The sequence below is a fragment of the Mesorhizobium escarrei genome, from assembly GCF_935825525.1.
Lineage (GTDB): Bacteria > Pseudomonadota > Alphaproteobacteria > Rhizobiales > Rhizobiaceae > Mesorhizobium > Mesorhizobium escarrei.
Genome location: NZ_CAKXZT010000116.1, coordinates 90,689 through 148,359, shown reverse-complemented (window position 1 = coordinate 148,359; position 57,671 = coordinate 90,689). Strand labels below are relative to the sequence as shown.

At 58.6% G+C, this 57,671-nt stretch carries 43 protein-coding genes and 6 pseudogenes (1 of these 49 cut by a window edge); 23 read left to right on the top strand and 26 right to left on the bottom strand.

All coding sequences use genetic code 11. The features are described 5' to 3' along the window. From NMG80_RS09725 to NMG80_RS09700, 6 genes and pseudogenes are all read left to right on the top strand, one after another. Positions 1–1,328, top strand: partial view of an aspartate aminotransferase family protein gene (locus NMG80_RS09725; RefSeq protein ID WP_254017880.1) — the 3' portion only. The gene continues 76 nt to the left of window position 1, outside the view; the window shows 1,328 of its 1,404 coding nt (coding positions 77–1,404); its start codon lies off the left edge, out of view; its stop codon occupies positions 1,326–1,328. Positions 1,329–1,472: 144 nt separating this feature from the next. After that, complete coding sequence (locus tag NMG80_RS09720) at positions 1,473–2,543, top strand: GlxA family transcriptional regulator (RefSeq protein ID WP_254017879.1); 1,071 nt, start codon at positions 1,473–1,475, stop codon at positions 2,541–2,543. 209 nt (positions 2,544–2,752) lie between these two features. Beyond that, positions 2,753–3,931: a M24 family metallopeptidase gene (locus NMG80_RS09715; protein WP_254017878.1), complete on the top strand. Its 1,179-nt coding sequence runs from the start codon at positions 2,753–2,755 to the stop codon at positions 3,929–3,931. Continuing rightward, positions 3,918–5,117 (top strand): M20 metallopeptidase family protein, encoded by a 1,200-nt coding sequence (locus NMG80_RS09710; RefSeq protein ID WP_254017877.1) that lies wholly within the window; start codon positions 3,918–3,920, stop codon positions 5,115–5,117. Before NMG80_RS09715 ends, NMG80_RS09710 begins: the two co-directional genes overlap by 14 nt. Before the next feature lie 156 nt (positions 5,118–5,273). Then, positions 5,274–5,468 carry a hypothetical protein gene (locus tag NMG80_RS37270; RefSeq protein ID WP_367185941.1) on the top strand — a complete coding sequence of 65 codons (195 nt, stop codon included), beginning with the start codon at positions 5,274–5,276 and terminating at the stop codon, positions 5,466–5,468. 1,415 nt (positions 5,469–6,883) lie between these two features. Beyond that, positions 6,884–7,863, top strand: a pseudogene (locus tag NMG80_RS09700) (IS481 family transposase). Here NMG80_RS09700 and NMG80_RS09695 read toward each other — a convergent pair. Then, positions 7,818–9,098: an NAD(P)/FAD-dependent oxidoreductase gene (locus tag NMG80_RS09695; RefSeq protein WP_254017875.1), complete on the bottom strand. Its 1,281-nt coding sequence runs from the start codon at positions 9,096–9,098 to the stop codon at positions 7,818–7,820. The pseudogene NMG80_RS09700 and the gene NMG80_RS09695 sit on opposite strands and share 46 nt — an antisense overlap. 1,363 nt (positions 9,099–10,461) lie before the next feature. Here NMG80_RS09695 and NMG80_RS09685 point away from each other — a divergent pair. The 6 genes from NMG80_RS09685 (at position 10,462) to ehuA (ending at position 15,588) form a co-directional block, all read left to right on the top strand. Next, on the top strand, positions 10,462–11,013 hold the full coding sequence (locus NMG80_RS09685) for an MmgE/PrpD family protein (protein WP_254017874.1): 552 nt from the start codon (positions 10,462–10,464) through the stop codon (positions 11,011–11,013). Beyond that, on the top strand, positions 11,010–11,249 hold the full coding sequence (locus NMG80_RS09680; protein WP_254017873.1) for a hypothetical protein: 240 nt from the start codon (positions 11,010–11,012) through the stop codon (positions 11,247–11,249). Before NMG80_RS09685 ends, NMG80_RS09680 begins: the two co-directional genes overlap by 4 nt. 1,174 nt (positions 11,250–12,423) lie before the next feature. Next, a complete protein-coding gene (gene ehuB / locus NMG80_RS09675) occupies positions 12,424–13,302 on the top strand; it encodes an ectoine/hydroxyectoine ABC transporter substrate-binding protein EhuB (RefSeq protein ID WP_254017872.1) in 879 nt (292 codons plus the stop codon). 69 nt (positions 13,303–13,371) lie between these two features. Beyond that, positions 13,372–14,043 carry an ectoine/hydroxyectoine ABC transporter permease subunit EhuC gene (gene ehuC, locus NMG80_RS09670; protein ID WP_254017871.1) on the top strand — a complete coding sequence of 224 codons (672 nt, stop codon included), beginning with the start codon at positions 13,372–13,374 and terminating at the stop codon, positions 14,041–14,043. Next, a complete protein-coding gene (gene ehuD / locus NMG80_RS09665) occupies positions 14,040–14,708 on the top strand; it encodes an ectoine/hydroxyectoine ABC transporter permease subunit EhuD (RefSeq protein WP_254017870.1) in 669 nt (222 codons plus the stop codon). Before ehuC ends, ehuD begins: the two co-directional genes overlap by 4 nt. A gap of 103 nt (positions 14,709–14,811) precedes the next feature. Beyond that, positions 14,812–15,588 carry an ectoine/hydroxyectoine ABC transporter ATP-binding protein EhuA gene (ehuA, locus tag NMG80_RS09660; RefSeq protein ID WP_254017869.1) on the top strand — a complete coding sequence of 259 codons (777 nt, stop codon included), beginning with the start codon at positions 14,812–14,814 and terminating at the stop codon, positions 15,586–15,588. An 802-nt stretch (positions 15,589–16,390) separates the two neighbouring features. On the opposite strand, the gene NMG80_RS09655 is transcribed toward ehuA, so the two are convergent. From NMG80_RS09655 to ectB (NMG80_RS09640), 4 genes are all read right to left on the bottom strand, one after another. Next, entirely contained in the window at positions 16,391–17,560 is a 1,170-nt protein-coding gene (locus NMG80_RS09655; protein ID WP_254017868.1) for an amidohydrolase, read from the bottom strand. 347 nt (positions 17,561–17,907) lie between these two features. Continuing rightward, positions 17,908–18,711, bottom strand: coding sequence for an ectoine/hydroxyectoine ABC transporter substrate-binding protein EhuB (gene ehuB, locus NMG80_RS09650; RefSeq protein ID WP_254017916.1), 804 nt, complete (start codon positions 18,709–18,711; stop codon positions 17,908–17,910). 768 nt (positions 18,712–19,479) lie between these two features. Continuing rightward, entirely contained in the window at positions 19,480–20,931 is a 1,452-nt protein-coding gene (locus NMG80_RS09645; protein ID WP_254017867.1) for an aldehyde dehydrogenase family protein, read from the bottom strand. A 173-nt stretch (positions 20,932–21,104) separates the two neighbouring features. After that, on the bottom strand, positions 21,105–22,403 hold the full coding sequence (ectB, locus tag NMG80_RS09640) for a diaminobutyrate--2-oxoglutarate transaminase (protein WP_254017866.1): 1,299 nt from the start codon (positions 22,401–22,403) through the stop codon (positions 21,105–21,107). A gap of 230 nt (positions 22,404–22,633) precedes the next feature. Between ectB (NMG80_RS09640) and NMG80_RS09635 the strand changes: the two are divergent. The 3 genes and pseudogenes from NMG80_RS09635 to NMG80_RS09625 all read left to right on the top strand — a co-directional run. Further along, positions 22,634–22,874, top strand: a pseudogene (locus tag NMG80_RS09635) (IS66 family transposase); the annotation flags it as partial. Between the two features lie 469 nt (positions 22,875–23,343). Further along, a complete protein-coding gene (gene ectB, locus NMG80_RS09630) occupies positions 23,344–24,678 on the top strand; it encodes a diaminobutyrate--2-oxoglutarate transaminase (protein WP_254017865.1) in 1,335 nt (444 codons plus the stop codon). A gap of 1,057 nt (positions 24,679–25,735) precedes the next feature. Continuing rightward, complete coding sequence (locus NMG80_RS09625; RefSeq protein ID WP_436798577.1) at positions 25,736–27,412, top strand: GMC family oxidoreductase; 1,677 nt, start codon at positions 25,736–25,738, stop codon at positions 27,410–27,412. A 535-nt stretch (positions 27,413–27,947) separates the two neighbouring features. On the opposite strand, the gene NMG80_RS09620 is transcribed toward NMG80_RS09625, so the two are convergent. Together NMG80_RS09620 and NMG80_RS09615 are read right to left on the bottom strand one after the other, a co-directional pair. Beyond that, the gene (locus tag NMG80_RS09620; protein ID WP_254017863.1) at positions 27,948–28,367 is read right to left on the bottom strand and encodes a DUF2267 domain-containing protein; all 420 of its coding nucleotides are present in this window, start codon (positions 28,365–28,367) and stop codon (positions 27,948–27,950) included. Positions 28,368–28,555: 188 nt separating this feature from the next. Then, complete coding sequence (locus NMG80_RS09615) at positions 28,556–29,485, bottom strand: 2-oxoglutarate and iron-dependent oxygenase domain-containing protein (protein WP_254017862.1); 930 nt, start codon at positions 29,483–29,485, stop codon at positions 28,556–28,558. Positions 29,486–30,033: 548 nt separating this feature from the next. On the opposite strand from NMG80_RS09615, the pseudogene NMG80_RS09610 reads away from it, so the two are divergent. Both NMG80_RS09610 and NMG80_RS09605 read left to right on the top strand, forming a co-directional pair. Further along, positions 30,034–30,356 (top strand): annotated as a pseudogene (locus tag NMG80_RS09610) (transposase); the annotation flags it as partial. A 407-nt stretch (positions 30,357–30,763) separates the two neighbouring features. Next, positions 30,764–30,961: pseudogene (locus NMG80_RS09605) on the top strand (helix-turn-helix transcriptional regulator); the annotation flags it as partial. A gap of 500 nt (positions 30,962–31,461) precedes the next feature. Here the strand turns inward: NMG80_RS09605 and NMG80_RS09600 are convergent. The 9 genes and pseudogenes from NMG80_RS09600 to NMG80_RS09560 form a co-directional block, all read right to left on the bottom strand. After that, a complete protein-coding gene (locus NMG80_RS09600) occupies positions 31,462–32,301 on the bottom strand; it encodes a 2OG-Fe(II)-dependent halogenase WelO5 family protein (protein ID WP_254017861.1) in 840 nt (279 codons plus the stop codon). Then, positions 32,294–33,550 (bottom strand): diaminobutyrate--2-oxoglutarate transaminase, encoded by a 1,257-nt coding sequence (gene ectB / locus NMG80_RS09595; protein ID WP_254017860.1) that lies wholly within the window; start codon positions 33,548–33,550, stop codon positions 32,294–32,296. Before ectB (NMG80_RS09595) ends, NMG80_RS09600 begins: the two co-directional genes overlap by 8 nt. A 796-nt stretch (positions 33,551–34,346) precedes the next feature. Then, positions 34,347–34,454: pseudogene (locus NMG80_RS09590) on the bottom strand (1-aminocyclopropane-1-carboxylate deaminase); the annotation flags it as partial. 44 nt (positions 34,455–34,498) lie between these two features. Further along, positions 34,499–34,852, bottom strand: coding sequence for an exopolysaccharide production repressor protein (locus NMG80_RS09585; RefSeq protein ID WP_254017859.1), 354 nt, complete (start codon positions 34,850–34,852; stop codon positions 34,499–34,501). 17 nt (positions 34,853–34,869) lie between these two features. Then, positions 34,870–35,175 (bottom strand): ferredoxin III, nif-specific, encoded by a 306-nt coding sequence (gene fdxB, locus NMG80_RS09580; protein WP_254017858.1) that lies wholly within the window; start codon positions 35,173–35,175, stop codon positions 34,870–34,872. Further along, a complete protein-coding gene (locus NMG80_RS37805; protein ID WP_436798576.1) occupies positions 35,172–35,654 on the bottom strand; it encodes a CCE_0567 family metalloprotein in 483 nt (160 codons plus the stop codon). Before NMG80_RS37805 ends, fdxB begins: the two co-directional genes overlap by 4 nt. Positions 35,655–35,747: 93 nt before the next feature. Next, positions 35,748–36,137, bottom strand: coding sequence for a hypothetical protein (locus NMG80_RS09570; RefSeq protein WP_254017857.1), 390 nt, complete (start codon positions 36,135–36,137; stop codon positions 35,748–35,750). A 27-nt stretch (positions 36,138–36,164) separates the two neighbouring features. Next, positions 36,165–37,319: a TlpA disulfide reductase family protein gene (locus tag NMG80_RS09565; RefSeq protein WP_254017856.1), complete on the bottom strand. Its 1,155-nt coding sequence runs from the start codon at positions 37,317–37,319 to the stop codon at positions 36,165–36,167. A gap of 892 nt (positions 37,320–38,211) precedes the next feature. Continuing rightward, the gene (locus NMG80_RS09560; protein WP_254017855.1) at positions 38,212–39,546 is read right to left on the bottom strand and encodes a lysine N(6)-hydroxylase/L-ornithine N(5)-oxygenase family protein; all 1,335 of its coding nucleotides are present in this window, start codon (positions 39,544–39,546) and stop codon (positions 38,212–38,214) included. Between the two features lie 722 nt (positions 39,547–40,268). On the opposite strand from NMG80_RS09560, the gene NMG80_RS09555 reads away from it, so the two are divergent. The 4 genes from NMG80_RS09555 to NMG80_RS09540 all read left to right on the top strand — a co-directional run bounded on the left by NMG80_RS09555 (position 40,269) and on the right by NMG80_RS09540 (position 42,856). Then, entirely contained in the window at positions 40,269–40,457 is a 189-nt protein-coding gene (locus NMG80_RS09555) for a hypothetical protein (protein WP_254017854.1), read from the top strand. A 583-nt stretch (positions 40,458–41,040) separates the two neighbouring features. Then, a complete protein-coding gene (locus tag NMG80_RS09550; RefSeq protein ID WP_254017853.1) occupies positions 41,041–41,412 on the top strand; it encodes an acyltransferase family protein in 372 nt (123 codons plus the stop codon). Positions 41,413–41,552: 140 nt separating this feature from the next. Further along, positions 41,553–42,071, top strand: a complete 519-nt coding sequence (locus NMG80_RS09545) for an acyltransferase family protein (RefSeq protein ID WP_254017852.1) — start codon at positions 41,553–41,555, stop codon at positions 42,069–42,071. A gap of 44 nt (positions 42,072–42,115) precedes the next feature. Continuing rightward, positions 42,116–42,856 (top strand): SGNH hydrolase domain-containing protein, encoded by a 741-nt coding sequence (locus tag NMG80_RS09540; protein ID WP_254017851.1) that lies wholly within the window; start codon positions 42,116–42,118, stop codon positions 42,854–42,856. An 876-nt stretch (positions 42,857–43,732) separates the two neighbouring features. Here the strand turns inward: NMG80_RS09540 and NMG80_RS09535 are convergent. The 10 genes from NMG80_RS09535 to NMG80_RS09490 form a co-directional block, all read right to left on the bottom strand. Next, positions 43,733–44,620: a universal stress protein gene (locus NMG80_RS09535; protein ID WP_254017850.1), complete on the bottom strand. Its 888-nt coding sequence runs from the start codon at positions 44,618–44,620 to the stop codon at positions 43,733–43,735. A gap of 97 nt (positions 44,621–44,717) precedes the next feature. Continuing rightward, on the bottom strand, positions 44,718–45,422 hold the full coding sequence (locus NMG80_RS09530; RefSeq protein WP_254017849.1) for a response regulator transcription factor: 705 nt from the start codon (positions 45,420–45,422) through the stop codon (positions 44,718–44,720). A 108-nt stretch (positions 45,423–45,530) separates the two neighbouring features. Then, entirely contained in the window at positions 45,531–46,010 is a 480-nt protein-coding gene (locus NMG80_RS09525; protein WP_254017848.1) for a NifX-associated nitrogen fixation protein, read from the bottom strand. Positions 46,011–46,027: 17 nt separating this feature from the next. Next, on the bottom strand, positions 46,028–46,525 hold the full coding sequence (gene nifX, locus NMG80_RS09520; protein WP_254017847.1) for a nitrogen fixation protein NifX: 498 nt from the start codon (positions 46,523–46,525) through the stop codon (positions 46,028–46,030). After that, on the bottom strand, positions 46,491–47,873 hold the full coding sequence (gene nifN, locus NMG80_RS09515) for a nitrogenase iron-molybdenum cofactor biosynthesis protein NifN (protein ID WP_254017846.1): 1,383 nt from the start codon (positions 47,871–47,873) through the stop codon (positions 46,491–46,493). The genes nifX and nifN overlap by 35 nt, the downstream gene beginning before the upstream one ends. After that, complete coding sequence (gene nifE / locus NMG80_RS09510; RefSeq protein WP_254017845.1) at positions 47,870–49,372, bottom strand: nitrogenase iron-molybdenum cofactor biosynthesis protein NifE; 1,503 nt, start codon at positions 49,370–49,372, stop codon at positions 47,870–47,872. Before nifE ends, nifN begins: the two co-directional genes overlap by 4 nt. A 62-nt stretch (positions 49,373–49,434) precedes the next feature. After that, a complete protein-coding gene (nifK, locus tag NMG80_RS09505) occupies positions 49,435–50,976 on the bottom strand; it encodes a nitrogenase molybdenum-iron protein subunit beta (protein ID WP_077378950.1) in 1,542 nt (513 codons plus the stop codon). Between the two features lie 132 nt (positions 50,977–51,108). Next, the gene (gene nifD / locus NMG80_RS09500; RefSeq protein ID WP_077378947.1) at positions 51,109–52,611 is read right to left on the bottom strand and encodes a nitrogenase molybdenum-iron protein alpha chain; all 1,503 of its coding nucleotides are present in this window, start codon (positions 52,609–52,611) and stop codon (positions 51,109–51,111) included. A 95-nt stretch (positions 52,612–52,706) separates the two neighbouring features. Then, positions 52,707–53,600 (bottom strand): nitrogenase iron protein, encoded by an 894-nt coding sequence (gene nifH, locus NMG80_RS09495; protein ID WP_065010720.1) that lies wholly within the window; start codon positions 53,598–53,600, stop codon positions 52,707–52,709. Between the two features lie 414 nt (positions 53,601–54,014). Next, on the bottom strand, positions 54,015–54,233 hold the full coding sequence (locus NMG80_RS09490) for a hypothetical protein (protein WP_143744573.1): 219 nt from the start codon (positions 54,231–54,233) through the stop codon (positions 54,015–54,017). Here NMG80_RS09490 and NMG80_RS09485 point away from each other — a divergent pair. Further along, the gene (locus NMG80_RS09485; protein WP_008878166.1) at positions 54,232–55,449 is read left to right on the top strand and encodes an MFS transporter; all 1,218 of its coding nucleotides are present in this window, start codon (positions 54,232–54,234) and stop codon (positions 55,447–55,449) included. The two genes, NMG80_RS09490 and NMG80_RS09485, sit on opposite strands and share 2 nt — an antisense overlap. Positions 55,450–56,362: 913 nt before the next feature. Then, positions 56,363–57,671: pseudogene (locus NMG80_RS37800) on the top strand (hypothetical protein); the annotation flags it as partial.

Genomic DNA, 57,671 nt, shown 5'->3' with positions numbered 1-57,671 from the left:
TCGCTACCGGTAAGCTCGGCGAGCCGACGATCGTCGAGACAGGGAAGGGAATCCGCATTCAGGACGCGCATGGCAACCAATTTATCGACGGTTTTGCCGGCCTCTACTGCGTCAATGTCGGCTATGGTCGCACCGAGGTGGCTGAAGCCATCTCGCGTCAGGCTTATCGCCTAGCGTATTACCACTCCTATGCGGCGCACACGACCGATGAGCTCGCCATCCTCTCTGATCGCCTCGTGAAGATGGCGCCTGGGAAGATGAGCAAGGTGTTCTACGGTATGTCCGGCTCGGATGCGAACGAGACCCAGGCCAAGCTTGTCTGGTATTACAACAATCTGCGTGGCAAGCCGAACAAGAAGAAGATCATCTCGCGTGAACGCGGCTATCACGGGTGCAGCGTCGTGTCCGGCTCGATGACGGGGATGAGCTTCTATCATGACAATATGGATCTGCCGCTCCCGCAGATCGTTCACACCGGTGTTCCGCATCACTATTGGGGCGCGACCCCGGGCGAGACCGAACGCGAATTCTCCGCACGCCGCGCCGTCGAGCTTGACCAACTGATCGAGCGCCTTGGCCCGGACAACGTTGGAGCCTTCATTGGCGAGCCCGTGCTCGGCACCGGGGGCGTCACGCCTCCGCCGGAAGGCTACTGGGGAGCTATACAAACGGTCCTCAAAAAGCATGATGTGCTTCTGATTGCCGACGAAGTAATCACCGGGTTCGGCCGCACCGGTTCTATGTTCGGCTCGCAGCACTATGGCATCGAGCCCGACCTCATCACGATCGCAAAAGGTCTGACTTCGGCCTATTTCCCACTTTCCGCGGCAATTGTCGGTGAAAAGGTCTACAAGGTCCTGGAGGACGGGGCGGACAAGGTCGGCGCATTCTCGCACGGTTACACCTATTCAGGTCATCCGATCGGGGCTGCCGCGGCCAACGCAGTGCTGGACATCGTCGAGAAAGAAGACCTTCCGGGCAACGCTCGCGAGGTCGGTGCATTCTTCCAAGCGCAGCTGAAGGAGAAATTCTCCCAGTTGCCGATCGTCGGCGAAGTGCGCGGCGTCGGCCTTATGGCCGCAATTGAGTTCGTAGCCGATCGAGACAACAGGAAGCGTTTCGATCCGACACTCAAGATCGGCGCGCGAATCTCCAAGGCAGCGCGTGAACGCGGTCTGATCGCTCGCGCCATGCCGCATGGTGACATTCTCGGCTTCGCTCCTCCCTTGGTGACAACCAAGGCTGAAGTCGAAGAAATGGTTGGCATCGCTGAAAGTGCAGTTCGCTTCGTTATGGATGAGCTCTCGCGAGACGGGCTTAACATCTGAGGCGCACGGCAGCCGAATTTGCGGTGTCAGGACGCCCTGAAAGCCTCCCGATGTCGGCAGTCTCCAACGAAGGAAGTCAGTCGCGCAGTTTTGGTATGGCCGCTGGACGCACGAGAGATCAGGGTAGGAGAAGGAGCCCCCGGGATGCTAGACCCACAGCCCACGTGCAGAGATTTTTGCTTTTATCTCCTCCCGGCCTTTTCCCTCCAGGCCTTCTCGTCGGCAGTAGAAGCGCTGAGGCTCGCAAACGAGGTGTTGGGGCGGAACGTGTATAGCTGGCAGGTCATTTCGGACGACGGGCAACCTGCGGCCTCGAGTTGCGGGTTGTTGGTTTGCGCCGATGCTTCGTTGTCCTTCGAACGTGAAAGGACTCGGCGATCGATCTCAGCACCTGCTGTCGTAGTCGTGGGCGGGCGCAATGCTCCTGGTCCGCACAAACAGCTTGACGCATGGCTACGAGAGTGTCGCAACCGCCGCAGCAGCCTCGTAGGGATAAGTAGCGGTACGATTGCGCTTGCTCGGGCGGGGCTTGCAGAAGGGCGGCGTTGCGCGGTTCACTGGGAGCAGTTTCCTATATTCTCTGAGCGGTTCCCAGGCGTGATAGCCACTCAAACAGCATTCGAGCGGGACGGGAACCTATACACTTGCGCCGGAGGGGACGCCCCTTTCGACATGTTTCTTGACTTAGTCGACAACCATCATGGCGCGATAGTCGTGAACCGAATTTGCGAAAAAGCTATCGCGTGTAGCACCCGTTCAGCGGGTGACCGCCAACGTCTACCACTTCATTCTCGAGTGCAACTAAATCACCAGGCTGTCATCAAGGTAATCGAGGCGATGGAGGCAAACCTCACCGAGCCATTGCTATTGGACGAACTTGTGAGAGTCGCTGGACTATCCCGCCGTCAAATCGAGCGGCTGTTTAGGCGGGAACTAGGATGTTCTCCGAGCCGCTATTATTTGGATCTTCGTCTGGAACGAGCGCACCTGCTACTCATCAGCTCGCGCCTGCCAGTCGTTGAAATCGCGATGGCTTGCGGCTTTGTCTCAGCATCGCATTTCTCAAAAGCGTATCGCGACGCTTACGGGTGCGCGCCGCATCAATCACGATTACCAGTTTACCAACGCGAGAGAATTCGGTCGAGCGGGCCGGAAAATAGAACCCGGCAAATCGATCGGAGGCTAAGTAACGAAAGAATGCCTAATTGCCACTAGCAGAGCGCCGCGTTGTTTTCTCATGATTGCGTATGGCGCTCCTTTGCTGACTGGCTCAGCATAACCGAGCGGGAGACGGGAGGTCGAACTGGTCCGGCTTCGATCAGCTCTTGCCGATTTGTCCTGTTGCAAGCCGGGTCGGCCCAGCCCGTCACTAGCACTGGCATTAAGTGAACACACTCGGACACGATACAATAGGATAATTCCATATGATCCAATTGCCCTTTGCGCTCAGCGAATACCGCAGCAGGCTTTCCGCCGTCCGCGCCGACATGGCGCGCCGCAATCTTGACCTGCTGATGATCAACGACGTCGCCAACCAGCACTACATCACCGGCTATGACGGCTGGTCGTTCTACACGCCGCAAATGGTCCTGGTGCCGCTCGCCGACGAGGAGCCGGTCTGGATCGGTCGCGCCATGGATGCCGCGGGCGGGCTGTTGACCGCATGGATGAAGCCCCAGAACGTCGTCGGGTTTCCGGAAGATCATGTCCAGCGGCCTGACCGCCATCCAATGGACTGGATTGCTGCCTGGATCGAAAAAAAGGGCTGGGGGCGCGGCAATATCGGCATCGAGCTCGAGGCCTACTACTATTCCCCTAAGGCGCATGCGCGGCTGACCGCGGGCCTGCCCAATGCAATCTTCCACGAAGCCGACCTTCTGGTGAACTGGATCCGCAGCGTCAAGTCGGACGCCGAGATCGGCTACCTCCGCAAAGCCTCGCGCCTTGCCGAGGCGGCGGTCACCGCGGCCTATGACGTGATTGCGCCAGGCGTGCGCGAGTGCGACGCCATCGCCAGGATCCAGGCCGCCCAGATCGCCGGCTCGCCGGATTTCGCTGGCGACATCACCGCCCTGCCGCCGACCATACTGGGCGGCGAAAACGCCTCGGCACCGCACATGATGTGGAGCGACCGCCGCTTTGGCGACAACGAAACCGTCGCACTCGAACTCGCCGGGGTTGTGCGCCGCTACGCCGCCGGGCTGGCGCGGACGCTTCAGCTAGGCGCCATGCCTGCCAAGGTCGGCGACACCGGCAAGGCCGTGATCGAAGGCATGGAGGCCGTCCTTGCTGCGATCAAGCCTGGTGTTGTGGCGGAAGACGTCGAGGCGAGCTGGCGCAAGGTCATCCAGCGCTACGGCCTGAAGAAGGAGTCCCGCATCGGCTATTCGATCGGGGCCGCCTATCCGCCAGACTGGGGCGAACACACGATCAGCCTGCGCCAGGGCGACAAGACGATTTTGAAGCCGGGCAATGTCCTTCATTCCATCCTCGGTATGTGGATGGATGGCTGGGGGATCGAAGTGAGCGAAACGATCCTCGTCACCGCCGACGGCTGCGAGACGCTGACCAGCTTCCCGCGAGAGATCCATGTCAAACGCTGAAACCGGCAATAGATTGATGGACGCCGCGCTGGAGCGCAGGATGATCGAGATCCGCCGCCACCTCCACCGCAATCCGGAGCTCTCGAACGAAGAGCGCGAGACGCAAGCCTATCTGAGAGAGGTGCTGGAAGAAGCCGGGCTGAGCGGCATCAGGCCCGTGGCCGGCTTCGGTCTCGCCGTCGATGTCGTCGGTGCGGCCGGTCCCTCGAACCGCAAAATCGTGATCCGCGCCGACATCGACGCGCTACCGATCTCGGAAGCCTCGGGCGTGCCGTTCAGCTCCGAGCGCCCGGGCGTCATGCATGCCTGCGGCCACGACGCTCATACTGCCATGGGCTATGCCGCCAGCGTTCTTCTGGAGCGCCAGAAGCAGTCGTTCAGCGGCACCGCCAGAATCATCTTCCAGCCCGCCGAAGAGGCGGAACCGCTTGGCGGCCGCCGGGTCGTCCAGGAAGGGCTGCTGGACGACGTCGACGCGGCGATCGCCATCCATGTCGATCCCTATACCGCGACTGGAAAGATTGCGGTCGGCGCGGGGCCATATACGCTTGCCTGCGATATTTTCGACATCACGGTCACCGGCAATTCCGCGCATGCGGCAAAACCGTCCGAAGGCGTCGACGCCATCGCCGTCGCCTGCTCGGTAGTGACAGAGCTGCAGAAGATCGTGTCGCGCGAGATCGACCCGTATGACCCGCTGGTCGTCTCGATCACCGCCATCGGAGGCGGCGGCGGCGCCTACAATGTGATCGCCGACGAGGCGAGGCTGAAAGGCACGATCCGTAGCGGGCATGAAAATACCCGCCAGCATGCTTGGAAGAGGCTGCGCCAGATCGTGGAGGGCGTCGCTTCAAGCCACAATGCCAGTGCCGAGGTGGACCTGAGGCGCGGCGAACCACCGGTCATCAACGACCCTGACATGGTCGAGATCATCCGCCGAACCGCTGCCAGCCTGCTGGGGCAGGACAACATGCTGAGCGCCCCGGGCTGGACCGCAGCCGATGACTTCGCCTTTTACAGCGAGAAGTGCCCGTCGGTCTATTTCCGGCTGGGCATCCGCAACGAGGAGCTCGGAGCGGTCTATCCGCTTCACCATCCGCGATTTCGAGTCGATGAACAGGCGCTGTCGATAGGCGCTGTTATCCTCTGCGACGCTGCCCGAAATTTCTTGCTGCCTCCGAGCTAGTCCGGCGGACCAAGTATTGCGACCCCTTCATACCGACTGTAGTGCACCCTGCACTGAGAGGCAAAAGGGTAACAGTTCTCCGGAAGGAGGACTGATGAGAAAAGAAGAGTCTGGCGACGGTTCAATCGCGAGTTGAAGCTTGCCGCGGTGCAGCGCATGGCGATGGGCGCGAACGTGAGCAAGCTGTCGCGGGAACTCGGCGTCTCGCGCAATGGGTCTCTACAGTGGCAGAAGCAGTTTCGCGTTGGCGGGTCTTCGGCGCTGCGTGGTACTGGGCGTCCGCAGCGCGTCGAAGCGGTGCGGCTGCAAGCAAACGATCCTGCATGTGCCTGGGCCGCCGGACAAGTCTGACGAGCTGTCGAAGGCATTCGCTCGCATCGCCGATCTGGAACGATTGGTCGGACAAAAAACCGCCGATCTCGTTTTTTTTGCAAGCTTGGGCGGGCGTACCTTCAGCCGCAATACTGCCGCCGTAGAGAAAAATCGCGCGGTCGGACACCTCCCGTGCGAATACCAATCAAGCATTGCTGCCTGATATCGTCGATGAAACCCCGTGATGATGCCGTCCCAAGCTCTGCGCGAACAGCTCGCATTTGAGGCCATTTACTTTTCAAGTTCGGCCAGACGGTCGGGCTCAAAGCCGACCAGCTTTCCGTCAGTAGCCCAACCATAAAGGCCGAAAACCGCCTGTCAAAAGTGATCCGCGGTTTTCCGTTTGATCTAGCCCCTGCGGACCAGTGACGGCAGCTAGGCCAGCACCAGCACAAACCAAGGCCATAAAAATGAAGGGCGGGTGAGCATCATGTTAGCTACCATTGTGATTGTTCTTTGCAGCACATCGGCGGGGGCGTCTTTTTTGCGGTCATAAGCTAAGTGGAGTCTAATACCGTTTCACGGCCGTTCTCGTTGCAAACGATAACCGCGAACATTTAGGAGGACTTTTATGGTACGAAGCCGTAAGTGCCGGTCTGGACAAACAGGTGGATGCCGAGAGACACCAGCGCAGAGCCCTGAGGAAGGGAACGTTGCCGACATATCTAAGGCTAAGTGAGACCTCCCGACGCTGGCTGACGGGGCGCAGACACTTAGAAGGGCCCGGCAGGAGACTGAGCTCGCTGCCGGGCCGGTGCGCCTTGGGAGGAGGCGGAGTTGGAATGTTCTGAATCGCCCGCATCAGGCCGGCTTATAAGGTGGATCGGACCGCTCAGGTTGCCTTGGTGGACTGTAGCGCGTCTAAAGGGGCCGAATTACCCGAATCATCCCCTGTCTACGCAGGAGATCGGCGTCGCGGGACGAGATTTGCATAAAAGCGGTGATACGCTGGCGCGCAGCTTCCGTCACGCTAAATGGGAAGGCCGAATAAGCTGATAGCAACGATCCCGGCAGGAAAGCCGTCTTCTCGCCCACCGAACTTGAGGCGGGGATGCTGGCAGAGCGGCCAAGATTTTCGCACGCAGCAACTTTTACGGCGATCGGGGGGCGCGGGCAGGCTGATCACTAGAATGGGACTGACGTTTGGGTGCAGTTGACTGGTTGCTCGCAAGCTGGATCGGCTCGCCGCTTGGCCGACGCTGATCGTCAGCGACCATGGCAGCGAGTCCACCTCGAACGCCGTCCTGGCTATCTTCGGCGATGGAGCAGGATCGGGGCGACGGGAGTTACAATGACCACCGTTTACCTAGCTGTGAGCTTTCAGCAGGTTGTTCATCCGGTCCGGACCGGAAAAGCTGAGCTTGTCGAAGCTTCAGTGATTCTCGGAGGACCGGATGAACGTTCATAAGAATGCCGGGCTGACAACGCGCAGTCGAGAGCGAATTGTAAGGCAGGTCGAGAGCGGGCAAACGCCGGAGGCGGTCGCCGAAGTCGCAGGCGTCTGCCCGCGGACGGTCCGCAAGTGGGTCGACCGATACGAAGGATCGGCGAGATTGCGAGCTCGCTCCTCCCGCCCGCATCGGCTGAGCCGACCGACGCCTGCGGCGGTTATCGAGACGATCGAACGGTTGTTGCGCCGTCAGCGCGGGACGGGCAAACAGATCGCCGCCGAGGCCGGCTTCTCGCCAGCGACTGTCAGCCGTGTTCTGCGCCCGTTGGGCTTGAACAAGGCTGAGCGCCTTGGAGCTGGAGCCCGTGCGCCGCTATGACCGGGAGCATCCGGGCGAACTCATGCATCTCGACATCAAGAAGCTCGGCCGGATCGGCTCGGTGGGACACCGCTACTGGACGGCAAACTGGCGGTTAACCGCCACCTCGGCATCGGCTGGCAGTTCGTCCATGTCTGCATCGACGATGCTTCGCGTGTCGGTTTCGTACATGTCATGCCCGATGAGCGCAAGGCGAGCGCTGTCGCCTTCCTCAAGGCCGCCGTTGCCTATTCGCCAAGATGGGAATCCGTATCGAGCGCGTGAGGACCGATAACGGCTCCTCCTACCGGTCAAAGACTTTCCGGGCAGCCTGCAAAAGTCTTGGTCTGCCTCAGATCTCACCAAGCCCCACACTCCCAGGACCAACTGGAAAGCTGAGCGCTACATTCAGACAAGCTTGCACGAATGGGCCTACGCCTACAACCCTCAGACGAGCGCAACGCCGAAGTGCCACGATGGCTTCACCGCTATAGTGGCATAGACCACATGGCAGTGTCGGCTCAAAAGCACCCATCAGCCCACTCGGCCCGCCCGAGGACAACCTGCGAGGTTCCACAGATCAGCGTGCCGGCGGCAGATGCGCAATCTGCGCACCGAGCTCATAGTAGCCCTCTCTGATGGCCCGAAAGGGGGCGTTCTGCGCCGGGGACACGGGCAGGAACATCCCATCGAGCCGCAGCTCGCCGCTGATATGGCGGGCGAGCTCGCGGCCGAACACAGTGCCCGGCGCGATGCCTCGTCCGTTGAAGCCCGTCAGCGCGATCATGTTTTCCGCTGGGGCGTGAAGGCGAGGCAGATGGTCGTTCGTCATGCCGATCCGACCGTACCACTCATGCTCCAGCTTGACCTCCCCGATCTGCGGGAAGAGCGCCCGGATACACCGCCGCGCCCAGTTGCGATGGATCAAGGTTCCGGTGCCGCGGAGCGCGCCGACGCTGCCGACGATGAGGCGGCCAGCATCGTCTGTGCGAAAGGCGGTCAGCACGGTGCGGGTGTCCCACGCGCCGTGCCCTTCAGGAAGGATCGTGCGGCGAATGCTGTCGCTCAGCGGCGCAGTCGCGACATGGAACACGGGCAGCACCACTTGCTCACCGCGCAGCTCGGGAAGCATGCGCGCCGTGTAGGTGTCGGTCGCAAGAACCGCCCACGTGGCCCGGACGGTTCCACCTTGCGTGGCGAGCCGCCAGAGGCGGCCCTCGCGCGCGATGTGCTCGACCGGGCTCGCCGTAAAGACGGTCGCGCCGGCGGCAATCGCCGCACCAGCGAGGCCGCGCACATAGGCGAGCGGCTGGATCGTCCCGGCACGCAGGTCGAGAAGGCCTCCGGGGAATGCCGAGGTGCCTGTCTTGGCACGCGTCTCTGCGGGGTCGAGGATGTGCACCGGGGCGCCGAGCGCCTGCCACTGCCGAGCTCGCTCCGCGATCTCGGCAACGCCCTTCTTATCGGCTCCACAATGGATCGTGCCGGCCCGCTTCAGCTCGCACTGCAAGTTGTGCTTGTCGACGATCTCGAAGACGGTGCGTGGGGAATCGCGCAGCAAATTAAGCAAACGATCGCCATAGAGCGGACCGAGCGTCTCCTTGAGCGCCGAGGGCATCACCCAGAGGCCCGCATTCACCAACCCGGTACTTCGCCCGGCGGCGCCAAAACCAATCTCGGCTGCCTCGATCACGACAGCGTCCAGGCCCCGCTCGGCAAGGTGCAGCGCAGTGGACAACCCGGTATAACCGGCGCCGACGATCGCCACATCCGCGACGAGGTCGCCTCCCAGCTTTTCCGTTGCAGGCGGCGGCGGAGCTGTCCGCGCCCAAAGCCCATGCGACCGTCGATCGTTCAGCATTCTTTCCGCTCCACCCTCTCATCTTCAAATTCCGCTGCCCTGGCAGCACGGCAACGAGCTCTTGACGGTTGGTCACTTGCTCGGCCCAAAGGCAGCACCTATTTGCAAGCCGTTAAAAAAGCGGGGCACCGTACTGATGTCGACGAACACTTGGGCGGGCGTACCTTCCGCCTCAACTGTGCCGCCGTAGAAAAAATCGTGCTAACGGACACCTCCCGCGCGAATGCCATTTTCCTCCGTTACAACGAGCATTGCCCTCCCCTCATCCGCAAGGATGCGCATAGGCTTGAGAACTTCCCCTACCAACTCAGGATCCAGATCCAGTGCGATCCTCGGATGCCTGGAGCTTTGGCGAAGGCAAGCTCAGCCTCAATCTGTGCGCCTTTGGCGAGTGCCGACAGGACCTGATTCCTTGTCCCTACTGATTTCGAAGAACTCTTGGAGATAGCTACCAACGTGGGAACTCCGACTGAAAGTGCTTCCTCGAAGCGGGTATACAGGGCGATCCCTCGTGCAGCTATTCAAGCTGCCGCACGCCAAACCGGAAGCGTTTCACTTCGATCCGGCGTCGCGCGATCACCGTGACCGTTTTTCGTGGCCGCCATGAGGACCTGACAAGTTCAAGTAATCTCGCTCTGTCGGCGCTTGACTCCGGAAAGTGACTTCGATGACGACTGGGCCACGCCGTACAGGGCTGGGTCGGCCGACAGGGCAATTGGATCAAGGGCTTGGCCGGCTTTACGCATGAGCGCTCTTTTGCCATCGGCGTTCACCTCCGTAGTGCCCTGGGCGACGGCCTGAGAGTAAACAGGCATCGACTTGTTGAATTTGTGCACACCTCAGCCTAGGGGCTGCTACCATTCTGAGCGATCTGACCTCGCAAAGATTCTGTGAAGTTATCTGAAGAACTTATTGCAGATGCTTGGTCAGCGGCGCCTAGCTTAGCTAGGATCCGGGTGCCCTCGCGGGAGTCATTGGAATTTGAGTTGGCCTACTCTCCGCGCTCGCTGGCCGACGAGCCGATCGTAGGCCGGACCTCGACGGCAAATTGTTCGCGTCAGGTTCGACCGCATGACGACCTCGATCTCACTGCTCGTGCTCATCGGCGGGCGTGCGGACGGTTTGAAAATCCTGCTCCGCGTCGAGAACATTGGTGGCGAGACGACCGAGGCCCAAGGCGATCGTGAGCACGGACTAGCACCGCATCGGGCTTTCACGGAATCATGAGCAGCGATTTCAGCCGCTCGTGCGCAGCTTTCAGGCGATCGTGACCACCTTTTCGGAGTCGTGGGAGCCGCAACATCCGGTCTTCAAAACGTCACCGCACTTCAGCAGAGCCGACCTCACCTAGGATCACAAGGCGATGCTTATTTCTGCCCCGCCGCCTGCACGTGCTGGACTGGAGTCAGCGCTATCAGCAATGGTGGGCTTCAACGGACCGCGGGAACCGTTCTTGGGGAGGTATGGCTTTTACAAGGCCTTCGAACCCGCCTACGATCTTGATTTGCTCATGGACAAACTCGGTAACGAGTATGTGAACGCTTCGATTAGCTTCAAGCCGTGGCCAGTCTGTAAATGCGTACATCCTGCGATCGACGGACTCCTTCAATTGCGGCAGAGGTACAAATTCGCTGGCGAGGATATTGTCTCAATCGAGCTGGGATTGAATCGTCTGGCTGAGGATTTTGTGGTCCAGCCGCGCGATCAAAAATGGGATCCGAAGGATCCGGTCGTAGCGCGTTCTAGCCTGCCTTACGCCACAGCTGTCGTGGCCCAGCGCGGCCAGGTGGTCATTCGCGATTTCCTTCCCGATGCGCTTGGGGATCGGGCCGTGCGCCGGATCATGGCGGTCACTAAAATCGAAGTTGATCCAGAGATCGAACGCACGCACGGCCTCTATCTAATTCGCCTGTGACGGTCAGAGTTAAGCTAAAAGGCGGAGCGGAACATTTCATTCGTGTCGACAAAGCATTCGGACACCCGGAAAAGCCGGCTTCGCTCGCCGATGGTGTGCAGAAACCAAAAGCTTGTGCGGAGATGTCCGTGATCCCCTTGTCCGATAAGCAACTCGGGTTGACCGGCGACTTCATCAACCACCTCGATAAACAGCCTACGTTGTCAACGCTGCATCACCTGCCTTGGTCAGACTGAGGAGATACTTGAGCCTGCCGTCAACATGATAAGTTGGTGAATCACACCGTTTCCTTGGGACAATCAGCCAGCCCTCACCTCCGCGCACCAGCAGCGGAGCTGGCGCGTGGCGATAAGCTCGCGAGTGGCTTCTGCGGAGCGGTTAAGCAAAGGACGTAATCCCGACCAGGCATTTTAACTCACTTTGCAGAATCTTCACACCGCAAACACGTTGACAATGATACGTTCAGCGCAAGGTCACAGGTAGGGCTAAGAAAGCTGATGCGGATTTACCTCGCCAAGGCCAACACGCAACGGAGAGTCAACAGTCAATGGAGCAAAGAGCGCTCATCCTATTTGATGGCGCAAAAAGCAAAGGTCCGCTTACGTCTTATGCGTTTGTATTGAGAGGTGAACAACCTGAAATGCCAACAGGGGTCATGTTTTCGCTTCGCTCGACAAAGCGGTTCATCCGCCGGCACGGCTGGGCTCACAACGAACCGGTTACATCGGCTCTTCGATAGCTTGGAGGTGCCCGGAGACGAAGATAATTTTCATCATTGATCTGCCACTTGCCCTGCATCACTCGAGGGCACCAATGTTTGGCGACGATCACCCCTTGCGTAGCGTTGCCGACCGGCAGCTCTTGTTGGCGCGATCGCACTCACAACATGCTCACGAGCATCATTGGTTTTCACCCAACCTCAAACCCAGTCGGCACCTAGGCCAAATCTCTCGCGATTCTGGCAAAAACGCGCCAGTCGCAGTCCAGAAAAGCGCTCGTTAGGGATCAGATTCGATGCGATCCGTCTTACTGCGGATATCCCAGCGCGCCTCCCAAGTGTTAGCGCAGTAGGCGCGCCAGCCGAAAGCCGTCGCTCCAAAGATGCATTTGATTTTGACTGCCAGCGTTCCGACAACTCCAGCTTCCGGATCATTGCACCTCACGCAGAAAAGCTGGAACACGCCGGTTTCCTGCGCTGGTGACGCCAAATCGGACGAAAAGCAGGGCGTCGTTGCTGTTATATTTGCGAGAGTGGGCACTCGCAACCGGGTACCAGATTTGGACGGCAAGTCTGTGGCTATCGAGAAGCGGTTCCTGTCCACACCGAATGGGGGAGCCCGCTGTGGGCTACGTTAATGCACGGTTTCAGAATGCATGGGGCATCTACGGCAGAACAACAAGGAAGCATCAATGGTAAAGTTCCAATACTCGGGAGAAAGGGGCGCTCGTTTCAGGCGTGTATTTGTGGGCGGAATGGCTGCTCTGGGCATGGCGTTGCTTGCAACTGCGGCTGGGCCAGTCTCAGCTGAGTCCCTACTTGACAAGATCAAGAACGGAGAGCCAATCCGGATTGGCTTCTCCAATGATGCTCCTTGGGCCTATTCTGGCGGCAATAACGAGCCGCTCGGCGTGGCCGTTACGATAGCGAAGGAAGTTCTGAAGAAATTGGGAGCGACCAAGATTGAGCCGGTCGTTACCGAATGGGGCTCGCTTATCCCCGGCCTCCAGGCCGGACGATTCGACGTCATTACCGACGGAATGTACGTCCTGCCGGAACGCTGTCGTAACGTCGTGTTTAGTGAACCGATTGCCACTATCCCAGCAGCGCTGGCGGTGCCGAAGGGCAACCCGGAAGGGCTACATTCCTTCGAAGATATTCGCGACAAGGGCCTGACTTTGGTAACTGGCTCTGGCTACCAGGCGGTTCAGATCGCGCACCAGGTGGGGATCTCTGACGACAAGATCATGCAAGTCGCCGGCAATGCGGAAATTGTTCAGGCGCTGAAGGCTGGTCGCGCCGCCGCTGGTGCCGGCGAACCTGTGGGTTTGAGGGCCGCTATCGGCAATCAAGAGGGAATTGAGCTGGCCCAGCCGTTCACAGTGTCCGTCAAGCCGGGCAATGCTGCCTTCGCCTTTCCGCTCAACGACCAAGCCTCAGTCGACGCGTTCAACGCGTTGCTAAAAGGCTATATTGGCTCCGACGAGATGATGAAGTCGGTCAGCAAGTACGAATACGATAAGTTGTTGCTGCCGGACGGGAGCAAGACCGCCGATTTGTGCAAGGGGTAAAACCGGCGCCAGCCGTTTGATATCCAGACCCTCCCCTGCAATCTGGGGAGTAGCTAACAGGGCAAGAACATGAACGACTTCGCGCTCGGCTTCAGCGTGTCAGCGCTTGCTAACGGCCTCCTGACAACCCTCGTCGTGACGGTCGGCGCATCTCTGGTGGCGATCGTACTCGGGCTGATCGTCGGCGTCATCCGGGTCTCACCCCGTCGGCCGCTGCGCTGGTTGGCCGTTGCCTACATAGAGTTCTTCCGCGGGACTTCGCTGCTGGTGCAGCTCTATTTGTGGTTCTTTGTACTTCCGATCTTCGGCGTCTCCTTATCGGCTTGGGCCGTCGCGATCTTCGGCATCGGCATGAACTTCTCAGGGTATGGTGCCGAGCTGGTGCGTGCGGCCATTCAAGCCGTCGACCGCAGCCAGTATGAAGCGAGCATCGCGCTCAACTTCCCACGGCTCACAATGATGCGCCGCATTATGTTGCCGCAGGCGATCCGGACCATGCTGCCGCCCTGGGTGAACTTGATCATTGAACTGTTGAAGACGACCTCCCTCGTGTTCTTCATCACCATCACCGAGTTCACCACCGCGTCTAAGCTGGCAGCCGACCTCACCGGCAACTACCTGCTGTACTTTGTGTTAGCGCTGTTTGGCTACTACGCCATCGCGCGCGCCCTGATCACGCCCTTCGGGCGCTGGCTGGAGCGCCGCGTTTCAAGTGGCTTCGTCCGGGAGTCACTGGCATGAGCATCTGGGACTGGTCCTATGTCTGGGAGGCTTTACCGTATCTCTACCGCGGGGCGATCGTCACCGTTCAAGCCACGCTGCTCAGCTTTATGATCGCACTGGTGCTGGGGCTGGTCTTCGCGCTCATCCGCCAGTCGCCGAACCGCTACGTGTCCACGGTCATGACGGAAATCGTGGAGGTTATCCGCTCCACGCCTCTGCTGCTCCAGGTGTTCTTCGTCTATTTCGTCGGACCGCAATATGGCATTATCATCCCTGCTTGGACCGCGGGCATCGGTATGCTGGGCATTCACTACGCAGCCTATTGCTCAGAGGTGTATCGTGCCGGTATCCTGGCCGTGGAAGAAGGCCAGTGGGAGGCCTGCACAGCGCTCAACCTGTCGCGGAGTAGGACTTGGCGGGCAATCATTCTGCCGCAGGCAATCCCTCCTATAGTTCCCGCCTTGGGCAACTACTTCATTGGTATGTTCAAGGAGACGCCAATCCTCGCAGCTATTGCAATTTTGGAGATGCTGCAACAGGCGAAGAATTTCGGCGCGAACAACTATCGATATACCGAGCCGATTATCATGACAGGCATCTTTTTTCTCGTGTTCAGCCTGACCGCTTCCGCGATCGTACAATCGGTGAGCTCGTGGCTCCAGCGCCGCTACTATATGGAGTAGGAGTTATCATGAACGAACGCATCTCCTGCCTGCTGAGTGGCGCAAAACGCTATGGTGCAATGACTGTGGTGGACAATATTGACGCCGCTGGAAAGAGAACTTCATGAAGGAAACCATGGTCCGCTTCGAAAATGTCACCAAGCGCTATGACGCGCTGACCGTGCTGGACAACCTTAATTTCGACGTCGCGCGCAATGAGAAAGTGACAATCATAGGCCCCTCGGGGTCGGGCAAGACCACGGTGCTGCGTATGCTGATGACGTTGGAGCGCATTAACGAGGGGTGTATCTGGGTCGACGGCGAGCCACTCACGCACATGCAGAAAAATGGCCGGATGGTGCTGGCGAGTGATCAGCATCTCAGACGCGTTCGCGGCAAAATCGGCATGGTGTTCCAACACTTCAACTTGTTTCCCCACATGAGCGCGATACAAAACTGCATGGAGGCGCCGATTTCCGTACTGGGGCTGCCAAAGAAGGAAGCGGAGGCGCGCGCCGCCGAACTACTCGATATGGTAGGACTCGGTGACAAAAAAAAACACTTCCCGATCCAGCTTTCCGGCGGACAGAAGCAGCGAGTCGCGATTGCCCGAGCCCTTGCTATGCGGCCGAAGGTAATGCTGTTCGATGAGGTGACATCGGCGCTCGACCCAGAGCTGGTCGGTGAGGTGTTGAACGTGATCCGCAAACTCGGTGCCGAGCACGATTTGACCATGCTGATGGTCACGCATCAGATGGGCTTCGCCAAGGAATTCTCAGATCGCGTCTGCTTCTTCTATGGCGGCAAGATCGCCGAGCAGGGCCCGCCCGAGCGGCTCTTCGGCAACCCGCAGAACGAGCGGACACGGCAATTTCTTAGCGCCCTACTGGAGGCGAAGTAGGAGTTTTTTATTTTATACTGCCGCAATCCGCAGCGTAGCAGCGATGGAGTATGCTCATCACTGTCCCTTACAGCAGCGAGGCCTCCTATGGCGCTGCCGGCTGCTGATTGGGGTAGAACCCGCGCCTTTCGAGTTGATTAGTCAAGCCGCTGGTTCGAGATGATGTTGCCCGGGGTGATGCCTTAGGGGCAATTATCGCTGGCGAGAACATTCGATGAGCGTTGAATAAGCCCGTTTAAGATTGAGTTGGTGCGGGTCCATGCGGACACAGGCAGCTGGCTAGTGATGATGGTCGCGATGCTCGAGGGTTTCGAGCAGATCGTCTCGGCCCTGGTCGTCGAACGGTCGAGACCATTCTCAATCAATCTCAAAATGAGTAGCTTAAGGGACCACGCGTGCATTGCAGTCGGGCATGGCTCATGGCCGTCGCCAGAGCCAGGTTGGCAAAGAGGTGCGGCGCTTTGTCATCAATTGGGCAACCTGCGTCCTTCCAAGGCGCGACCTGTGTCCGGTCTGCGGATTACATGAGCGGCAACGTCTAAGCTTCCTACCGCCTCCGACTACATGTGCCTCACGAGAAGCGAGAGGCCACTATTATGTCCAGCACAATGGGAGGGCTAATTTCCTCCAGCAAAACCAAGGGCGAACTCGCCCGAACTTTCTTCGATGCGACAGGAAACCGATCTGCTGAATTCATTGCACCGACAGAGTAGCCTCACTCTCCGTCTGAGCCCGTGTTCTACTTCTTCGGGGCGCTGATCGGCGACCCACCGGGCCGACAATACGCGCAGGAACTTTTTCATTAGCCGAGGGTATTCTCTACGAGCTTGATCCAGAAGGAGGTCCCATATGGAATCGCCTCGTCGTTGAAATTGTAGGCGGGGTGATGCAGTTGGGCGCTGTCGCCATTCCCGCAAAATACAAACGCACCCGGTCGCGCATTTGCCATGTGGCAGAAATCTTCCCCGGCAAGTATAGGCGGGGTTTCAAGGACATTGTCTTCACCGGCGACATCCTTCGCCGCTCTCATTGCAAGCTCGCTCTGCTCGGCACGATTAAAAGTAACGAGCTCGCCGCCTGTGAAAGCGAGATCTATCTTGGCACCGGTCATCTGAGCAATTCCGGTGACCACCTCGCCTATGCGCTTCTTGAGAAGCTGATACGCCTCCGGCGTCAGCGCGCGCATGCTGCCTAGCAACTCTGCGCGTTGCGCAATAAATCTCTGAGGTGTGCCAGAAAGAAAATAGTGAAAAGAAAGTCCTGCAGAGTCGAACGGATCGACATTCTGGGCGAGGATTTGCTGCAACGCTGTAACAAGCTGTGCGCCGACGAGGATCGAGTCAATGCACTTATGCGGCATCCCGGGATGGCCGCCGCGGCCCTCGATCTTGATCTTGATGCCGTCCGTTGCCGACATCACCGGACCCCGCCGGGTGCCAAAGGCACCAATCGGCATCCCCGGCCAAGTGTGCATGCCGAAGACCTGCTCGATTTTGAAGCGCTCCATCAGACCATCTTCAATCATCGCGGCCGCGCCCGCACCGAGCTCTTCGGCAGGCTGGAAGATCATGATTGCCGTTCCGGCGAAATTCCGGGTTTCGGTTAGGTAGCGCGCCGCCCCCAACAGCATCGCGGTGTGGCCGTCATGGCCGCACGCGTGCATAACACCCTGGTTCTTGGAGGCATATGGCAAATCAGTTTCTTCCTCGATCGGCAGCGCATCCATATCAGCGCGCAAACCGATGACCTCCGGCTTGCCGTCAATTTTGGCCTTCTTGCCTTTTATAACGCCGACAACACCAGTCTTGCCGATGGCAGTCACCACCTGGTCGCAGCCGAATTCGCGAAGGCGCTCAGCCACGAAAGTCGATGTGCGGGGGAGCTCGAAGCCCAGTTCAGGATGCGAGTGAATCTCGTGACGCCAAGCAATGATGTCTGGGAGTAAGTCGGCTACACGATTTAAGATGGGCATTGGGAGTTTCCTTTACCGAATTGACGGGATTGGCGCTTTCTCGCCCCCCAAGTGCGATACTCTCGGAGGAAATCTGAAGCTGACCACTGCGTCATCGCTGCTCGTCGACCTACCGAGTCCCTGTTTCCGTCACTGACTCACACTGAGGACCGTGAGCGAAATTCAACGACCGCTCCACAGCACCCGTTGGGGGTCGCCTAGCATGTCGCGACCTCAAGCAGCCATCTCCGCGGGGGGACTGCTACCACAAAAGACAAACCTTTATGATCTGGTGTTCCGCTAGCTCCCCGACCCGGGGCTGGGGAAGCTAGTGTAGCAATGATCGGCGGATGTCGCCCGGCCTTAGTTTAGGCTTTGCAAAGCTGGGCGGTCGTGGTGCCGTCCGGCAGGTTGGTTTTGGTGTAGCCATACTTGCCGACTGACTCCATCATTTCGTTGGAGCCGAGATAGCCTTTCAATACGGCATTGAACGCGTCGACCGCCGCCTGTTGGTTGAGCAGGAAGGCGAGAGCCGGATAGCCTTTCGGACTATCGGGAAGCGGATCGGTCACGTCGAGGCTGGCGTCCTTGCCGGCGAACTCCTTCATGGTGAAGTAGTCGCCTACACCCGCGGCCGCGCGGCCAGCCTTCACCGCCTGCAGGACCTCTGCTGATCCGGCCACCTGCAAGATCTTGTCGTCGGCGATTCCGGCTTTGCGCGCATTCTCGACGTCGTCCCAGCCCGCGCCGGTGGCGACGGTCAGGCTCTTTTCGCGCACGTCCTTATAGGAGTGCAGGTCCTGCGGATTGCCCTTCGGCACGATCAGGGCTGCGCTGGCAACAGCAAGCGGCTCGGTGAAAAGCACGTTGCGGCAGCGATCAGGCAGGACAAACATGCCGCCGGTGATTATATCGAAGCGACCGGCATGCATTCCGGGGATAAGCGAGCCCCATTCCGCCACAACCGGTTCGACCTTGGTGGGGCCCAGTTTTTTAAGGATGTCCAGCGTCATAACATTGACCCAGCCGAGCGGCTCGTTGTTTGCGCCCGGATTGGCGAAGGGAGGCTCGTTGGAGAATCCAAGCCGGATAGTTTCTCCGTTCTTGATCTTGTCGAGCAGCGACTGAGCCGACGCTGACCCGGTGAATGTTACAGTTGCCAGGGCCGCCATACCCAAGGCAGCCACCTTGAGAATTACTCGACTGAAAAGATAGCTCCTGACCTCTACGGAGTGCCACGTGTTCATTTGAGAGTCCTTCCATTCCCAATGGCCGCTGGTCCCGCCGGGTGACGTGTAGAGAGGACGTCGAGCCAGTGCTTTTACATGGACCAGAACTCGGCGGTTTCCCGTCTCTGGCGGTCACGTCGCGAAATCTGGAGAACTTCTTCTCGAGTCAAATGTCGGACGGCTTTTCCCGCCTAGTAAAACTAGCAGCCTTGCGAGACCACGGTTATGCCAAATTTCAGTACCTCGCGCAGGAAATCGGCGATTTTGGTATGCTCCAGGACGCGGTTGAACGCCGGAGATCTGCGACGAGATTTTAGTCGGCAGTTGACTATTTGGTGAACCGGCGAGCTGGGGGCAGCACCATCTTGTCCCAAAGCGTGAGATGACTCACACCCGTGTAAGCCAAACGTGAACGGCAAGCCAAGCGGACGCTATTGTCGGCCGAAGCCGCGGCAGTCATCAAACAAAGCTGCGGCACTGTGCAGGGCGAAATGGCTGCGTCATCGTCCAGCGCCATTGCTGAGACTCCTTCCGGCCAGTCCAGCGGCGGCCGTAGCGATCCTTGAGGATTTCGAGGAGATCGTGCGGGCGTGATCATCGTGGTTCAAGGCCCCAATTATCAACGATCAGCAATTGGGCGCGGGCGAGCGTGCCTTACAGGCGTGCGTGGCCACCATCGCCGTGGCGAGGGCCAGGTTCGCAAACAGCCGTTCACAATGGCCGCGAGATCCGGATGCCGATATTTCTGGTCTGGACGTAGCCATCAAGTGCTTCCTGTCCCTTTTCCCGGCCGTAGCCAGACTGCTTCACTCCCCCGAATGGTGTTTCTACGCCGCCGACGTACCACCCATTCACGTACACTTGGCCAGCCCAAAGGCGATCGGCGCACCATAGAGCACGGTCAATATCCCGCGTGAACACGCCAGCTGCCAAACCTTGATCGGTATCGTTGGCTAGTTCGATCCCCGTAGCTGGGTCATCGAAAACAGTTACCGAGAGAACGGGACCGAATACTTCTTTCTGGAAGAGATTACTGTCTCGCGTGACATCTGCAAAAACAGTAGCGGCCATGAAATAGCCGCTCCGCTCCGAAAGTGCGGCTCCACCGGTTACCGCCCGTGCCCCCTCCAAAACGGCAATCTCACACGCTTCCGTGACCCCCTTGCGCTGCTTCTGGGAGATCATGGGTGTGATGTCACAATTTTCTCGCCCCGGACCAACGGTTAGTCCTTCGACGCAAACTTTCACTTTCTCCAATAATTCGTCTGCGATCGATCGTTGGACGAGCAGTCTTGTTAAGTTATTGCAATTCTGACCCGCGTTCAGATAGGTTCCGATACGCACCGCGTCTACGACAGCATCGAGATCCGCGTCGGAATACACCACTGCCGCTGACTTGCCGCCCAGTTCCATGATACAGGGGACGATGCGTTCCGACGCGGCCTTAAGCACCGTCCGCCCGGTTGCCGTGGATCCCGTGAACACTATGTGACGAACATCGGGATGCTCGATCAGCGCCTGGCCAGCGGTCTGCCCGTAACCGGTGATTACATTGACGGCTCCGGCTGGCAATCCTGCGGTTTCGCAGGCGCGCGCAAACTCTACCCCAGACAGAGGAGCCAATTCCGGAGACTTCACCACGACTGAGTTGCCTGTGGCAATAGCGCAAGCAAGCGAACGAGCCGTTAGTTCAAGAGGGCCATTCCAGGGCACGATCTGGGCCGAAACACCGAAGGGGCTCCTGACGGTGTAGTCGACAAACTCGGCCCCGCGAGGGATCGATCGGCCTTCAAGCTTATCGGCGAGACCGGCATAGTAGCGCAGGTAGCGTATAGCGGTGCGAACCTCACCCTGTGCGAGATCCAACGCCTTGCCCGTCTCGATGCAGTTAATGGTCGCGATCTCCTCGCTCCGCGCCTCCAGCGCGTCTGAGACACGAAAGAGCATTCGTCCCCGGTCGTAGGGATGCATGTCTATCAGAACGCGGTCGCGAAAAACGCGGTTTGCGGCAGCAACGGCGAGATGAACTTCTTCAGGTCCCGCCTCCGCAACGATCGCAAAGGTCTCCCCATTTGAGGGGTCATCAACCTCGATCCGTCCGCCGGACGAAGAATCTCTCCACTCTCCGTCTATATAATTCTTGATTACTTCTGCGCCAGCCATCGAGAAATCCTCCACACTTACCTATCGTCCACGCAGAAGTACTGGCGTGCAGCACAGTCCGTATGGTTTCGCGATGTCAAAGCGGAAACGCATTCGGACTGCCTGAGCATCGAACTGACCTGCGAAGACAAATGCAGACCGATCGGTGCTGCTTTTGTCGTACGCCTCTTCTGTCAGCGACTTGCCGCCGTGCTGTCCTGCACCGTTCGTACGCAGTCGCGGATGATTGACAAGCCCCGACGCAGATCAGCCTCGGCTATGGTGAGGGCCGGCATGAACTTTAGTACTTCACTGTATGAACCAGCGGTTTCTAAGACCAAACGGCGAGCGAAGGCCTCCTTCGAAACGCGCGCAGGCAGCGAGTGATCCTTTGGTGAAACGAGCCCATACATCAGCCCGCGGCCTCGTACGCTCAGCCCCAGTCCTGGGTGATCGGCGGCAATAGATGCAAGCTCGGTAGCTAGGATCTCAGATTTCCGCGCGATCTCATCCTCAAACTTTGAATCGGACCAGTAAGTTTCAAGTGCCGCGCGAGCAGTGACGAAAGCCAAATTGTTGCCCCGGAATGTCCCGGTGTGGGCGGCGGGCTTCCACACGTCCAGGTCTGGCTTGATTAGAACAAGAGCCATCGGCGTCCCGTATGCCGATAACGACTTGGACAAGGTAACGATGTCTGGCACGATGCCAGATGGTTCGAAGCTGAAAAACTTCCCCGTGCGTCCGACACCAGCCTGGATGTCATCCAGGATCAATACAATCCCATGCCGCGAAGTTAGCTCACGCAACCGCTGCAACCATTCAACACTGGCAGGATTAATACCTCCTTCGCCTTGAACTGCCTCGAGGATCACCGCGGCAGGGGTATCAAAACCGCTTGATGGATCCGCGAGAAGCTTCTCAAGATAGGCGATCGTGTCGAACGATTCCCCGAGATAACCCTCGTACGGCAACGATGTCACGTGGGCCAACGGAAAGCCCGCGGCTGCCCTCATATCTTTATTCGCGGTGGCCGCCAACGATCCGGCGCTGACCCCGTGATACGACCCCGTAAACGACACAATATTTGACCGGGCCGTTACCTGACGAGCCAGCTTCAGCGCCGCCTCCACGGCATTGGCACCTGTAGGACCCGTAAACTGCAGCTTGTACGTCAGACCACGCGGCTTCAGGATATAGCGTTCGAAAGCTTCAATAAATCCCTTCTTGGCTGTTGTAGCGAGATCAAGGCTGTGCACGATGCCATCGCGCTCAATATAGTCTAGCAACGCCTGCTTAAAGGCTTGGTTGTTATGGCCGTAGTTGAGCGCACCCGCTCCACCGAAGAAGTCTAAGTATTCCTGACCGTCTGCCGCTGTGAGTGTCGTGCCAACACCCCGATCGAATAGGACCGGAAATGAGCGGACGTAGCTACGCACTTCAGACTCCAAGCGGTCGAAAAGTGCGAGACTCACATCTTTGGCAATCTGGTTCATAAAGGCGGGCTCCTTCGGGTTGGGCAGCCTGTAAGGCTAGTAGCCGGTTCAAATGTGAAGAGGACGGCCAGTGCCGTTACATGTAACATAGCTTGTCCAGTAGCCCGGACTGAGCGAAAAGCAGACCCCTAATTGCAGGAAATCGGCGTTCTGTCGGCGCTTGCGCAGGTTTTGAACAAGTTGGGTTGTGCCGGACTTGTCTTCCTGAAAACTTGTTGCGAGGGAGCCAAGCGGGACGCCCGGCGCCTGTTCTGGAAGCCAGCTGCTGCGCCCACAGCCGGCGCAAAGTGTTCGAGCTGGCCGATATCGAAGCGGCGGGCGCAAGAAGCGCGCGGCGAGAAGCCCAACCTGGTCTATCCGCTCGCGGTTGAAGCCGTGAAGCGCGTTGATGCGCTGTTCGATATCGAGCGCGAGATCAACGCCCTGTCGCCGGCCCAACGCCACGCCGCGCCCCATTTTAGGCAGAACAGGTAGTTTACCCGTTCGAACAACCGGCCTTGGGGTTTCCATTCCCAGCGGCCGGAAGGTGGAAGGAGTATGCGAGTTCGACGTTATATAGTCCTTGGGCAGATTCGGGCCAATGCACATCGATCCATTACGGCCAGCGAATTTTCTGGCCTGGCCCACACCAAGCGCGTCCTCCTCGACTTCTCGCTATCGGGCGCGCCCCGCCCGGTGTGCAATGGCCCGTCCGATTTTTGAAGTAACTCCCCATCTCCGAAGCAAGACTGTCACAGAAAAATCTTAAACCTTTAACTCGACGAACGCGGACTTAGGGGGTCATGGTGCCACGTTTATAGGCGCCGCTCATGACAATGCCGACTGCCGTCCATTTCATGCTGCCAAATGAGTGGCACGAACGAAAGACGCCGCCCCAACATGAGCGCTCGCGCACCCATGATCGTATCGAATTCGCCTTATGAACAAGAGGATTGCCGCTATGAACAAGAAAATCTCGCCTTCGAACCGTGCGAGCATCTCGATTTTTGAGCGTCTCGAGTCCGAGGTGCGTAGCTACATACGGTCTTTCCCGGTCCTATTCGATCGCGGGCTTGGCAGTACCCTGATAGATGCAGGCGGTCGTGAATATCTAGACTTCTTCGCGGGGGCAGGCGCCCTCAATTACGGACACAACAACCCGGCCTTCAAGAAACCGGTTCTGGAATATATCGAGCGCGATGGAATTGTGCACGGGCTGGACCTCGCCACCAGCGCCAAGAAGGCATTCATTGAGGCCTTTGAGCGGTACATTCTTAAGCCACGTGGTCTGAATTATAAGCTCCAGTTTACTGGTCCGACAGGTACAAACGCCGTCGAGGCGGCACTGAAGCTGGCTCGCATAGTGACCCACAGGTCAAACATCGTCGCCTTTGCCAATTCCTTCCACGGTGTCAGCGTTGGATCCTTGTCGGCGACCGGAAACAAAAAGTATCGGAGTGCCGCAGGTTACCCCCTCGCGAACGTCACATCTTTGCCGTACGATGGCTATCTTGGCCCTTCCGTGGACACACTAGACTATTTCGAGAAGCTGCTCAACGATCCTAGCAGTGGCCTAGATATACCCGCCGCGGTAATTTTGGAAGTAGTCCAAGGTGAGGGGGGGATCTATCCCGCTAGTTTCCAATGGCTACAGCGGCTGCGTGATCTGACCAAGCGCCACGGAATCCTGATGATCATTGATGACATTCAGGCGGGCGTAGGTCGCACGGGAAAATTTTTTAGTTTTGAAGCCGCTGAGATTGTGCCGGACATCGTCACTCTGTCGAAGTCATTGTCGGGGATCGGCACGCCGATGTCCCTCGTTCTTCTGAAGCCTGAACTGGATGTTTGGTCGCCTGGCGCGCACAGCGGTACGTTCAGAGGCAACAACCTTGCTTTCGTCGCCGGTCATGCGGCCCTTGAGACCTATTGGGCCGACTCCAAATTCGAGGAAGAAATCGCTCGCAAGTCCGCCATTCTGGCTGAGGAACTCAAGTCAATCGCAAACGATTTCCCTAATCCTGGTCTGAGTGTGCGGGGCCGCGGGCTGATGTACGGACTCGTATTTCAAAAGGACCACTCATTGCCGGTCCAAATCTCACGGGAAGCTCTTCGTCGCGGCTTGGTGATCGAGACCTGTGGCGGGCAGAATGAGGTGCTGAAGTTTCTTTGTGCTCTCACCATTGCCGAGGCTGACCTGCGCCGTGGTCTGTCGATTGTTCGCGACAGTATCAGCGCGGTGAAGAACACTATGGCGAACGCCTCACCGAAGCGACTCCACGGCAGCGAACGTTGATATGTAGAAGCGCGACGTGCTGGCGGATTCGACTGAGCGAGTCCTTTAAAAGAGCGAATCAACCTAGTAGCATCAGTTTCTCGCTGTAGAGTAGAAATGCGACACGAGCAGGAGTGCTCTCTCGTCTTCCCCGACCCAGGAACCGAGATGCAGGTGGGAAGGTTATGTTCGAGAACCGCCGCATCGGCCATGCTTTGGAGTGGCTGGTCATTCGGCTTCCGGCCGCGCTTCAACAGTAACGCCCTGCTCAAAGTCGACGCGAGGATCGATCGCTTCCGAGAATTCGCTATCCTCGCCGCAACTCGGCTTGGCCGGAAACTGCCATCAAAGTTCGGCCAAGGCTTTCATGTGTAGAATTCATTCGAACACTTGTGTCTCGCCAGTGAAGATAGCTTGTGCTCCACCTCGTGAGACCTACCAATACGCGTGGGGGATTTTAGCCGAAATACGCGATATACACGGCGTCGCTGGTTCAACGCGCACCTCAGATGGACAGCTCGAACCGTCAGCGACCCCGAGCTGAATCGCTGTACCGGTGTTTGCGCGGAGGCGGAAGTCCGGCAGGGGCTGGGCTCTGGAACCTGCTCATACGTTAAGGAAGGCGAGGCCCCTTAAGCCAGTGAGTATATCACGATCTTAGATCGATATAAACCATCTACTTGCTTGATGAAATGGCTCGCAAACGTGGTAGGCAATTCACAAAGGATCATAATTCGAAGGATATGCTGAGATTGGACAAATATTGCTGAAAACCACCAACGGATCGAACCTTCGGCCGGTGTGGTCGAAGTAGAGGTCGAGCTTCGCTCTTTGATGAGCTTCTCCATTCGCCCCGAGTGCACTAGAGATCCTGCCAGAGCGCCCGTGCCGCCCAACGCTTTTGCTTTGAGTGAAGTCACGGTCTGAAGCGCGGATTAGTCCCTGCGTCACCCACTCGGCTTTGCCACGTGGCCAGTTGTCCCTGGTCGATAACATGAAGTCGCTGAACACACGCGCGTCCTGGCTCCTTTCCCGGACGCCTTGTCCGGGCATACAGATGAAAAGCGGAGGACTGTCTTTGTTAATCGACTATATAATTGTAGGTGGCGGCTCTTCCGGATGCGTCATGGCAAACAGGCTATCGGCCAATGGAAGCCGGGTCCTGCTCATTGAGGCTGGTCCCGACTTTCGCCCTGATGCCATCCCTGATGATATCCTCGATGGCGACCCTACGAGGGCTTACTACAACCCCCGCTACCAGTGGCCGTCGCTCAACGCAACCATAGTGCAGGATGTCAGCAGGCGTACACACTATGAACAAGCCCGGGTCATGGGAGGGGGCTCCAGCATTAATGCTCAAGTAGCTAATCGGGGAGCCCCCGCGGACTATGACGAATGGGCGTCTGGCGGTGCGACGGGCTGGGATTGGGAAGGTGTCCTGCCATATTTCCGCCGACTTGAGTGCGATCTGGATTTTAACAATGAATTTCATGGCAACGACGGCCCACTGCCGATTAGACGCGTGGGGAAAGCAGAATGGTCCGGATTTATTCGCGCCGCTTCCAGCGCATTTGAAGATAGCGGGATACCGTTTCGACCAGACTTTAACGGCGAGTTTGGAGATGGTCACTCAGTTGTTCCATTGACGAACCGCAACCGTCATCGCGTCTCAGCTGCAATGGCTTATTTGTCGAAGAGCGTCCGAGCTCGACCCAACCTGACAATCCTGCCCGAGACGACGGTCGTACGTTTAACCTCTTCGGGACGTCAAATAACTGGCGTCGAGACCGAAAGTGAGACCGGTCGGCACTCATATAGCGCGTCAACGGTTGTCCTATGTGCCGGCGCCATCCATTCGCCGGCCTTGTTGATGCGGTCCGGGATCGGCCCAGCCGAACAGCTGTTAAACGTCGGAATCCCAGTTGTCGCAGATTTAAATGGCGTCGGAAAAAATCTTCAAGAGCACCCGGGCGTCGCCATCTCGGCGTATTTGAGGCAGGACGATCGCATGGCGCCTGTCGCGACCGGCTATATTCAGATGCATGCTCGTTACTCGTCAGGATACGAGGGCTGCCCGTCGAGCGATATGGCCATCTCAGCCCTCGCCAAGTCCGCGTGGCATCCGATTGGTAAACGCCTTGGCACCTTGGCTTTCTGGGTCAACCGCGCCTACTCGACAGGAACGGTTTCGCTCAGGAATTCTTCTCATGCTACTGAGCCGGAGGTGAATTTCAATATGTTGAGCGACAAGCGGGATGGTGAGCGATTAAAGGAGGCGTTTCGGTTCGTAGCACAGCTGCTTCAGCACAAGGCGCTGCTGGCGCTCGCACTTGACCCATTTCCTTCTACCTGGAATGGGCGAGCAAAGCGGATTAGCAAGTACAATCGCCTTAATTTCGGGCTCACTTCGATTGTCGCCACGCTTATGGAAAGTAGCTCGTGGTTGCGTCGAAGCCTCATAAGATCTGTAATCACCGATGGTCATAGCATATCGGACCTCCTCGATAGCGACGAGCTTCTTGGCCACTTTATACGCCAGAATGCCTTTGGAAACTTTCATCCGACTTCAACTTGTCGAATGGGACCTGCTCTGGAACCAACTAGTGTTACGGATCCGTCCGGGCGCGTTCACCAAGTGTCGGGCTTAAGAGTCGCCGACGCATCGGTGATGCCATTCTGCCCTAGAGCAAATACGAACATCCCAACAATCATGGTCGCTGAAAAGATGTCTCACGCCATACTGAATGAGCGCTAATCGAGACGTGGATGCCGTCAGGGGATAGTGGGCGGAGCACTCCCAGACCTTCTGGCGCTTATCCATTGGCTCGCGTTAGTCGGCCCTGCTCGGGAACAAGGCTATGATCGCTGTGCCTAGGCCTTCATGTCCGCGATCTGTTCCCGCTGAGCCTTAGTCTTCAGCTCTGACAAATTGCGGGGGCGTGTCGCTAAATCTGCAATGCTTCGGGCAAGCTGCAGCCCTCCCGTATCAGGATTGGAGGACACGGATGACCTAAGCTTCGAAGCTTCTAGCAGAATTGAAGGAGTCGCCAAATCGTGGGTCTGTCCGATGAGCGAACATGGAAGGATCGTGGAGGGCTCAGGTTCAAGTGAACCAGAGGCACTCCGCAATGCCGTCAGCCTTGGCAATGATGATGGTTGGGCGACTTTGAGTTCGTGCTCATGCAAACCCGACAAGTGAAAGGAGCGCTCAAGGCGATCCCGGTCAAGACGGATCGCCAGGATGCCGAGGTACGTTGGCTTCGCGTGTACGCTGATAGGGCACAAGTCTCTCAGTTTGGCCAAAGGTCATGCAGAACTCTCGGAGTTGCAGCCTTGGCCTCTTCGATCTCTGCTGCAGACAAACGGTCTGCCAACTGGCTTAGGACCGAGCGGGCGATCTCTTCCGGATCCACTGCCGGGTCGCGGTGGACGCCGTCGTGGATCCGATCGAGAAACGAAGTCCGGTTTCTGGCGATGGCGCGGCGGCCGGGGTGCCAACCCTCGTAGTAAAAGCCGCGCAGTAAGGCTGGCAGCTGCGCACCCATGTACACGGCCTCGTCGCGACCCAGGCAGTCGCGCAGGGCGTGCAGCGTCGCAATCAAAGCTAAGAAAACCCGCTCGCGATCATGCCAATGAAGTCTCCACGCCAGATCGCTGACCCAATTCTGGGTCGCCTGCAACGCATAGGTGAGATCATGACTCACGAACATGAGTATTTTTCTGTTCTTGAAGGTTGTCTAAGCGCTGCAAGGAACATGACTACAAACGGCTTCCGTCCGCCTGCCGCCGCGCTATACGCGCGACGCGGGACGGATATAATTTTGCGTGAGTTCTCCCGGCATATCACCCCGAGGTGGTCGTCGCCATGAGTTTAAGCAGCCTGAGAACACCGGACACATTACTGCAACTCTCGGGCGCGCCCGGCGCCATTCCCGGTTTCGACTGACTCGTAATTGCGCAGCATCATTTCCGCGACACTGAAGGCGTGGCGCCCTTCCCGCGAAGTCAGGCGCGCGTCGACGTCGGGATAGATAAAGAAGGGAAGCGAAATTCGGTCGGTCAGACCATTGTGCGCGACCTGATGCGGCGTACTCTTGAAGCGGTCGTCGCTCAAGGCCTGAAGCATATCGCCCAAATTGACTACGAGACTGTCGGGCAGGCTCGGCACTGGCATCCAGCGCCCGCGCAACCACACCTGCAACGACCGGGTGGGGAGTTCCTCCTGTAGTAGCAGCGTGAAGAAGCCACCATCGGTGTGCTTGGCGCACGTGCCGCCGCGAGCTGGATACCGAATTACGCGTTGCTCGAGCGTCGGGGGGCTGAAATACCGTTGGAACCAGCCTCGTTCCAAACCGATCACGTCGGCAAGCGCCGTTCCGAGCTGCGGGACGACTTCGCGGAGCACGGTAGCCTGCAAGGCAAGCAGGCTTCGCGCGAAACCAGGAGCCAAGGCCTCATCCGGAAACAGCGTGATCCCGCCAAACGGACGGCGGTCGCCTTCGTTGTCGATTCCGAGATCGAACACTTCCTTCGGATCGCGGCCGGCGTCGGGATGTAGGATTTCCCCGTGCAATGGACTGTATCCACGGGCGATAGTGGGATAGATCCCTTGAGCTGCGTGACCGAAGCGTTCCTTGACCGACTGTGGCAAAGCAAAGAACCGCCGGGAGGCCTCGATGGCTTGCGCGATCTGCTCCTTCGGAATGCCATGCTCGACAAGGTAGAAGAACCCGTAGTCCTGGCAGGCCATTTGTAGGCGCCGTTGCTCTCCACGTTGCGTTGCATCGGCCCCCAGTTTCGCCAGTGAAATTAGTGGTAGCGCGTCCATAATCGTTCATCCCTTGGTGTTTGGCCTTGTGAGGCGCCTGGAAACTTAGCAGTCCCATCCTTGCCCGTGATGCATCTCCCATCGGCGATGGCTGGACATAAGTATTTTTAACACGCTTTCGGCGACGACAACATCGTGAATCCAATAAGAATGCGCATCGCATTATAAATTGAGAATTACTATTGCTTAACATCTTTGCCTAGAAAGTTTCATATTGACGTATATTAACCGGCGTTTGATATGAGTTTCGGCAAACGAACAAAGACGCTCGCAACACGCCGCAATTTAACCGGAACTCGTTCGATTTTCGCGCCGACTGCGCAAGTTGAACTTCCTAGACCTCTTGCCGGAAGATGAATCCAGCGACGCTCCGTTGAAGCTTCTGATTACCTCTTTGGGCCAGGGTTCCGAAACGCGCGATGCCGGAGCGGATCTGCGCGGGAGTCACACGCGTCCGGGTAGGCGATCCCAGTCGCAGGAGCGGTGTCCCGGGATACTTGCCTGCACGGCGCCAAGGCGGCAAGGATTGCCACCTAGTGATGGCGTTGCGTCGGATTGCGGTCGATACCGACGGGCGGCTTTTGATGGTCAACCTGACGCCGGCCGATATCTCCAACAGCGCCGGCGCAGGTCCATTCTCGCCGGCGTCCGCAAGCGCTGGCCCTGGGTCAAGCACATCGCCGACCGCGATCAGCTCAAGCTCATGGCAAGGGCCGCCTATCTCGACTTCTGCCGCGCCGCTGGGTGATCGAACGCACCTTCGGCTGGATGCCCGGTGGCAACGCCTCGTGCGCGACTACGAGCAGCGCTCGACGTCTCCCAGGCCATGACCCTCGTCGCAACGGGCGGAACTGCTGCAAAGAACCGCTCAACGTCAGTTTCAAGACCGACTCTCAGACTTATTTATCCACACGATATATTTTTAACACGCCGATGAGACTCCGTGGGGTGTCGACTTTTCTCGATTTTACCTCTTTTCGCCGAAAAAATCGATGTGGCGTGCAAACTCTTTCAAGCTCGTAAAAGACACGCGACGAAAGTATCATGTTTGTACTCCACATTGCGCTCGCATAACGATGACGAAATACAAGTTTAAGGTAAAATAACCTCGACAATTGCAATCAGATGCTAGAGCGGTGTGGATTCAGAGCTGCCCAGCAAGCCGCGCAGAGCCGTAGCCTTACACCCCGGCAGTTTCGTGCCCAGTGACAACATTCTGCAAACCACTGCGGAGGAGAGACTGTGGAATATCGGCGGATCAGCGGTTTCGAGGAGCCACCCACCCTTTCTCCAAGAGAAAAGGAATGCATCCTGTGGACGGCGGAAGGGAAATCCTCTTGGGAAATTGGACAAATTTTAGGTATATCCGTAAACACTGTTAACTTCCACATAAAAAACGTAATGAGAAAGCTGGATACATGCAGCAGAACTAGCGCAGCTATAAAAGCGCTACAACTTGGAATTATTCAGTTGTAGATGTCTGCCACGAAATCTATTTCACAAGTATCATGTTCGAAATCACAACCATTATTTCGGAGAAAGCTATTTCCGATCGACAACTTTAACATTGTGGGTAGACGCCTAATACATCTGCAAAGAAGGAGACGTTTGCCCCTCACGTCTCGCGTTGCTTCTTCCTTTGCTTGTCGCGATGTGTGTTCGGTTGCGTTCCGTGAACAGCGGACCACTGCGAGCTCCCACTTTCAGGAAGGTCCGGCAACAACAGCCTGTGGCTCACGGTGTCGTGCCTATACCGGGTTTGTGATCAAGCACTAAGAGCGACCCCTTCTAGATCACCCGCGCACCAGGCAGTGACGCGACACATAATTGGTAATTGGGTCAGCGACCGGCAGCATCTGAAGCGCCAAGCGCTTTTTATGACACTGTCGATCTTTGGATTAACCCGACGGCTGTGCCTGAAGGGACCGCGTTGGGGATGGATGTGACACGTGTCAGTGGAGGTCGGTCGTCCAACGTCAAGTCCACCAGACAACAAGATCTGGTCGCGCAAACCCGAAAAAGCTGTTCAGCACCAGGCGAGGCTTTCCGTTACCTGATTGACCGGTGACCCCGTGAACGAAGCCGCCATCGATCAGGGCGATATCCCCCGCTTTGAGCTCAAATTCGCGACAAGGAAGGCCCTCGAGATAGGCTGCCGAATAGGGATAGCCAGTGGTCTCCACACCCTGCGCTATTCGGTCCGCAACTGTCGGTTTATGGCTCCAGAGCCTCAGATTGCCGCCTTCCTCCGGCATGCTGGGATAGAAGTTGAGTGCTGCGACAGTGTTTTGCGCCACCGAAGAAAGCTCATAACCGTCCCCAGCACGCAAGACTTGAGCGACATCGTCGTGGGGATCCAAGGAAAATGTGCCGCTGCCGGACCAGCTGATAGCACGACAAACATTGGCCTGACCGTGTTCTGAACGGGCCAGTCGCAATTCAATGCCCTGGTTGTCAAGCTCGCGCTTCAACGCGCCGAATATTGCTCGGACCGGGTCAACCAAATTCTTAAAGAGGGCCTCCACGTACGGTCGCGCATTTTCGGCCTCTGCAAAATACGTGGCTGCGTCCTTCCTGTAGTGCGATGCGCCGACATATTGTCCGGGCACTCCATCTTTTCGTTCCTTGAGACCGGTGCTGCCACTGAAGTTGGCGGTGATCTCCTCGGCGACCTCAGTGCTGAAAGCTTGCTTCATGTGCAGAGCGGTGGTCTCGCCTTTCATGACTGAGATGATGTCAGCAGTGCTGATGGAGCCGGTGCGTTCTCTGACAGAAACTGGAGAGATGGCCGGCGGTTGAGATATCTGACTAGACATTGTCTTGCTCCTGTAGTGCGTGATCAAGGACGGCGATGCCGTGATCGAGCTCGTCATCGGTGATGGTTATCGGCGGGAGAACTTTGATAACGTCGCGATCTGGCCCTGAGGATTCGATAAGCAGACCGTTTTCGAACGCGATATCGTGTACACGGCTCACAGCGGCCGATGAACTGCACTTGAGGCCGGCCATCAGACCGCGGCCGCGCTTCTGTTCAATGCACTTGGGAAACTTAGCGACAAGGCGGTCAAGGTGCGCTTGCAGCTTGACCGCTGTCCGCTCGACGCCAGCAGTAAACCGGAGGTCCGACCACATTTTGCACATGGCCCCTGCCGTCACGAAGGCGAAATTGTTGCCTCTGAAAGTCCCGCTATGTTCTCCGGGTTTCCAAATGTCCAGGTCGGGTCTAATCAGAACAATGGACAACGGACTACCTGAACCGCTTAGGGACTTGGAAAGAGTCACTATATCAGGTTCGATTTTTGCGAACTCGAACGAGAAGAAATCACCGGTCCGACCCGATCCTGCCTGAATGTCGTCAACGATGAAAACAATGCCGTGCTTGCGGCAGATGCGCTGAATTTCTGTGAGCCAAGCTGCGGATGCGGTGTTCATGCCGCCTTCTGCCTGGATAGGCTCCAAAATGATTGCGGCAGGTTTTTCTATGCCGCTTCCCGGATCGCTCAAAACGCAGTCGATGTAACTCGCAGAATCGAAAGCCTGGTTTGCATAGCCGTCATAAGGCACGCGGATCACATCGTGGCGTGCGACGCCTCCCAGCTCTCTCGTAGACGCCGAGCCCGACACGGCCAGGGAGCCAAGCGACATGCCATGGTATGAGTTTGTGAAGGCCATGACACTTGAGCGACCGGTATATTTTCGCGCCAGGGCCAGTGCCGCTTCGTTGGCGTTTGTGCCGGTCGGCCCAGGAAACTGTATCTTGTACGAAAGGCCTCTGGGCTTCAGGATCGATTCGACAAGCGCTTCAATGAAGTCACGCTTTGCCGCCGTATACATGTCCAGCGACAGAAGAATGTTATCACCGATCATATATTCTATTGCTGGGGCAATGATAGTTGGGTTGTTATGTCCGTAGTTAAGTGCGCCAGACCCCACAATGAAGTCGATATGAGGCTTACCGGACTCATCCCAGATTGTCGCCCCGAGAGCTTTCGTAAATACTGTCGGAAACGACCGGCAATAACGACGAACGTTAGATTCATACGTGGCGAAAGCGTCGGTATTCATGATGAGTCCCTGATCTAGCCGAGCGTCAATGAGAGAGTGGGTTGACGCGAACTTGTCTAAGGTTTTCGGCTGAACGCCGAAACTACGGCATTTGGTAGTTGACGCATTTGCCTGCGAGAACTCCCTAAAAGTCGGCTCTGGTATCGAGGCAGACCTCCACATGGGCTGGCCCTGCCGGTTGACGCCGACGCTAATAAATCAGGGAATTCACGGCCCAAAATGCCTGGGAACGAACCTGCTGGTATTACGTCGTGGCGATGGTCTTGCAGCATCAAGCCGGTGGCGCCTTACGGAAGATGCGCTTTGCTATCCCGGAAGGGGCAGGCATAGCGGTTTGCGGGTCGTTGACCTCATGCTGACAGAGGAGTGGCGACCATGATCTGTGCCCACGCAAACGCCCCCACGGCAGAGCGGACGCCCGAACAGAAGAACGCAATTAGCGGTGGCTAGGACGACCAAAAAGGCCCGGGCCGACTGCTTCGGCACTGAACTGATCGAGAGTCTGCGCCAGGCAGTTGCGTGAAAACATGCCTAGCTGCCGCTGCACGCCATCCAAATCGACCCGACGTCGCCGGCGTCAAGTCGGTCCGCAAGATGGTAGTCACTGGAGTTCAAGCGCCGGTTCCGCATTCCGGCTTCGACAATAGGGGTTGGAAACAGGGCCGCCGGACACCGGACTTTGCGGCAGCTGCGCACATCAGACGCCGCTTCCGGAACGCTCCCACCTTAGCTCATGGGAATTCCAGTTGGTGCATATCGCCTGCAGGGCAGCATGGCGTAGCGCATCTGTCGCGCGTCAGCCATTGCGGAAGGCGTAACCATACCCGTTGATCGCAGGCGCGCCGCCGAGATGCGCGTAGAGGATCTTAGACCCCTCTGGAAAGAAGCCTCTCTTCACGAGGTTGCCCCGAAGTTATAGGAACCTGTGCTTTATCTTGTCACGGCGCCTCAAGGGAGGAGCATTGCCATCCCGAGCATTTGATTGCGCTGGCGTACATCTGAAGATTCATTCCTCACCTCATCACTGTCTGATGACTGGAATTGAACTTTCTGGGAGCTAACGAAAAGCTCAGCCCTTTGCTCGCCGCGAACGCCGCTGGACCGCCAGATTAGAAATAGAAGGTTTGCAAAATAGGCCACCTGGAGAATCAGCCAAAAGGCCAGCGTCGTGAAGACGGCCAGACGGATGGAATCCGACGCGAAGTAAACCGTCACAGCGTTGCCGCACAGGACCATCCCCAGGAGCCGATAAAAGATGATTAAGCGCAAATGCCGTTCTCCTGATTTTCTCTCGTCAATCATGCAGCTCAGGCCGAGATCTAGTCGGCCGCGACATGAGTCTGGCAGTTCTTTGGGCAGACACGGCCGCAGGCTCCGCAGCCAATGCATCGGCCAGCATGGTCCACCACCATGATCATGCGATTGAGCTCACCATCAAAGTCGTCGTCACGGCCGTCGCAGGCGCCGAGGATTTCACCCGCGTCATCTACGCCGTAAAGGTGCATGACCTCCCGCGAGCAGACCTTGAAACAGCGCCCACAGCCGATGCAGATCTTGCCATCTATAGTCGTTAGATATTCCGGCATCCATATGGAGCCGTCGCGGGTGATGAATTGGCCCTTCATCGTAAAGTCTTCATTTTCGTGAGCTCTCTCCTGGCACCATGCAACTCCGCATAAACGGCGTGCGCTTTCTCGGCCACTTCCTCTATCTCAGTCCATTTCACCGGAAGACCCTCGGCAAGGTCGCGCAAGTTCGTCTTAGCAATTGCTGCACGCAGTTGAAGCTTTCGGACCTTTTTCACCATCTCATCCAAGTTTGACATGATCCTTCCTTGAAAATCGGTCTTTTCACGCTCGCACGACGTGGCAATAGGCATAGCTGCAGTCGCATCATCGACCAGTTTGGTTCCGGAATCCGCGACTCTCCGGACAGTCTCGAACCCCAACCGGCGGACGCCTGGACAGAACGAGCAACTGTCCGCCCGCGAAAAGCACGCGCCCGAAGCCCAGAATTCACCTTGCGGGCACTTCATCAGGCCTGAGCAAACCCCGCTACGGTGAAAACGTAGAGCCTCCATCAGGGACCGATCCGGATCGCACATGATTGGATCTTCCTCCGCAGTTCCTTGGTGACGGGAAAGCCGCCAGCAGCTCGGTCCCCGATTTAGCATCGGATAAGCCGCAGGAGGCATTGGTCAAACAGGGGCAAGACGCTCACCGTCCTTGTTGACGGCAGGCCACGCGCTGCGTGAGAAATTTCGTTTCCTCAATTCCAGTCCTCGTCCGCAACGGAGGATTTCTGCTTTCGGGTACGCCGAGTTCGGGCACACCTGCGCAACCGGCGGCTGGCGTGGGAAGCGCGATTCCCCGCAATTGACGTCTTCGTGGCCGATCTCGAACACGCCCTGGACTGTGATGCCTTCCAAGACATGCCAAATTCGGCTCGAACTTCTCTTCCGCGCCGTATCCGCTTGTTGGTCACTAATGTCTGAGCCTTTACTTGCAGCAAACGATCCCCCCTCTGCTGCCTCGGCATACTTCCTGCGGGCGCGCCGCCGCAGAAAATTGACCAGGTTCAATTCCACGTGTTGTTCCTTTGTGATCTTTGCTCATCAGGCGGCTGCGCTTTGACTTTCCGGAGCGTTATTTTGCGGAACCACGCAGAGATCCGCGTAACAGGCGTTCTCACCCGTGTAGTTGGCCAAGGCTTGGAGCAAGGGGGTAAGGTAGTACTGTTTGATGTGGTCCGGCATTGGCTCCGGAAAATCGAGCGATTTCAGCGCAACCTCGATCAGCTCGATAGCGCGAACCTTGTTGCCACACTCATAGTGGTACTGAGCGACTGGAACGTACCAAACGAATTTAAGGGGGCCGTCGTTTTCTGGAGAACTCAGTGCCAAGATCTGTTCAGACAGCTCTTTGCCCATCGCGAAGCGCTCAGCATGGGGAAGATGCGAGTTGTTCCTCGATGGATCGAAGAGTTGCTTCAGGGCCATCACCATCCAGGACACGGCCTCAAACTTCTTGTCGATAGCATCGTCGACCAATTGGCGCATAACTGGCAAGCCGGTCTCCATGTCGCGCATCTTGTGCAGCAGAAGATCCACATGAGTATGCCGGAACCCGTAATTGTCTGGCATTAAGGCTAGGCCTCCTTCGACGGCCGAGAGCGCCGCCTTCCAATCCTCCGCCTGCATGGCCGGCTGGAGTTCGGCGTATATCGGTTCGGTCAGCGCCAGTTCGCGCGCTGTGCGCTGATTCCTAGCGATCCGCCCTGTGTCGGCGGCTTTCGCTTCATCGCTGCTGCGCCAGCTTCCCTCTATAACTCTGGGTAAAACGTCATCGAGATCCACCGGGTGTCCGATGAATGCGATGCGGCCGTCGCGGTCCACCAGGAACGAGGCAGGAATCCCGAGAGAAGAACTCGCCTTCATCCATAGTCTGTTCATTTCGCCTGTGTAATCGAACGCGATCCGATAATTTAGATTGGGGAACCTCTGAATCAGCCAAGCATCCAAGCTCGTCCGCGTCTCCTCCGCGGTTGGGCCCTCCTCGCTAGCTGCGACTCCGACGACCTCAAATCCGCTGTCCTGATATTTCTCTTGCAGCTGCATCAGATGGGGCATCGCCGCCACACAAGGTCCGTACCCAGTCGCCCAAAACTCAACAAGGTACACCTTGCCGGGTTGGAAGTTCGTGAGGGGCTTGCCACGCAGCCAGCCGTTGACTTTGATCGGAGGAGCCGGGGACTCAATACGCAACACCATGTTCTTCTCCAAAGCTTGTCCCCACCTTGTTGGCGTCGATGAGCGATCCGGCTTAGAACGGAACACACCGGAGGCCATCACTCCTGTTGCGTGTTCTCACGCGGGTCAGCTCAGTCACCATCGCCGCACCTCAACTTGCAAAGGCCGTGCCAGCGCGCCTGGCGCGCAGCAAATGCTTTATTCGCTTCAAAAGTCCAACAGGCCCAAGAGGCCGGTTGTTTCGAACCCGACATGTTTTCTGCCGGCTGTAAGTTTTTGGACACGCATCACTCATGCGTCAGTCGATTTTGGACAGCGGAGGCGTTCGCTGTATTGCCGGCGGTAGATTGGCCTCGGCTCGTCGAGCAGCAGCACCCGGCGCCCACTCGAACAACTGGTACCCCACGACTGGCTCGCGCGTGCGACTGACTGCCGGCCGGCTCATGGCTGACCTCTTCTCCTAGAGCCCGGCCCATGAGGGGCCAGGGGCATCGAGTTCGAGCTGCCGCGGGTGCTGCGTATGCTGTTTTTCTAGGCGTCGGACGCCGCATGCACGTCCCATATTTTCATGACCGAGCTCGGGAAGGTTGCTGGTAGTACACAGTACAGGCATTCGCCTCTGCTCCCGCAGGGACGGTCAGCGCCCCAGCCGGGTTCCGGGGTTCCTTAAACTAATCCCAATCACTTGCCTCACCCGACGCAGCCCCGACACGCATCGCAACGGGCGGGAGCCGTTCACTCCACCGACCCATCCATGGGCGTCACGCCCACTGCGCAATTCGGAGTGAGCGACGTAACACGATCTTTACGGCCGTAGGGTGAATGCACCCTCGCAGAATTATGCAGTGCGCCGGTTCAGTCACCATGACTTGGGAGAAGGCTTCGGCCGCTGCAGCGAAGGCCAGATCATTCCTTAGATACCGCCGCCGAGGAGGAGTCTGCGGGTCATATCCCGCTGCCCATCTTCTGCGACGGCGTCGGAACAGCTCTCGACGGAGGTAGGGCAGATGAAGTCAGGAGGCTCGGGATTGACGCGCGGCGCGCTTTCCATAAGGCTATCAAAGATGCGTCGCGCTCGCCAGGCCAGCAGAGTTAGATTCGGATCAGCCAGCCCGCCCTGCCCGACGTTCGCATTGTGTACGAAGATGCGCCTGTCACGCGGTCCGTCCCAGAACACAGAAAAGTCTTCCCGAATTGCCAATTCGTTGTCGATCGTTTCCAGCCGATGCGCGATCGGTTCCAAGAAGCCGGGCACCGCGTTCTCGTAACCGGTGGCAAGGATGACGATGTCGGCGGTGACTTCTTCGACCTCCTCCACCTCGTGCTGCAGGGTGAGCCTGTGACCCGCGCCCACGTTGATGCAGTGCGAGACGGTGCAGCCCGGCTGCAGTGTGATCTCGCATCGGTTTGGCTCGAGAAATGCATGGCGGTACAGCGCCTGATACACCGCGCGCAGTGCGTTTTCCGAAATGCCCTCCGAGGCAAGCATGAAGCGCCGAAGCAACAGTCTGCGCTGCGACTCGCTCATCGCCACGAAACGATCCGAAAGGCAGGGCGTGAACAGCTCGTTTGTGAACGGGCTGTTGTCGATGGCCAGGTAGCTTTCGCTTTGCGAGACCCAAGTGATCGAAGCAGGCCACTGTTCATTCGGACGGCCGACAAGATGCAACAGCACCTCCGCTCCCGACTGTCCCCCGCCCACCACGCAGACATGCTTTTTGTGCACCTCAGGATGGATGTGCAGTATCTCAGATGAGTGGAACAGGTTGGGTCCAGTCCAGCCCTGAAACTGAGATGGGATTTGCGGCTGTCTGCCAATGCCGACTACGACGTTTCTGGCGCCGCGAACCGCGTTGTCCGTCCGCACCCGAAACTCTCCGTCAAAGCGGATCTCGCGCACCGTCTCACCGCCGCGGACAAGGGGGTTCCTGTGGAAAGCCCAGTTCAGGTATTGCTCGAACTCAGCTCTGAGCGCGGCCTCGAACTGTGCATTTAGGAAGTGGTACAGACGCCCGTTCTCGTGCAGGTAGTTTACGAAAGTGTAGGCTGATCGCGGATTCACCAGCGTGATCAGGTCCTTGAAGTGGCTGACCTGGAGCTCCGTGGAATCGAAAGCGCTGCCTGGATGCCAGTGGAAGTCGACTTGCCGATCCAGGAACAGCGCCCCGTGCCCGATTTCCTCGTGTATTTGACACGCGAGGCTAAGATTGGACGGACCGGCACCTACGCCAATGCAAGAGAGCTCCACTTATCTTGCTCCTACAGGTTTCGCAACTGCGCGTGTTCGGGGCGAATATCGGCCCCATCGGCACTGGGCTGACGCTCCGCGCGGGCACTCTGGACCTGGGAGGCGCATGGATCCCAGCCAAGTGATGAGATCGACACTCATGTCGAGGGCGTGTGGGCATGGGCGGGATCGACTTATCTCCGTCCGGTTCGATGATCGCGTCTCGGTCAGCGAGATGCCCTCCAACCCCATTGCGTGTTTGATCGTGCGCATTCGCCCACCTTCAACATGGTGCGCCGACCTTTGACCGGAATAGGGATCAGCGAAGACGCGGTCACGCATGCGGCGAAGCCTTCTTCCGTGAGCCTTATCATAGGAGGACATCCATTGATGTGTTCGGAAGAACTCCTGCACCTAACGTGCCAGAAGCAAATTATCGTGAAAGCAATGGGGAGCGGGTTTGTGATCCTGTCGGGTATCCGACATTGAGGGAAACCTGGCGCCCGCTGCACGTCGCCGTCCTCTCGGGCCGGTGGACTAAGAGCAGTTCCGCACCCGAAAAACTACACGTAGGTCGGGCAACCGCTGGCCTGCCCATGGGGGGACATCCGCTGATGTTCGGAAGGTCCGCTGCATCGAACGTGGCCACAAGCTAACTACCATTAAAACAACGGGCAGCAGGTTTGCAATCCTGTCGGGTGCCGAATCCAAGGGGTAACCTTGCAACGGCAGCGGATTGCCTAATGGCCGCGCCGTCGGCATTCGATCAAAGCAAGCTTATGCTGGCGCGCGAAGAAGCCGACCCGCGCGCCGTTGGTAGCTGTGCTAAGGGGAGTGCCGTGCGCTCGAAGAATGCTGTAAAAGCAGAGATACGAGAGATCCGCGATCGCATGACCGGAGGGCAATTGCCGGATTCCGGACGCCACAGCTAAAAAGCGTCGGGCTCGGTCGAGCTGGTGCTGGGCGACGAAGCCGTCCCGACCTGGGGCCGGGCGCGCCTTGCCGTCGTTTCGCGTGCTGGTGCGTTCAACGCAATCGCTGCTCGATCGCTTTGAGCCGCTTTCCGGTTTCACCGTGATCGACGGTGTGCCCGGTCAAGACAGCCGTCGCTGCTCGCCTGGCCCCGTTCTTGCACGCGTCTCACGACGCCCAAAGCCGCTTGGCACCCTCAGGTCAATCGCAAGGGGAGGCTTTGGGCGACATCCACTGACCGATTAAATGCCGGAGCGACGCAGGCGGCATCCCTTCTGCGATTAATCACCTTCGCCGAGAATCCCATCCAGAGCGTTGAGAAGTTCGGACCGGCTCGAATTTACAGGAATAGTAGATCATCTACCGTTGCGGCGGGTCTCGACGAGATCGTTGCGCGAATTGGAATGGGTCCGGTTCGGTTCTTGATCGCAGTTGATGGCCCGCATTCATATCGTAGATGGGCTTCATCGAAACGATCGATTTTACGAATAGTAACGAACATGAAAAAGCGCTGCTCGGGACGTTTTGAGGACGATCAGCGGCATGAAGTACAGAGCGGACATCAGCGGTCTACGGGCCGTCGCCGTTGTTCCTGTTGTCCTATATCATGCTGGCTTTTCAGCAGTCAGCGGCGGGTTCGTTGGGGTCGACGTCTTCTTTGTGATCTCCGGCTTCCTGATAACGTCCGACATCATCGAGCGGACAGACAGAGGCGAATTCTCGCTGCTGGACTTCTATCACCGCCGCGTTCGACGGATTCTCCCCGCCCTCTTCGCGATGCTCGCCGCCTGTTTTTGCGATGGCGTGGTTTGTGCTGCCGCCGGGAGAGTTCATTGGGTTCGGCAACAGCGCCATCGCCGCCGCGGTTTCCGCCAGCAACTTCTTTTTTTACCGCAACACCAACTATTTCACTGAAGCCGCGAACTCGCTCCCGCTCCTGCACCACGGTCGCTGGCCGTCGAGGAGCAGTTTTACTTGCTGTGGCTTTGGCAGTCATACTCATGATGCGATGACTGAGACCGCGGGCGTCAATCATCGTCGCAGCGCTATTCCTCATGTCCATCTACGCCGCTCAGCACTGGCTCCAGAGCGACCCGCCCTTTGTATTTTACATGCTTCCGATGCGCGCTTGGGAACTGCTCGCGGGCCGGCTGATCGCGCTGCGTGTGGCTAAGGCAATGAAGCCAAACCAAACGATTGCGGAATTCCTCGCTGCCTCAGGTCTGGCGCTCATCACCGCTTCACTCTTCCTGATCGATGAAGATACGCCATTTCCTGACCTCTATGCGCTTGCTCCCTGCATTGGAGCAGCGCTCATCATCGCCGCCGGCTTTCACCGCGAAACAACAGTCGCAAGGGCGCTGTCGATCGGGCCTGCCGCCTTCATCGGCCTCACATCCTACTCGCTCTACCTCTGGCACTGGCCGTTGCTGGTCTTTGCTGGCATCTATCGAAATCGCGAATTGTTCGTCTCTGAACGTGTCGCCGTCGTAATGGCCGCTCTGCTCGTTTCTGCCCTCTCATGGCGCTTTGTCGAGCGCCCGTTTCGCCGTAGAGCCACAGGCTGGACGTGAATGGTAACGGCCGTCGGCACTATGGCTGCCGCGTGCTGTCTTCCGTGGCTATCATCAACAGCTCCGGCTTCCCCAGCCGGGGTCCTGACGGCGGCCCGTCTGTTCAAGCGCTCAAAGCGGAAACAGCCAAGTTCGAAGCATCTCCCTGTCTCGAGCGTGGCGGGCTCATCCCCAAAACGGGCGAATGCCTCCTCGGCTCCGGCAATATCGCTCCGACGATCGTTTTGTGGGGCGATTCTCAGGCTGCCCATCTTGCCCCTTCTTTAAGCGAGGCCGCCCGGACCACAGGCGTGCGCGTCAGACAGATCACAAAAGCAGGATGCGCTCCTTTCCCCAACATGACGATGCTTCCCGCCAGTCCATTCACAGCGGATTGCCCGGCCTTCAATTCGTCTGCGCTCCAATCGGTGCTTGCCGATCGCAACGTCACACTCGTGATCCTGGCAGGCCGCTGGAACACCTACTCGGGGCGTGGAGGCAGCTTCCTTTCGAAGGATGGAAGCTGGCCTTCGCAGGAGGCTTCCAAAGCGAACTTCACGTCCGCCATTAAAGAGACCGCGGCCCCACTCGCGACCCGTGGCATCAAGACCGCCGTGGTTGGACCAGCCCCAGAACCGCCCACCGATGTGCCGACTTGCCTTATCCGTGCGGACTTCATGAATGGCGATGCGCCGTGCTCCACCATGCCGGCCGAGAGGTCTTGGCAGAACAATCAAATCCTCGCGGATCTGCTGCCACGAACCGTACAATTCGTCCCCATAGTTCCCAGCTCTGTGTGGGCATGAAAAGTGCCCCTGAAATCAGGTGAAGACGTCTTCTACCTTGACGCGATCCACCTTTCGCGGGCGAGCCGACATATCCTCGCCCCCATTTTCGCCAAGGTCATCTCTTCGCCAGCCATGGATCTGGACTAAGGCAGGCTGGAAAGGATCGCGCATGGCCGCGGTGCAGCGCGGGCTAACCCTCAGCAAGGACTGCAGCGAAGTATTCGTCATGGTATCTCCCGTCAGTGCTCAAATCTGCAGCCACGACCTTGAGCCTAATTGATTGGGGTCCAACCGGCAGAGTTATGCGGCTCGACAGCACCGCACCGCCGCACCCATCCATGCCCAATTACCAGCAGCTTTCTGTGGACGCAGGTGCGGGTATGGTTCGAGTTCCCGTGCGCGCGCAGAAAGTGGGCGCGGACGACAACCAACTATGCCCGCGGCCGCCTCAAACGGGTCGAGTCCACCTTCAGCTGCTCGAACTCACCCGCATTGAGCTATGTGGAGCACGCAGCGGCGCTATTGCCCCTGACAACTGGGCCAGCCGTGGAACAGTGGTAGGGCATGGTCCGCCACGGCGGGTGCTGGCCGGCGGCAACGGCTCCGAACCTAGGGCTGCCGCGCTGACACGCCTCTCCTCCTCGACTTACGCCAACCTACGAAGCCGTGCTTTGATTGCGTCGAGCAGCGTCCCTGCGGGCCCTTGGTCTCCGCGCCGAATCATCTCCGGCGAGCAGAACCCTAGCAGCAACTGAAGAAGGGGGCATATTCCCGGCCGCGTCGCGTGCAGATTGGCTCCGAGGAGCTTCGCGCCGTCGCGATGTTTCTCCCGATGGCATCAGGTCACCCAGGGGAGTAAAGCTTTGAACGGCATGGGTGCAACTCCGGAACGAGTCAGCGCGCCAAAAACAGTGGCAATGTCGGCTTCTCAAAGATCCATCTCGTCGCGCCGCCAAAGAGCCGCTCACGCAGCCGACGGTTGCCATAAGCGCCCATGACTATCATGTCGGCAGAAATGTCGATTGCGTGCTGCGCAAGCACCGTGGCCGCCGGTTTGCCAGCACTTGGCAGTAGGTCAACCGACACCCGAGCACCGTGCCGAGTGAGATAGGCAGCGATGTTGGCTCCAGGCTCCGCGCCGTTCCCGTTATAGTTCGCCTTCGGATCGACCAGGGCAACACGAACTTCCTCAGCAGCGCATAAGACACCCAGCGCTTCACGAACCGCACGGGACGCTTCGACTCGCGAATCCCAACCGACCAGGACGCGCTTTGGCCATAGGGTCGCCTCAGCGCCCTTCGGCACAACGAGCACCGGCCTTCCCGTATCGAACAAGCAGCCGTTGACAACAAGAGGTCCGAGATTCTCGTCATTGAGGAGACACGGTCCGATGATCGTGAGGTCTGCGCAGAGCACGCGCTGTCGTGCTACTTCACCGAGGCTGGCCGGATCGCAATAATCGGTGTCAACGTCATAGGAAAGGCACATCGCTCTTAATAGTCTTTGGATATCTTTGGAGCGCTTTGCCAGTCTTGCCACGTCCTGTGTAAATCGATCGATTTGCCGAAACCGGTCATTCAATCTGGCAATTGCCTGTCCACGTCCTCCAGGCCACTCGGGGACACCATCTCCGATCGACGGATACGACATAAGGAGCATCGGAGGCGTTACAACCAGTACGGAAAGGTGCGCTCCGACTTCGGCACACAAGCCGGCGGCAGTTCTGACGTCCTGATCGGAATCGTCAGCGCCGGTCACACAGAGTACGCTTTTAAAAGCCATTTGCCTGCTTCTCCTGAGTATTCGTTTAGGGGCGTTTCAGGCCGCAAGACCGGCTCACCGCGCGAGGGAAGGGAGTGGCACCACACCCGCACTTGATTCAGTCGTCCGGCTTCTCGATCGAGTAGCCGGCCGACCTGACGGTGCGAATGAGGCTGCCGGGCGAAGCCGTTTTCAGGGCTTTTCTGATCCGGCTGATATGGACATCGACGGTGCGTGGACCGACATGGATGTTGGACGGCCAGGCCGCGCCGATAAGTTCGTCCCGGCTGAAGACCTTCCCGGGAGCTTCAATCATAAGCCGCAGCACGTTGAACTCGATGGGTCCGAGGTGGATGTCGTGGCCATTGCCGCGAACCCGGTGGGCGTCGAGCTTCATCTCGAGGCCGCCACAAGAGAGCCAGCCGCCGTTTTCAAGACCATTCGCACCCCGCTTGGTCAGCGACAGCCTCGCGCGTAGACAGTCGAGCAGCTTGGCCGGGGCGATCGGCCGCACAAAGCTCTCGTCAATGCCAGCCTTCAGGAGATCGAGGTGCTGGTTCTCGGCGCCGGGCGCGATCAGGGCAATAATCGGCAGCCCGCCGGTCCGGGGCTCCCGCTTGAGCCGGGCGCAGATTGCAGACCCGGTTATGCTCGCTGGCCCGCAGTCCAGCACCACGGCCTTGAATTCCCGTTCGTCGGCCAATGCAAGCGCTTCCTTGGCGCCGCCTGCCGGCTCACTGGCGAAGCCGTCCACCTCCAGTATGTGGCTCAGGAACAGATAGAACTCGGTATCATGCGAACAGATCAGGACAAGTGGCTTCATCGGCGCTACCTCAAGAGCCCCATCGGCCCGGACCGCGTCGGCTGCGCAGGCTGGCCATCGCGGCTGCTCAAGACTTGTCATGACCCCTTCGCTCGACACCTGCTCTCATCACGCGCGCGCTACCTCGGGATAGGTTTCGATGGCTGCGATTGCGTCGCCGACCAGTTTCGTGCCGGCCTCGGCGAGCTTCCGGAACGTCTCGAAGCCGAACCGGTGGACGTCGCGCAGCGACTTCGAGAGAGCGACCAACCGCCCGGCCGTGAAAAGCACGCGCCCAAAGCCTTCATGGCTCAGCTCCATCATCGGCGATGCCATCAGGCCGCAACGCTCCTCGATCGCAAGCCCAACGGCGGCGTAAAACATATCAAGCCTCCACAGCACGTCCGGATCGGGATCGCCGATGATCGGGATTGCACGGCGCTGTTCCTTAGTGATGATGAAGGCGGCCAGCAGCTCGGTGTCCGCTTTGCCTTCCCAAGCCCCGTAGGAGTCCTGAGCACGGATTAGCCGCACGAGGCATTTGAGAAACGGGCTGGCAAGCGCGATCTCGTCCTCGGCGACAGCAGGGCTAACGGCAGGGTCGGACATGTCGCCTTCTCCTCATTTCAGTCGTCTTCCTCGAAGGACGGCTTCTTTTCCGCGACACCTGCCTCAGCCAGCACCTTGCGCAGCCATGGGGGAGGACACGTCCTGAGCATCATCTGCGTACGCAACAGCACCTCCTGGATACTCTGAGGCTGCCGCACCTTGATCGGATGGATCTTTGCCGAAACAAGCTTGGCTGCCGAAGGTCCGCCGATCGCCAGACAAAACAGGAGGTGGCAGCCCTTCAGCGCTTCCACCTTCGGTGCGATGCGGTCATCCCCCTCGGTCCGATGTTTCCCCCTTTCGTCGGAGACGTCGTCGAAGGCCAAGGCTTCCACGAGGTTCCACTCCTCGCGCCTCACATCGTAGATGACAAAGCGCTTGGCCGACCCGAAATGTGCATTGAGCTCCTTCATGTCTTGGGTTGCGATTGCCACGCGCAAAGCGCCTGCTTGTCGTTTACGCATCGGACCTTGAACCTCGTCAGTGACGAGCGAGAGGCGACGAACGGGGCCCACCTGGCGTTTCCCGCTTGCGGAATGGATCAAGTTCCTCAGGCGTCGGCGCATGCCGGTCGGCTTGGAACATGTTGGCAACCTCGAAAACCAGATCACGGGTCCCTTGATAGAGGATTGAGAGCTTGTGCTGGCTGCCGAGCCGGTCGAAGACGGGGAAGCCGACGCGCATGAGCGGAATGCCAAGGCGATGCGACGCCTGGCGTCCATGGGAATGGGTGACCAGAAGATCAGCGCCGCCGGCAAGCGTTTCCAAATCGCCGAGATCGCCGATCTGAATCGACTCCGCCGGTACCTTTTCCAGAATTTCCGACATATCGGTCGTCGTGACCGCCGCCGTGATTTCGGAGCCCATGTCCACGAAGAAGGTTGCGTATTGGTAGAGTTGGTCTGGTTCAGCAGCGATCGCAATTTTCTTGCCTCCGAAATGGAAATGTCCGTCGAGCAACGCATCCTGCAATTGCGCCCGCCGACGGCACACGCCTGCCAGCACAGGCTCGCCAGAAATCCTGGACAGCAGGGAAACAAACTGATCGGCGTCCTTCAATCCGGTCAGTGACTCGAACAGCACGTAAGGGACGCCGGTCACCTTGTGCAGCACCTCGGCCGGCCGGCGCATATGCTCGCAGATGGCAATGCAGTGCTCGGCCGCGCCGAGCTCGCGGATGTCCTCGACGCTCGTACCGCCATAGGTGGTCGGGACCCAGTGGTCTGGTACAGTACCGTCAAGCGAGCCTGAGAGGTCCGGCAAAATCACCGGGTGCAGCCCAAAGCTTTCAACCATCTCGCGCAAATGCTCGATGTCAGCCACAGTGAGGTTCCAGCCGGGCAGGATTGCGATCTTCTTTGACTGGCGCGCCCGCTCGCCAGGCCGCGTAATGCCTTCGATCATCGCGGTGACAGCCTTGGACCAGCCCTCTTCGAGGGCGCCGCTGAAATCCGGCGTGTTGGCCAGCACAATCTCCGTACCCGCGAGTTCTTCCGCCCGTTTCAGCCTGATGTCGGCGATGTCGCCTGCGGAATCTTCGCCACGGGTTTCCACCAGGGCCGTCGTGCAGACCCCGATCAGCTTTGGCTTCGTGCGAGTCTTGAGATTGAGGATCGCCTCTTCCAGATTGTCTGACCCGCCGAGGATGGTTGTCACTTCATCCATCGCGGTGGTCTGTAGGGGAATCGTTTCCTTGAAATGCCGCACGAAGAGCACGAGCGCGAAGCTGGTGCAGCCTTGAGTGCCGTGGAACAGCGGCACTGCGCCGTCGATCCCGAGAAAGGCCAAGGCGGCACCCAGCGGCTGTGACGATTTCAGCGGATTGACCGAAGCTGATTTAGTCTGGGAAACGACGCGGCTCATCGGATTTCCTCAACGCTCGCCGAAATCGTCGGCGTCGTGCCGGCGAATTCCTGGGCAGAGTGCACCGTCGCGGTCTCGTTCTTCGTGCTCGGCTGTTCGTCCTTCACACCAGGCTGGCAATCCCACGGGGCCCGCTCCCGCACCTGGGACCAGATCGGGTTTTGAATGGCGAGGTCGATCTGGCGTACGAGTTCCACCATGCCGTCATAACCAGCGTATGGGTGTTGGCGCTCCTGGTTGATGTCGAGCCAGGGCGTCTTGGCCTTGAGCGCGACGAATTGCGTGCGCCCGCCCGACAGCATGATATCGGCCTTGCCTTCTGAGAGCATGGCGTAAAGGTCGCGCGCTGCCATCTGCTCGAACAAGTGGTTGTCGTCCTTGAGGATCTGTTTGATGCGCTCCTTGTCTTCGACCGTGGATTTCTTGACCGAGGTGCCGACGATCTCCATCCCGATCTCCATCAGCGCGTGGACGACCGACCAGGACTTGACACCACCCGTGTTGAGCAGCACGCGCTTGCCTTGAAGGCGGGCTCGGTAGACCTCGAGTTTGTTCCATGCAATCGCCTCCTGATCGGCGATCAGCGTCTCTGTGCGGCCTAGGATCTCCGGATCGGCGCCCTTCCTCACCAGCAGCCTAGCAATGTCGCGGAGTGCTTGCGACGTGTCGGAGATGCCGTAGAAGGAGCCCTCGAAGAAAGGGATGTCCCAGCGCTCGTCCATCTTGCGGGCTAGATTGATGAGGGACGTCGAGCACACCACCATAGCCGCCCGGGCGCGGTGCGCGGAAGCAACGTCGGTATAGCGCGCGTCGCCCGGAATGCAGGCGCGTACCCGGATCCCGAGCCGATCAAGGAGCGGCTTTATCAGCCAGAATTCGCCGGAAAGGTTGAATTCACCAAGGATGTTGATGTCGTACGGCCCGGCGTCGTCGGGTTCCACCGTGCCGATGACATGATCGAGCAGCGCCTCGGCGGCGAGCTTGTTGCCGAGGTTCTTGGAGCCGGCCAAGCCCGGCGCATTGATCGGAACCACGGCCAAGCCGAATTTTTCGGCGGCGCGTTTGCAGACTGCCTCGATATCATCGCCGATGAGCGCCGTCACGCAGGTCGAATAGACAAAGACTGCCGGCGGCGCATACGCTTCCTTGATTTCGCGGATCGCCTTGAAGAGCTTCCGCTCGCCCTGCCCCATCACCACATCGAGTTCGGTAAGGTCGGTCGTGAAGCTTGTGCGCCACAAGGTTGGCCCAGACGAAGCTGCACCGCGGTTGTCCCAGGAATTGCCCTCGCAGGCGAGCGGCGCATGGACCAGGTGCGCAACGTCAGTGATCGGCTGCAGGACGATCTTGGCCCCGTCAAAGGCGCAACCGCCCGCTGCCGCTCCCGGCGTCAGCGGCCTTGCGCAGCCCTCCTTGCGCGCCTTGGCATCCTTGCCACGGTTCTTGTCGCAGGCAGGCTCGTCGAAAACGTCCTGGATCTTGGCACTGAGCGAGGTCATTGCGTCAGTCTCCAAAGTCCATTCGGCAATGAACAGCCTGGGCGAAAAGCCGGCCGTGTCTTCTAGCGGGTGAGGTCATAGGAATAGTCCGTCACGCCCGTCTGGCTCGTCTCGCGATCGAGCTTGTCGAAGATCTTGTCGAGGATCGTCGTCAGCACGCGTAATCCGCCCTGGTAGCCCATGAGCGCAAAGCGATGGTGGTGGTGCCGGTCGAAGATCGGAAACGTCAGCCTGATCAGCGGGGTGCCGGTGTCGCGCTCCAGATACTTGCCATAGGAATTGCCGATCAGCAGGTCCACTGGCTCGGTGAAGAGCAGCGACCGCATAGCCCAAAGGTCCTTGCCCGCCCAGACCTGAGCGTCCTTGCCGAAGGGCGAGGATGCAAGCAGTTCCTTCAACTCGGCTTCCCACGCCGAGGTGCCGTTGGTGGCGAGGCAATGTGTCGGCTCGCCGCCCGTTTCCATGACGAAGCGGGCCATGGCGTACACGAAGTCCGGGTCGCCGTAGATCGCGTATTTCTTGCCGTGCAGCCAGGACTGGCTGTCCGCCATGGCATCAATCAGTCGGCCGCGCTCCAGCCGGATTGCCTCGGGGATTTCCTTCCCGGAAAGCGCCGAGATCTTCATCAGGAATTCGTCAGTCGCCTGGACGCCGAGCGGATAATGGAACGAAGCCGTAGCCTGCCCGACTTGCCCGCAGTAGTCGAGGGTTTTTCGGGTGTTGTAGTACTGCAGTGAAACCGTCGCCTCGGCGTCGAGTGCCCGCTTCACCTCTTCGATCTTCGTGCCGCCGTCATACATGCGGTATTCCCCGTCCGATGGCGTGTCGAACTGGTCAGACGCGTCCTGGATGAAGGTGTAGGACACACCCATCACGTCGAGCAGGCGCTTGAGTTCCCGGTTGTTGCCAACGCAGAAGCCGTCGAAGCCCGGAATGACGTTGATGGTTCCCTTGGCTTCCGTGCGCTCCTGGCCTTTCCAGAAGTGCTCCAGAATGCCCTTCAGCATGCCATCATAGCCGTCGACATGGCTACCAACGAAGGCGGGCGTGTGGGCAAAGGGCACGTCAAAGTCGCGCGGGACCGATTTTTCGTCTTTGGCGTTCTCGATGAAGCTGTGCAGGTCGTCGCCAATGACCTCCGCCATACAAGTCGTCGACACTGCGATCATCTTGGGGTCGTAAAGCTGGTAGGTGTTGGCGAGCCCGTCCACCAGGTTCTTCAGGCCTCCGAACACTGCCGCGTCCTCGGTCATCGAGGAGGAAACCGCCGAAGCAGGTTCCTTGAAATGGCGCGACAGGTGCGAGCGGTAATAGGCCACGCAGCCCTGGCTGCCGTGGACGAAGGACATGGTCCGCTCGAAGCCCGCGGCCGCGAACACCGCGCCGAGCGGCTGGCAGGCCTTGGCGGGGTTTATCACAAGCGCTTCTCGGGCGAGGTTCTTTTCGCGGTATTCCCAGGTCTTGGTGAATTCGCCTTGATCGGTAACGATCTGATCCGGGTGCGGACATTCGAAATTCAGCTTCTTCTCGGCGAGCATTTGCCTGTATTCCGGCTCGCGGAACAGGGGAGCGTGGTCGAGAATCTTTTCGGCCGACTGCGGCATTGGGGTTACCTCTTTTTCATCTGGCCGCGCCATACGGCAGCTCAGGTACGTCGAGACGTTTCGGGCTTCCCGAGGCTCACAAGCTCGCGGGGTTCATGGTCTCTCTGGGGAGACCAGGCCAGGATAGGGTGTCTATTCGGCAGCTATCGCCCGCCCACTGGGCGGGCGTTCTTTCCAAGGGGCCTGGTAGAGATCCCAGACCGGATTGTTGATGGCAAGATCCACGTCACGTGCGAAAATGGCAAAGCCGTCATAGCCGTGATAAGGTCCCGAATAGTCCCAGGAGTGCATCTGACGGAACGGAATGCCCATCTTCTGCACCGGGTATTTTTCCTTGATGCCGGAGCCCACGAGGTTGGGGCGAACTCCCTCGATGAACTTCTCCAACTCGTAGCCGGTAACGTCGTCATAGATCAGCGTGCCGTTCTTTACGTAGTGACTGGTGCGCTGATAGTCATCGTTGTGGCCGAACTCGTAGCCGGTGCCGACGATCACCATGCCGAGGTCCTCGTAAGCTGTGATGACATGGCGGGGGCGCAGGCCACCGACGTATAGCATGACGGTATTGCCTTCGAGACGCGGCCGGTACTTGGAGATGACGGCGTCAACAAGCGGCCTGTACTTGGCGATCACCTTCTCGGTTTTCTCCTCGATTTCCGGCCCGAAATGCTTGGCTATGTTGCGCAGAGAGGTCTCGATCTGGGACGGTCCGAAGAAATTGTACTCCATCCAGGCGACGCCATACTTTTCCTCCATATGCCGGCAGATGTAGTTCATCGAGCGGTAGCAGTGGATGAGATTGAGCTTGGCCTTTGGCGCGCGTTCAATCTCGGCGAGTGTTGCGTCGCCCGACCAGTTGCCGACCACGCGCAATCCTATCTCCTCAAGCAAGATGCGCGAGGCCCAGGCGTCGCCGCCAATATTGTAGTCGCCGATCACGTTGACGTCGTAAGCACCGGCCTCAAACTCAACGTCCTTCTTGTCGAAGACCCAGTCGCGGATCGCGTCATTGGCGATGTGATGGCCGAGTGATTGCGAGACGCCGCGGAACCCCTCGCAGCGCACCGGCACGATGGTCTTTTTGTACTCCTTGGCCTTCTTGCGAGAAACTGCCTCGGTGTCATCACCAATGAGACCGATCGGGCATTCGGATTGCACGGTGATGCCGTTGTTCAGCGGAAACAGCACCTCGATCTCGTCGATGATCTGTTCCAGTTTCTTGTCACCGCCGAAGACAATGTCTTTCTCCTGGAAATCGGAGGTGAACTGCATTGTCCCGAACGTGTCGATGCCCGTTGTGCCCACATAGTAATTGCGGCGCTGTGACCAGGAATATTGGCCGCAACCGACGGGGCCGTGCGAGATATGGACCATATCCTTGACTGGGCCCCAGACCACGCCCTTTGAGCCGGCATAGGCGCAGCCGCGGATGGTCATCACCCCGGGGATGGACTTGATGTTCGATTTGACGTCGCATTCGGAAAGGATCTCACTTTCCCCCCCAGCCTCAACCCCGCTCTTTGCGATGCTGAGGTGTTTTTTGCGGCGCTTCGCCGCTTTGTCGGGATATTGCGATAGCACCTCCTCAATAAGCTTTGCATGGAGAGCACCATCATTCTCGTATTCCAGGCTCATGGGACCCCTTTCAAGGTGTCTGGTGACGCCTCACCGACGAGGCGCCGTTCTTTGCAAGGCGCGCGCCAACTCAAGGAGGCGCCCAATATCGGTCGTTACTGGGCGGCCGCCTTCGCCGCTTCCTTGGCCTGAAGCTCGGCAAGCATCTGCTCGTCGGTCTTCATGATGCCGAAATCGAGCAGCATGTCCTCGAGCTCCTCCATGGTGATCGGCGTCGGAATGGTGCCCTGGCCAGAATTGGCATGGATCTTCTCGGCCAGCGCGCGGTACTCTCCGGCCTGCTTGGAATCCGGCGCATACTGGATAACTGACATCTTCCTGAGTTCGGCGTGCTGGACGATGTTGTCGCGCGGCACGAAGTGGATGAGCTTGGAATTGAGCCTGGAAGCCAGTGCTTCAGCGAGGTCGAGCTCACGGTCGGTTTGACGCTCGTTGCAGATCAGCCCTCCGAGCCGCACGCCCCCTGAATGGGCGTATTTCAGGATGCCCTTGGCAATGTTATTGGCGGCATAGAGCGCCATCATCTCCCCGGACATAACGATGTAGATTTCCTGCGCCTTGCCCTCGCGAATCGGCATCGCGAAACCGCCGCAAACCACGTCCCCGAGCACGTCGTAGGAGACATAGTCGACATCGTCGTAGGCGCCGTTCTCTTCGAGGAAGTTGATTGAAGTGATGACGCCTCGGCCGGCGCAGCCAACACCCGGCTCCGGGCCGCCGGATTCCACGCATTTGATGCCTCTGTAGCCAATCTTGAGCACGTCCTGCAGCTCGAGATCTTCCACCGAACCTTCCTGTGCCGCGAGATGCAGGACTGTATCCTGAGCCTTCGAGTTCAGGATCAGGCGGGTGGAGTCGGCTTTGGGGTCGCAGCCGACGATGAGGATTCTCTGTCCGAGGTCGACAAGGGCGGCGAGCGTGTTTTGGGAGGTGGTGGACTTGCCGATGCCGCCCTTTCCGTAAAAGGCGATCTGACGCAGACCTGACATTATAGATTTCCTTCCTTCGTTCCATCCGTCGCGGCTGGCCGCATTATGAATGCCGATGGGCAGCTTTTGCAGCCTCACACCGAAAGGGTCTCAAGACTCGTGCCAAGTAGACTGGCTCATAACCAACAGGGATTTTTTCGTTTGTGTCCCGCGATTTAGCCTGAGCTCCAACGAGTGTTTGCTGCCAAACAAGTGATTGTCGGAACAAGCCCTGTAGCGGACCCGACAATGCCCGACACAAGGCGTCAGCTTCGAGACCGCTAGGGAGGAAGCTGGGCCTTCGAGCTAGAGCCGACTTTTGGCTGCATACAGGCGGCGGCAAGCGACCGGCTGCGTGCCCCGCTGCGGGACATCAGATGTCCGTGCTTGGTAGCTGGTTGCGCCTGGCTGGTTCGAGACTGGCCCGCGAAGTCGTCATGGAACATGCCTGATGCGACGCCTTCCGACGATCACATCCTTGTCCGGCTGGGACAAACCGGCACTGATATTGCACGCGGTGCTTTCACAACATGTCGGGCAGCGATGAACATTCCCTTCGTGCGACGCAGCCGGCAACGGCGTGCTCCTGGCATGAATGCGGGTCAATGCAGCCAACCCATGTTGCAGTGCACCCGAGCTGGCGAGCTTATTCATGACCGACTCCGCGACAAGCTTCATGGAGACTTTTCTGCACGGCCCAGAAAAGCCGGATCAACGGTCTCGTCCCGCATGGGGCGCGGTCATATCGCTTGCCCTGGGCACCTTCGGGCTGGTGGCGGCAGAGCTTTTGCCTGCCAGTGTGCTGACGCCGCTCGCGCATGATCTGCATGTCACAGAGGGTGCGGCTGGACAGACGATGACAGCGACGGCGATTGCCGCGGCAATCTCTGCGCCGACGGTCGCCTTCATAACAAAGCGCCTGGACCGTAGGATCGTCCTGTGGGCGATGATGCTGCTTCAGATCCTGTCCAACCTTCTGGCTGAGCTCGCGTGGTCGCTGCCGGTTTTCCTGGCGGCACGGGTCGTGCTCGGCATTGCGCTTGGAGGCTTCTGGTCGATTTCGGCATCGCTGGCGATGCGGCTCGTTCCAAATCACCTCCTGCCGCGCGCCATGTCAATCATCCTCACCGGCGTTTCGGTCGCTATCGTTTGCACGCCTCCAATCGGCGCCTATGTCGGCGACATCTGGGGATGGCGAGCCACCTTCGTGATCGCCGCAGCCGTCAATGCCGTTACACTGCTGGTGCAACTCGTAACCATTCCGACGTTGCCGCCGGTTGAAATGGCTGGATTCCGCGGTCTGCTGAATGTGATCAAGAAGCCAACCATCAAGGTCGCGCTTTTGGTCGTACTGCTGGTCGCTTCTGGGCACTTCGCCAGCTTCACCTATGTCCGGGTTTACCTCGAGAAGATTTCCGCGCTCCATATCGAGACGATCTCGCTGCTGTTGCTCGTTTCTGGCGTATGCGGCTTCTTCGGCAATTTAGCCGGCGCATTCCTGGCGAAACACAGCCTCAAGGCAGTCGCGGCGCTGCCGCCCCTGCTCATGGCGATAGCCGCTGTCTCGTTGCTGATGCCTGGGGCATCGGCCTCCGCCTCGGCCATTGCGGTTGCTGTATGGAGCTTTGGCTTCGGTGCGGTGCCGGTGGGGGTACAGACTTGGATGGTGCTGCGCGCCGTTCCCGAGCAGGCCGAAAGCGCCGGTGTGCTGATGACCTCAACGTTCCAAATTGCCATCGCAGCCGGCGCGATCTTCGGCGGACTGCTAGTGAATAATGCCGGCGTGGCCAGTGTGTTTGCCTACAGCGCAGTAGCCACGTTCCTCGCCGCCCTGACAGTGTTCTTGCTCGGACCGAAGCGCGAACCCTAGACCGCCTGACACAGGCCAGTGCAGCACGGGGAAAGATGCAATCGCATCAGCCGCGCGGCGCGATCCTGCCACGACTACTTTGTCGGTTCAGGGCTTCGTCTCGCCTATCGGATAGGCCGCGTGGAGTTCGCGGCTACTGCCTCCGCTTGGGACCCGACCAGTGCCGGTCGCCTCGCCTCGCCGGCTTCACCGTTCGCGGCTACAGGAAGTGCATCAGCGTTCGCCCGGGCGGAGTTGGTCAGGGTATCAGGGAGAAGTTCCTCGTCAGTTAGTCGTCAGCCAAGCGGTCTATTAGACCTGCCGCGCCTGACCAGCCTGAACCCATAGGAGTGCTGATACATAAACTGAGGACAGCATGTGCGGCGTGATTCGATCGAGTACGAGTCCCGACCGATTTTGGTTGCTGCTGAGCAGTACTGGGTCACGTCGTCGGTCCGGGCTGGCCGTGACGATTGACGAAATCATGCCGCTGGTTCTCAGAGGTCATGCCACCTGTCATCTAGGCGATTGCACTTACCCCGCCAAAGCCCTGATGCACTACGGCTGAGTGACATCAGCCCCAATCCATAGGCAGCGCGTTCTCGCCTATATCGGAGATGAATAAATGACGGGCATTGGCCGATCTGGAAAACCGCGAATTGGGGATGCTGGAGCCGGATCGAGCAGTTCGCGCTCGCAATCAAGTCTTGCCTCCGGGGAAGGCAGCCAATCATTCGGTTCCGTCCTGGAGCGGATGCACTCAGAGCCTCAAGGTAAAGGTTCACCCTCGGCGGGCGTTGGGCGCGGTGCCCATGATGAGCTTGGCGGCAGATCCTCCGGCCCCTCCGTCCCCTCACATCGAATCCCGGCTGCTGCGCCACGTGCGGCCGCCGGGCCACGTGCAGCCAGTCCGCGCCGGCGCGGTGTTCACCCAATGTCGGATGGTGAAGCCCTGGCGCCGGTGGCCAGCCAGTCGCCAACTTCGGCTGTGGCAGTCCCCATGTCCTCGTCAGGCGAAGAGATCAACACGGCAAAGGGACAAATGCACGTGCTGGTTCAGGAAATCGAGGTTCTCGAGAAAGAGAGCCTGCCAAACGGAGCATCGTGGGAGGAGGCGCAAGACGAGCTCGATCAGCTCGTCAATGCCGGCGCAAAAGTTCTGCACTACTACGCGAGCCTGCCCCCCCATGTGGCGCGTAGCATTCTGTCCGACGCTGATGTGCGTCAGTACCGCGACGACATGGTCCGTCGGGCGGAAAGTGGCAACATGGTGGCCGAGGCGATCTTCGAGAAGGAGGAAGAGGACCGGAAGCGGGTGGCCGGCATTCTCCACAACTTGGTCAAAGCCAATGCCACCCTCGACCAGCTGAGCCGATCGGCTCCCAGTGCAGCGAAGTATCACGTGGCCCGCATGGAGTTTTATGACAAGAAAGTACAGCGCTACGAATGCATGCGGTCCGTCTGCGCCGCGACTGCCAACTTACCAAGCTCAACAGCCGAGATGCGGCAGGAAGAAGAGGCCGCACTGCGGCTGCACTCCGGCGGGGTTGTCAATTCAAAGGTAAGGCAGCTGCAATCGCGGATCAATCTCGCACAGGTCAACATGGCCCCCCAGGCGATCATGCTCGAAGCACCAATCAGGGAACTCCTCGTCGGTGAGAACGGGCAAGGGCGCCTGCTGGATAACTTCATCACCGACGTTTTTCCGGCATTCCTCTCGACGGGCGACGCTGTAATGAAGAACAAAGGGCGCCCGCTCGACGCAGAGCACTGCGCCGTTCTGGAAGGAGTTGTGGAGCGGCTTTCGGAATTTGCGTCGGCCTCGCACTCCGTGGTTGCCAGGCTTAGGGATCACCAAACAGGTGCCGGTCTCCCATTGGAACTGTTGAGCCAGATCGTGGACGACGCCTGGATCACTGCGGACGAGGTCATCCATCTCCTGGAACTGCAGCCGAAGCCGCCAGCCATTGCGCTGCCGGCCGACGCTGGTGCTGCGATACCAGCCGAAACTGCCGGCAAGATTACAGTGGCCGAAAGCACCACAGCGCCCAGAAAAAAAGGAAAAGGCAAGCGGGCCGCCCGCGCTGGGAGTTCGACGGCCCGGCGGCCCGAGCCGCAAGCCGCTGCGCCCGTCAGGGACCCTGCGCCAGAAGCCAAGGTTCTCGTGCGCTCGGATCTAGGCACGAAGAAGCTCGTGAGCGCGAGCGAGGCGCATGCGAGTGCGTCGGCGGCGGGCGCAAACT

Bases quoted from the DNA above. Each gene is read 5' to 3' on its own strand.
- NMG80_RS09720 (WP_254017879.1), top strand. From the start codon at position 1,473: ATGCTAGACCCACAGCCCACGTGCAGAGATTTTTGCTTTTATCTCCTC.
- NMG80_RS09685 (WP_254017874.1), top strand. From the start codon at position 10,462: ATGCTTATTTCTGCCCCGCCGCCTGCACGTGCTGGACTGGAGTCAGCG.
- NMG80_RS09485 (WP_008878166.1), top strand. From the start codon at position 54,232: ATGACCGACTCCGCGACAAGCTTCATGGAGACTTTTCTGCACGGCCCA.
- NMG80_RS09530 (WP_254017849.1), bottom strand. From the start codon at position 45,422: ATGAAGCCACTTGTCCTGATCTGTTCGCATGATACCGAGTTCTATCTG.
- NMG80_RS09555 (WP_254017854.1), top strand. From the start codon at position 40,269: ATGGCCGCGCCGTCGGCATTCGATCAAAGCAAGCTTATGCTGGCGCGC.
- NMG80_RS09715 (WP_254017878.1), top strand. From the start codon at position 2,753: ATGATCCAATTGCCCTTTGCGCTCAGCGAATACCGCAGCAGGCTTTCC.
- ectB (WP_254017860.1), bottom strand. From the start codon at position 33,550: ATGAATACCGACGCTTTCGCCACGTATGAATCTAACGTTCGTCGTTAT.
- ehuB (WP_254017872.1), top strand. From the start codon at position 12,424: ATGGTAAAGTTCCAATACTCGGGAGAAAGGGGCGCTCGTTTCAGGCGT.
- NMG80_RS09490 (WP_143744573.1), bottom strand. From the start codon at position 54,233: ATGAATAAGCTCGCCAGCTCGGGTGCACTGCAACATGGGTTGGCTGCA.
- ehuD (WP_254017870.1), top strand. From the start codon at position 14,040: ATGAGCATCTGGGACTGGTCCTATGTCTGGGAGGCTTTACCGTATCTC.
- NMG80_RS09585 (WP_254017859.1), bottom strand. From the start codon at position 34,852: ATGATTGACGAGAGAAAATCAGGAGAACGGCATTTGCGCTTAATCATC.
- nifE (WP_254017845.1), bottom strand. From the start codon at position 49,372: ATGACCTCGCTCAGTGCCAAGATCCAGGACGTTTTCGACGAGCCTGCC.
- NMG80_RS37805 (WP_436798576.1), bottom strand. From the start codon at position 35,654: ATGTGCGATCCGGATCGGTCCCTGATGGAGGCTCTACGTTTTCACCGT.
- NMG80_RS09620 (WP_254017863.1), bottom strand. From the start codon at position 28,367: ATGTTCGTGAGTCATGATCTCACCTATGCGTTGCAGGCGACCCAGAAT.
- nifD (WP_077378947.1), bottom strand. From the start codon at position 52,611: ATGAGCCTGGAATACGAGAATGATGGTGCTCTCCATGCAAAGCTTATT.
- NMG80_RS09545 (WP_254017852.1), top strand. From the start codon at position 41,553: ATGTCCATCTACGCCGCTCAGCACTGGCTCCAGAGCGACCCGCCCTTT.
- nifN (WP_254017846.1), bottom strand. From the start codon at position 47,873: ATGAGCCGCGTCGTTTCCCAGACTAAATCAGCTTCGGTCAATCCGCTG.
- NMG80_RS09710 (WP_254017877.1), top strand. From the start codon at position 3,918: ATGTCAAACGCTGAAACCGGCAATAGATTGATGGACGCCGCGCTGGAG.
- NMG80_RS09695 (WP_254017875.1), bottom strand. From the start codon at position 9,098: ATGCTGAACGATCGACGGTCGCATGGGCTTTGGGCGCGGACAGCTCCG.
- NMG80_RS09615 (WP_254017862.1), bottom strand. From the start codon at position 29,485: ATGGACGCGCTACCACTAATTTCACTGGCGAAACTGGGGGCCGATGCA.
- NMG80_RS09655 (WP_254017868.1), bottom strand. From the start codon at position 17,560: ATGCCCATCTTAAATCGTGTAGCCGACTTACTCCCAGACATCATTGCT.
- ehuA (WP_254017869.1), top strand. From the start codon at position 14,812: ATGAAGGAAACCATGGTCCGCTTCGAAAATGTCACCAAGCGCTATGAC.
- ectB (WP_254017865.1), top strand. From the start codon at position 23,344: ATGAACAAGAAAATCTCGCCTTCGAACCGTGCGAGCATCTCGATTTTT.
- nifK (WP_077378950.1), bottom strand. From the start codon at position 50,976: ATGCCGCAGTCGGCCGAAAAGATTCTCGACCACGCTCCCCTGTTCCGC.
- NMG80_RS09550 (WP_254017853.1), top strand. From the start codon at position 41,041: ATGAAGTACAGAGCGGACATCAGCGGTCTACGGGCCGTCGCCGTTGTT.
- ehuC (WP_254017871.1), top strand. From the start codon at position 13,372: ATGAACGACTTCGCGCTCGGCTTCAGCGTGTCAGCGCTTGCTAACGGC.
- nifH (WP_065010720.1), bottom strand. From the start codon at position 53,600: ATGTCAGGTCTGCGTCAGATCGCCTTTTACGGAAAGGGCGGCATCGGC.
- NMG80_RS37270 (WP_367185941.1), top strand. From the start codon at position 5,274: ATGGCGATGGGCGCGAACGTGAGCAAGCTGTCGCGGGAACTCGGCGTC.
- fdxB (WP_254017858.1), bottom strand. From the start codon at position 35,175: ATGAAGGGCCAATTCATCACCCGCGACGGCTCCATATGGATGCCGGAA.
- ehuB (WP_254017916.1), bottom strand. From the start codon at position 18,711: ATGGCGGCCCTGGCAACTGTAACATTCACCGGGTCAGCGTCGGCTCAG.
- ectB (WP_254017866.1), bottom strand. From the start codon at position 22,403: ATGAACCAGATTGCCAAAGATGTGAGTCTCGCACTTTTCGACCGCTTG.
- NMG80_RS09525 (WP_254017848.1), bottom strand. From the start codon at position 46,010: ATGTCCGACCCTGCCGTTAGCCCTGCTGTCGCCGAGGACGAGATCGCG.
- NMG80_RS09535 (WP_254017850.1), bottom strand. From the start codon at position 44,620: ATGGCTTTTAAAAGCGTACTCTGTGTGACCGGCGCTGACGATTCCGAT.
- NMG80_RS09645 (WP_254017867.1), bottom strand. From the start codon at position 20,931: ATGGCTGGCGCAGAAGTAATCAAGAATTATATAGACGGAGAGTGGAGA.
- NMG80_RS09600 (WP_254017861.1), bottom strand. From the start codon at position 32,301: ATGTCTAGTCAGATATCTCAACCGCCGGCCATCTCTCCAGTTTCTGTC.
- NMG80_RS09565 (WP_254017856.1), bottom strand. From the start codon at position 37,319: ATGGTGTTGCGTATTGAGTCCCCGGCTCCTCCGATCAAAGTCAACGGC.